Raw genomic sequence first — 57,671 nt, 5'->3', positions numbered from 1 at the left:
CGCGTGCCCGGTCGCCTGGGCGACGGCGACCGTGCCCGTTCCCGGAGCGTAGACGACGGCGCCGCTCGGCCTGATGGCGGCGCCCGGGCCCATGATGCCCTGGCTGAAGACGGCGTCGGGGACCTCCGACAGCGGGACGATCTCGCCCTCCAGCGGGGACAGGACCTCGACGGTGCGGGGAGCCGACTCGCCCTCGCGGGCGGCGGAGGCGGCGATCACGTCCTCCGTGCTCTCTCCCTTCTTCGCCGTCTCCAGGTCGGCGACCGGAACCCGGGCCGCCTCGAATGCTGCCTGCTGCTCGGGGCTGCGGTAGCCGGAGAAGATGACGAGGAACATCGAGACGAGGAACGCCGCACCGACCGCGCCTGCGTAGAGCGGGATGTTGTCGAACGCCGGGATGGTGAGCAGTGACGTGAAGACGAACGCGCTCGTCTTCACGCCGCCGCCGATGCCGATGATGACCCCGCCGACGAGACAGCCCACGAGCATCCGCCCGTAGATGCGCTTGAAGCGCAGGTGGATGCCGTACAGCGACGGCTCTGAGATGCCGCCGAGCAGGCCGGCCGCGAGGGCGCCCGTCGAAGTCTGACGCATCTGGGCGTCCTTCTCGCGGATGGTGAGGTACAGCACGCCGGCGGTCGCACCGAAGCATGCGAAGTTCCATGCGCCCATCGGCCCCTGGATGTAGTCGTAGCCGAGCGTCTGGATGTTGAGCAGCATGATCGCGTTGATCGGCCAGTGCAGGCCGAGCGGCACCATGAAGGGGTAGGCGAGCGGGATCACGATGGCGAAGATGAGCGGCGAGAAGTCGTTGATGCCGCGGAGCAGGTTGGCGAGGCCGGCGCCCGTGTAGACGCCGATGGGGCCGATGAGGAACGCCGTGAGCGGGATCATGATCAGCATGCTCAGGAAGGGCACGAAGATGAGGTGCAGGTCTTCGGGGATGAGCTTCTTGAGGCCCTTGTACAGGGGGCCGAGCAGCGCGGCCATCAGCAGCGGCGGGAACACCTGCGAGCTGTAGTCGAAGACCGTGAGCGGGAGGCCGAAGATCGGCACGACGGAGACCTCGGAGCCGAAGACCTCGATGGGGTCGATGCCGTCGGCGAGCTTCGTGAAGCCGGGCAGCATGACGACGCCCATGATGGCGAAGCCGATCCACGGGTCGGCCCCCACGCGCTTCGACGCGTTGTAGGCGATGTACAGGGGCAGGAAGACGAAGACCGCCTGCCAGCAGAGGTTGAGGAAGCGCCACGACGGCGGGAGGTCGGTGCGCGGGTCGGCCCAGTTGGGGATGACGCCGAGCGTGCTCATGAGCGCCATGAACGTGATGAAGAGGGACGCACCCAGCAAGGCGCCGAGGATCGGCCGGAACGAGTCGGACAGGAACTCGAAGACGCTGTCGAGCCATGCGAACTTGCCACGCGGGCCTTTCGCGCGGGCCGCGGCCTTGATCGAGGCCGCGTCTTCCGGGTCGGCGGGGGCGCCACCGCCCGACATCGAGGGGAGCGCCTGGATGTCGTTGTAGACGTTCTGCACTCCGCCGCCGATGACGACCTGGTAGCGGTCACCCGATTGCGGCACGACCCCCATGACGCCTGGGATCGCCTCGACCGCCGCCTGGTCGATACCGGATGCGTCGTGCAGCTGGAAGCGCAGCCGTGTCGCGCAGTGGGTGAGGTTCTCGATGTTCCCCGCGCCGCCGAGCTGGCTGACGATCTGGGCTGCTGGCCCCGAGTCTCCTGACGAATGTGCGGGCATGGTCGGACCTCCCTCGCGAGGCGTCCTCGTTGACGCCTGGATCGCGACGTTACGCCCGACCGTCGGCATTCACCAGATGCGAGCTGGCACCGTGTTCAATTCGTAGCCGGGCGCCGCTTCTGGCCTGCTGCTGAGGCCGCCGAGGGGCGCATCAGGCGCGGTTCCACAGCTCGGGCCACCCCACTCCGAAGCCGCGCACGAGTCGGCGCAGGGCGGGAAGCGAGAGTCCCACGACCGTCGACGGGTCGCCTTCGATGCGGTCGATGAAGGGAGCCCCGAGCGAGTCGATCGTGAACGCGCCGGCGACGTGCAGGGGCTCACCCGAGGCGACGTAGGCGTCGATCTCGGCGTCGTCGAGATCGTCGGCGAAGGTCACGCTGGCGCTCGCGGTGCTGCCGACGCCGTCCCCGGAAGCATCCGAGCCACCACGGCGGTCGACGAGCCAGTGCCCAGACCACAGCGTGCCCGTCTGGCCCCGCTGCGCGAGCCAGCGCTCGCGCGCGACGTGCGGCTCGTGGGGCTTGCCGAGCATCCGGCCGCCGATCTCGAACATCGAGTCGCCCCCGAGGACGAGGCCGTCGAGCGGCTCCCCGGTTCGCGGGTCAGGCGCATCCGCGACCGCGAGTGCCTTGGCCCGAGCGAGCAGCTGCACGTACTCGCTCGGTTCGAGAGGACCCTCGGCGAGACGCGCCTCGATCACGGCGTCCTCGTCGACGCTCGACGGGATGACGACGGGCTCGATGCCCGCCTGGCGCAGCAGCATGAGGCGGGCGGGCGACGTCGAGGCGAGGTACAGGCGCATGAGGCGAGGGTACCGGGACGGTGCCCTCGCTGCGCGGAGCAGGCCTTCCGGGGCGGTGGGGCCGCTACGGTCAGGGCGCGGTCAGCCAACGCGCGACCTCCTGCCAGAGTGCGCCAAGGCCGTTTGCATACGATCTCTCGCATGCTCATCAGGCTCCACAGTTCGGCCCAGCGCCCAGATTCCGAAGGGGAGGGCGTCGGGTGACCCGCATCGAGTCGAGGTACCGCGCGCCGAAGCAGACCAGGTTCTCCCGCTCGTCTGTGGTGTGGGATGCGCCGGGCGTCGAAGCCGTCTCGGCCCCCTCCGCACTCGCGTGGGTCGCCGAGGCGAGCGGTGACGTCGAGGCGGCGAGCGTCGTCGAGGACGCGGTCGGCGCGATCACCGCGAACTCGCGCATCTCCGCGCCGGTCTCGGCCGAGCAGGGCGAGGGCGGGGGCCCACACCTCGAGTACCTGCTCGAGACCGACCCGGTCCTGCGGACGAGGCTCGTCTCGCTGCGCCGCCCGAAGACCGGTGAGCACCTCACCGTCACCTCCAACGGCCGCGGCGACTGGCGCGTCGGCGACCGCCCAGCCCCCGAGCTCAGCGGTGCGCTCGACGTGGACATCCGGGCGACTCCCCTCACCAACACGCTTCCCATGCGCAGGCTGGGACTCGAGGTCGGCGAAGAACGCGAGATCGAGGTCGCCTACATCGACACGGAGACGTTCGCCGTGTTCCTCGACCGTCAGCGGTACCGCCGCCTGAGCCGCACCCGCTACCTCTTCCAGGCGGCCGACGGCTCGTTCGAACGCGAGATCGCGACCGACGAGCAGAGCTTCGTGCTCAGCTACCCCGGCCTCTTCACGCGGCTCTGAGCCGAGGCCGCCAGGCTCGGTGGGCGCGCACGGCTAGGCTCGAGCGCATGACCCACGACGGCACGACCCCAGACCTTTCAGCGGAGATCACTCCAGGAGACGTGATCGAGCTCGAGGTCGGCGACATCGCGCACGGCGGCATCTTCGTCGCCCGTCACCAGGGCAGAGTCGTGTTCGTCGCGGATGCCGTGCCCGGCGAGCTCGTACAGGCTCGGGTGACCGAGGTGCGGAAGTCCTTCGCGCGTGCCGTCGCCACCGACGTGCTCCGCGCATCCGACGACCGCCAGGCGCACGTGTGGCAGGAAGCCGGAATCGAGCGGACGCCGGAGGAACGCGCCGGGGGAGCCGAGCTCGGACACATCCGCCTGGCCCGACAGCGTGAGCTGAAGGCCCAGGTCCTGCGAGAATCCATGGCGCGCTTCGCTGGCCACGACTGGCAGGGTGTCGTCGAGCCCCTTCTCGGCGACGACGAGAACGGCGGAACGCGCTGGCGCACCCGCGTCACGCTCCACGTCGACAAGGAAGGGCGCGTCGGCCCGTACGCGGCACGCTCGCACCGCGTCATCGAGACCGAGACCCTGCCGCTCGCGCACGGCGACATCGAGGAGCTCGCTCCGCTCGGTCAACGCCTCGCCGGTTCCGGGCGCATCGAGCTCGTGGCACCCGCGGAGCTCGACACCCGCATGCGGACCATCCTCGACGGCACCCACGGGCGCAAGCCGGCCGTGGTCACCGAGGTCGTCAACGGGCGCGAGTACCGGGTTGACGAGGACGGGTTCTGGCAAGTGCACAGGCTCGCCGCCGAGACGCTCTCGAATGCCGTCGCCGACGCCCTCGATCCCGCCCTCGTCGACGCCGAGGCCGTCAACCTCGACCTGTACGGCGGAGTCGGCCTGCTCGCGGCGGCGTTCGCGCAGGAAGCCGGACCAGGGGCCTTCATCGAGACCGTCGAGTCGAACGCGGCTGCAACCGGCCACGCCACCGCGAACCTCGCGGAGTGGCGCGGCGCGAGCGCCGTCACGGCACGCGTCGACCAGTACCTCGCGAACCTCGAGCGCGATGCGAGGCACCTCGACCGCGATGGGATCCGCCGCGGAAGCGTCATCCTCGACCCGCCGCGCTCCGGCGCCGGCAAGGACGTCATCGACCGTCTCGCGGGCTTCGGGCCGGCTCAGCTCGTCTACGTCGCCTGCGACCCGGTCGCGCTCGCCCGCGACACCGGTCTCCTCCTCGGCCACGGCTACACGCTCGACTGGATGCGCGCCTACGACCTCTTCCCGAACACGCACCACTTCGAGACGGTCGCCCGCTTCGTGCGCGCCTGACCGGAACGACCGCCTCGGACGCGACGAACGCCGGGCACTCGCAGGAGCGAGGGGCCCGGCGTTCGTCGCACGGTCTCCGTCGAGCAGAGAGACCAGGGCGTCCTAGCGAGCGGCGCCGGCGAGGCTGCCCGTCGTCTGCGCAGCATCGTCGATGATGATGCACTGGATGAGACGGTCATCGGCGCCATCCCAGCTCTGCTGGGTGGGAGTGAGGTAGCTGAAGTTCAGCGAGCTCTCCTCGTAGGAAAGCCCGACGAAGGTCGCGAACTGCGCCGTGCAGTCGGTGTCCGCCTGCGCGCTGATGGCTTCGTCGCCGGGGTACTCGCCCCCGGGCATCTCGACCTCGAAGTACACCTCGTAGTCGTGTGGGTCGGAGCACGGCACGACCGGGATCTCGCTGACCGTGGTGCTGCCGGCGTCGTTGAAGCAGTCACCCACGGCGAGCTTGAAGACGTCGAGGTCACCCGACTCGGTGACCTCCTGCGTCTCGCCGTCGCGGACCTCGCTCTCGCCGCCGGACATCTCGCCCTCGACCGATTCCGCGATCTCCTGGGCAGCGGAGCAGCCGGTGAGGCCGAACCCGAGGAGCACGAGGGCTCCGATCGCGAACGCTGATGTGACGCTGGTCTTCGCCATGATCTCTCCTGGAAGTTCGGTGGTTTTCGCTCACTGTAGCGACAAAGTGGGCGATTCAGGACCGCTTCTCGAGCAGCAGCGCGACGGCGCGCTCCTTGCGATCGACCGGGCAGTCTGCGAAATACGCTGAGCTGGCGATGAGCGCCTGCGTGTAGCACTCAGCATGCCCCTCGACCGCGGGGACCGCGTTGCCGTCCCAGCCGGAGAACTGCCCGTAGCCCTCCTCTTCCAGCACGCGGACCATCTCGTCCGGGTTCGGGAAGACGTAGGCCTGCTGCGCGTGGCCCAGCTCGTGGATCAGGACCGACGCGCCCGCATCGGTGATCGTCGGGAACAGCGTCGCATCATCCGCCCGCAGATGGATGCTGGCGGTCGGCGGCTCGACCGGGCAACCGCCGCCCTCGCACCAGGACTGCTTCGTGCAGGCCTGCGCGTCCTCCGGGCAGGCCGTCTGGCCGTCGGCAGCCCAGGTCGCAGGAACACCGGATGCCGCGATGAAGGCGTCGATGCCAGCCTCTCCCTCTGGCCACGGGCCGATGGGGGCCGTGACGAGTGGCGAGTAGCTCAGCGAGGCGCTCTGCGCATCCTCCGGCGGGACGACGACCGGCTCGAAACGGCTCTGCGTGCCGAAGACGTTGACCTCGAACCACTCGCGGACGCCGTCAGCGCTCCACGGCTCTGCCGCAGGCGCGCCACCCTCGTCGTTCGAGGGCACACCAGCGGGGGTCGCGAACACCAGCGCCACTGCAAGCAGGGCGACGAGGGCGAACATGAACCCGCCAGAGGATCGCTCGGTTCGCATGCGGCTGCGATCAGCTCCGGTAGGAGCCGCCGAACGGATCGCTCGCGGAGCCGCCGCCGCGCATGCTGCGCTGCGAGAGCTGCCACGCCGTGCGGCGCTTGACGATGTCGCGGGGCCGGTCGAGGTCCTGCGCTGACTCGATCATCGAGGCGAGCACAAGCGTGGCCGCCGCGAGCTCGTCCTCGGTGGGGTTGCCGCTGACGGTGCGCACGATGTGCTCGAGGCCGACGTGCGAGGGGATCTGCTCCTGGCTCACAGTGGGATGTTCCCGTGCTTCTTGGGGGGCAGCGATGCGCGCTTCGTGCGCAGCGTGCGCAGCGCCTTCGCGACGATGACTCGGGTCGACGCGGGCTCGATGACCGAGTCGAGCTCGCCGCGCTCGGCAGCCAGGAAGGGAGACGCGACGTTGTACGTGTACTCGTTCGCGAGGCGCGTGCGCACGGCGGCGACGTCCTCGCCCGCCTCCTCGGCCCGCTTGATCTCGCCCCGGTACAGGATGTTCACGGCACCCTGGCCGCCCATGACGGCGATCTCGGCGGTCGGCCACGCGAAGTTCAGGTCGGCGCCGAGCTGCTTCGAGCCCATGACGATGTACGCGCCGCCGTACGCCTTGCGCAGGATGACGGTCACGAGCGGCACTGTCGCCTCCGCGTACGCGTACAGCAGCTTCGCGCCGCGGCGGATGACCCCGGACCACTCCTGGTCGGTGCCGGGCAGGTAGCCAGGCACGTCCACGAGCGTGAGGATCGGGATCGAGAACGCGTCGCAGAAGCGCACGAAGCGGGACGCCTTCTCGCCGGCCTCGATGTTCAACGTGCCCGCCATCGCGCTCGGCTGGTTCGCGACGATGCCGACGGAGGTGCCGTCGACGCGCGCGAAGCCGATGATGATGTTGGGGGCGAAGAGCGGCTGGACCTCGAGGAAGTCGCCGTCGTCGACGATGAGCTCGATGACCTGCTTCACGTCGTACGGCTGGTTCGGGGAGTCGGGGATGACCGTGTTGAGCTTCTTGTCGAGATCCGTGATCTCGAGCTCCGTCTCGATGTCGTAGCTCGGCAGCTCGGCCTGGTTGTTGTCCGGCAGGAACGAGAGGAGCTGGCGCGCGTAGTCGAGGGCGTCGTCCTCATCCGCGGCCAGGTAGTGGGAGACGCCAGAGGTGCGGTTGTGCGCGAGCGCGCCGCCGAGCTCCTCGAAGCCCACCTCCTCGCCGGTGACCGTCTTGATGACGTCAGGTCCCGTCACGAACATGTGGCTCGTCTTGTCGACCATGATGACGAAGTCGGTGAGCGCAGGGGAGTACACGGCGCCGCCGGCTGCGGGGCCCATGACGATGGAGATCTGCGGGATCACACCGGAGGCCTGCGTGTTGCGTCGGAAGATCTCGCCGTACTTCCCGAGCGCGACGACACCCTCCTGGATGCGCGCGCCGCCCGAGTCGAGCATGCCGATGATCGGCACCCCAACCTTCATGGCGTGGTCCATGATCTTGATGATCTTCTCGCCCGCGACCTCGCCGAGCGAGCCGCCGAACGTCGTGAAGTCCTGCGAGTAGACGGCGACACCGCGGCCGTGGATCGTGCCCGTTCCCGTGATGACCGCGTCGCCGTACGGGCGGCGGGCATCCATGCCGAATGCCGTCGTCCGGTGCCGGACGTACTCGTCGAGCTCCACGAAGGAGCCCGGGTCGAGCAGCTCGAGGATGCGCTCCCGTGCGGTCTTCTTGCCCTTCGCGTGCTGCTTCTTCGCAGACACCTCCTCCGCCTGCGTCACTGCTTCCGCATGGCGGGCCCTGAGGTCGGCGATCTTGTCAGCCGTGCTCGTAGGGGTCGGACCGGACGCTGAGGAGTCAAGTGGTGCGGAGTTCACCCGCGTCACTTTACCGGGCGGCGGCTCATATTCGGCCGCACGGGTTAGCCTGATTCCCCGGTGAAGTGCAAGAGAGACGCACGACGCACGACATTTGAGAGGTTGGCGGCATGACTCAGGGGACTGGCGCACCGAACGGGGCCGCGCCCAGGGCAGGCGCCGAGGTCGTACCGCTGGCACCGGATACCCAGGCGCAGCAGTGCCTGCTGCCGTCGAGCGCGCCCATGGCGCCGTACGACGCGAGCATCCGAGGCGAGGCGGGCACCGCGCCCGAACTCTCGCGACGGAGTATCTGGGGCAGGTGGGCGCTCGGCGTCGCCGCGCTCTCCCTCGTCCTCGCGTTCATTCCGGTCCCCGTGCTCAACATCGCGCTCGCGCTCTCCATCGCGGCCGTCGCCTTCGTGCTCGCGATCGTCGCGCTCTGGCAGAAGCGTCGCTCGAAGGTGCTCGCGATCATCGCCCTCGTCACCCTCTTCGTCGCCGTCCTCGCCTCGGTCGTGATGACCTTCGTGTACCTGTCGTTCATCGGCTCGGCGATCGCGGGCGCCCAGTGAGCACCCCTGCCATCACCCAGCTCCTCCTCGGAGGGCGTGCCGCTGGCACCGAGCTGCGCCTCATCTCCGTCCCGGAGGCGACCTCGACCAACGACGTGCTCGCCGACATCTGGGAGCGCACCGGGGGAGAGGCCAGCCAGAACCCGGCCCTCAGCACCCTCGTCACCTACGCCCAGACCGCCGGCGTCGGCCGTCACGGCCGTGAATGGATCTCCCCGCGCGGAAAATGCCTCGCAGCCTCGACCCTCGTGCGCCTCGCCGACGACGAGGCAGCCCCCCGCATCCTGGGCTGGCTGCCCCTCATCGCGGGACTCGCACTCCGCAGTGCCATCCTCGAGCTGTCACCACCGGCCCCCGGCTTCCGACCGGACGAGCACTCCGGTCGCGTCGAGATCAAGTGGCCGAACGATGTCCAGATCGACGGACGCAAGGTCGCCGGCATCCTGGGGCGTGTCCTCGGAACGCGCGACGGTGAGCTGTCCTGCGTCGTCGGCACCGGCGTCAACATCACCCTGCAGGCCGAAGAGCTGCCCACACCTCACGCCACCTCGCTCGCGCTGGCGGGAATGCTCCCGCCGCACCCGGCGGAGCTCCTCCCCGCGTACCTCTCCGAGTTCGTGGCGAGGCTCGAAGCGCTGCGCGAGACTCGCGGCGATGCCATCGCGAGCGGAGCCCACGGCGAGCTGAGCGACGTCTGCTCGACCTTCCGCGCCCGCGTCGCAGCCACGCTGCCGTCTGGCGAGATCCTGCACGGCTTCGCGACCGAGCTCACGCCGGAAGGGCACCTCGTGATCAGAGGCGATGACGGGGAGACCAGGTCCGTCGCGGCCGGGGACGTCGAGCGGGTCCGCCCAGAGAACGGGGCCTGATGCGCGGCCGCCCACCGCATCCGAGCGAGCAGTCCTGGGACCAGATCTTCGGCGCTCCCGACGCGCAGCAGTCCGGTGCGCAGCAGTACGGCGCACCGCCCCAGGGTGCGCAGCATGCCGTCAACCACGCGCCTCGACAGCAGGCGGCACCGCCGCACCACGAGTACGCGCAGGTCCAGCAGCGAGCCGCGCCAGACCGGCACCACTACCACTCCGGACAGCAGTACGGTCAGCAGTTCCCCGCTCAGCCGGAAAGCCCCCAGCAGCGGCACTACGAGCCGCTCGGCATGCGGCTGCCGGAGCGGACGATCATGCGAGTGCGCAGGCACGGACGCCGTCTGATGCTGCCGTCGATCGTCCTCATCATCGGCTTCGCGGCCGCCGGCTACAACCTCGGTGCCCTGCAGGAGACGACGATCGGGGCCCGCCACGCGTGGCTGCTCATCTCGCTCGCCGCGATCGTCCTCCTCGGCATCGTGCCCATCGTGGTCTGGCTCCAGGCACGCAACAGGATCACCACGCACCGCATCGTGCTCTCGCAGGGCACCCTGACGAGCGAGACCCGCGAGATCTACATGAACGCGATCGTCGACGTCACGGTCCGGCGCAACCTCTGGCAGGCGATGTTCCGCTCGGGGACGATCGTCATCACCTCGGTCTCCGGCCACCGCCTCAGACTCATCGACGTGCCGAGCGCCAACACCGTTGCCGCGTGCATCCGGGAGCTCAGCGGGCCGTAGCCGCCCGAGCGCCGGGACCCGTCGCTCCTCCCCGACACGGGCTCGCAGAGGGCCGCAGACGCGAAGAGCCGCGGGCAGGAGTGCCCGCGGCTCTTGGCAGCCCGCCGATCGCTCGGCAGACGAGGTCAGCTGGCCTCTACTGCGGTGCCGTCCTTCTGCTGCATCTCCGCGACGCGCTTGGGGGAGAACACCCAGAAGCGGTACAGGATGAAGCGGAAGATCGCGCCGAGGCCGATTCCGACGAGGTTCGCGATGTTGTAGGCGATCCACGAGTGGTTGTCGAGCACGGCATTCGTGAACCAGATCGGGAGCAGGCCGATGCCGAGCCCCACGAGGCTCACGCCGAAGAACTCGATCGCCTCCCGGAAGTTGTCCTGGCGCTTGTGCTGGCGGAACGTCCAGATGCGGTTGCCGATCCAGTTCGTCACGATCGCCGCGCACGTCGAGATGACCTTCGCCCACAGCGCGCCATGCGCGACCTCGGTGGGGTTGAGCACCGTCAGCATGAGGATGTTGAACAGGCCGGTGTCGACGACGAAGCCGACCCCGCCGACGAGGCCGAAGTTGATGAGCTGCGCCATCATGCCCTTCGACGCCGCGATGCGTCGGAACACGTTGACGATGCGGCCCCAGAGGCTCCGCGAGGTCCGCTGCGCAGGCAGATCGAACTCGGCAGTCTCCGCGGCGACGAAGCCGACGAAATCCTCAGGCTCAGAGTGATGCGGCTCTGCGTGCTTGCGGGAGCGATTGGTCAAGCGCTCGACCTCCATCGTGGGGCACTTGCGTGGATGATGCCGCCGCAAGCAGGATAAACTGTTGGGGAGTTGTGACCCTCGTCGGAGTATAGACACGTCAGAGCAAAAGGCACGTCACTGCCACTGCAACGCAGGCGGGGAGAACTCCCCGGCCGTCGAATTCGATGCGAGCGCACAGACTCCCTCACGGCAGGACTGCCAGCAGCACTCTCGAACGGAGCGAACCATGGGTCAGGTCGTCGGCGTCATCGGAGCCGGGCAGCTCGCACGAATGATGCTCCCACCCGCCATCGAGCTCGACGTCGACTTGCGGGTCTTCGCGGCAGGCCGCGGCGAGAGCGCAGACCGCGCCGTCACCGCCGTCGGCGACATGCACGTCCTCGCTGAGGTGCTCGACTTCGCGCGCGGAGTGGATGTGGTCACCTTCGACCACGAGCACGTTCCGCAGGACGTGCTCAGGGGCCTCGTCGACGCCGGCGTCGCCGTGCGCCCAGGGCCGCACGCGCTGCAGTACGCCCAGGACAAGCTCCTCATGCGCCGCCGCCTCGCGGAGCTCGGCATCCCGATTCCCAACTGGGCCGAAGTGCGCGACGAGGCGGAGCTGCAGGCCTTCATCGACGCCAACGGCGGCGTCGCCGTGCTCAAGACGCCACGAGGCGGCTACGACGGCAAGGGCGTCCGCATCGTCCGCGCCGGCGCCGACGGCGCCGACTGGTTCGCTGCGGGGGAGCCCCTGCTCGTCGAGGAGCGCGTCGACTTCCGCCGCGAGCTCGCGCAGCTCGTCGCTCGTCGCCCCTCCGGTGAGATCGCCCTCTGGCCGATCGTCGAGACCGTGCAGCGCGACGGCGTCTGCGCCGAGGTGCTCGCCCCCGCCCCCGGCGCCGAAGGAGCGGACGACCGCCTCGGCTACGTCGCCGCCACCATCGCCCAGTCGGTCGCCCTCGGGCTCGACGTCACCGGCGTGCTGGCCGTCGAGCTCTTCGAGACCACCGATCAGCGCATCCTCGTCAACGAGCTCGCGATGCGCCCGCACAACTCCGGGCACTGGACCATCGACGGCTCCACCACGAGCCAGTTCGAGCAGCACCTCCGCGCCGTCCTCGACCTCCCCCTCGGCGACACCGGCATGACGGCACCCCACGCCGTCATGGTCAACGTGCTCGGCGGCCCGCAGGAGGGCAGCTACGGCGACCGGTACGAGAAGGCCATGCACGCGCATCCCGACGCGAAGATCCACAGCTACGGCAAGTCCGCGCGCCCCGGGCGGAAGGTGGGGCACGTGACCGTCGCCGGGCCAGAGCTCGACGAGGTCGCCTACCGGGCCAGGGCTGCGGCAGCCGCGTTCGACGACGACGCCGCATCCTGACGCGAGGCCGTGAGGCTGCGCTCGGCCTGAGGCGAGCCGTCACCGGCCAGCCTCAGCGGAGCCGCGCGCACCCGCGTCTACGCTTGCACGCATGAGCGACCACCCCACCGCATCGTCCGCGCCCGCAGACGACACCCCGCAGCAGGCTCCCCTCGTCGGCATCATCATGGGAAGCGACAGCGACTGGCGTGTCATGCACGAAGCTCGCGACGTGCTCGCCGAGTTCGGCATCCCCACCGAGGTCGAGGTCGTCTCCGCCCACCGCACCCCCGAGAAGCTCGTCAGCTACAGCCGCGGAGCGAGCGAACGCGGCATCCGCGTCATCATCGCCGGAGCGGGAGGCGCGGCCCACCTCCCCGGCATGGTCGCCTCGCTCACGACGCTCCCCGTCGTCGGCGTGCCGGTCCCGCTCAAGTACCTCGACGGCATGGACTCCCTGCTCTCGATCGTGCAGATGCCTGCAGGCATCCCCGTCGCGACGGTCTCCATCGGCGGAGCCAAGAACGCCGGAATCCTCGCCGCCCGCATCCTCGGCACAGCTGACGAAGCGCTGGCAGCCAGACTCGCCGACTACAGTGACGGACTGCGCGACGCCGTAGAAGCCAAGAACGACGCCCTCAAGCAGTCGCTCTAGCCCACCCCCTCGGCCGCCGTCGCCGCCCCTTGCTCCTCGACCGCAGGACCACATGACACTCACCCTCCCGCTCCGGTACCCGGACGCCAGCTCGCCGCAGCTCATGACCAGGCGCGCCTGGTGGCTGCTCCTCGCGAACTTCTTCCTCCCGGGAACCGCGCAGATCCTCGCCGGGAATCGGAAGTTCGGGCGCTTCATGCTCTCGATCTGGCTCGGCGGCATCGCGGCCGTGCTCGTGGTCCTGCTCATGGCGCTCGTGCTGCGCGGGCCACTGCTGTTCGTGTTCTCCACCACGCTCGGCATCACCGCGGTGCACCTCGTGCTCATGCTCTACGTGGCCATGTGGGTCGTGAGCGGACTGGATGCGCTCCGCCTCGTGCGCATCATCAAGCTCGAGCAGGTCGCTCGGCCGCTCATCGCCATCGTCGGCGTCGTCCTCGTCACCGTGCCGCTCGTCTTCGCCGCCGTCACGTCGCAGGTCGCGAACCAGGGGAAGTCCGCCATCGAGGGGCTCTTCGGCGGCGCGTCGAACGGCCTGCAGCTGCCGGCCGACGGCCAGATCAACATCATGATGCTCGGCGGCGACCGCGGCGCCGACCGCGAGGGCCTCCGCCCCGACTCGATCAGTGTCATGAGCTTCAACGCCTTCACTGGCAAGCTCACCACGATCGGCCTCCCGCGGGCGATGGAGAGCTTCCCCTTCTCCGAGGGGCACATGCACGACCTGTACCCGGACCTCTACGAGGGCTGCGCGGTCGACGTCTGCTACCTCAACTCCGTCTACACCGAGGCGACGATCGCCGAGGACGGCGGCTACGCCGACGCCGCCGAGCATGGCTCGGAGCCCGGCATCGAGGCGATGCGGGACGCGGTCGAGGGCATCACGGGGCTGAGCATCCAGTACTACGTGCTCGTCGACATGGCCGGCTTCACGGAGCTCATCGACGCCCTCGGAGGCGTCGACATCAACGTCACCGAGCGCGTGGGCATCGGCATCAACAACGACGGGTCACCAGGCTGGGCGCCCGCCACCGAGTTCATCGAGGTCGGGCAGCAGCACATGGACGGCTCGACGGCCCTCTGGTACGCCCGCTCCCGCTACGAGACGACCGACTTCGCCCGCATGGAGCGCCAGCGGCAGCTCCAGGAGGCGATGGTGGCGACGATGACACCCACCAACCTGCTCGGCAAGATCGGGCCGGTGACGGATGCGCTCGAGAAGGTCGTGCAGACCGACATCCCGGAGGGCATGATCGGCTACGTGGGCGATCTTCTCCTGAAGTCGCGCAGCGGCAACAGCGTGCGACTCGACATCGTGCCGCCCAACTTCGACCAGGGCAACCCCGACATCCCCGCGATCCACGCCGCCGTCCAGGACGCGATCGCCTCGGATCCGCCCGAGGCGACGCCTCCACCCGAGGAGAACGCACCCACCGAGTAGCGCCGGCCTTCTCGGCCTTGTGCTCGTGCTTGCCTTCGCCGCGCTCTCGGGCTCGTGCTTGCCTTCGCCGCGCTCTCGGGATGGCTTTCGCGCTTGCGGATGGTGTGCATCCCATCCGGAAGTGCGCGTCCCATCTGGAGTCCGTGGGTGTTCTGCGGGCGCCGTGTGGTTGTTTCGGGATGGCTTTCGCGCTTCCGGATGCTTCGGGATGGCTTTCGCGCTTGCGGATGGTGTGCATCCCATCCGGAAGCGCGAAGGCCATCTGGAGTCGACGCTGGGAACGACTCAACGGGATGCAGCGAGATCGATCGTGGTGCCCCTCGAGCGTGTGCCGCGACGGAGCGCCGCGCGCAGCTGCGACAAGAAGGCCGTCGGCGCCGCGAGATCCCGATTCGTGACCCGGATCACGACCCACCCGGCTTCCTGGAGGCGGTTGATCCTGCGCAGGTCGTTCATCGCCTGCTTCTTCTCCCAGTGGTACTCGCCGTCGTACTCGACGGCGACCTTCGAGTCTGGATAGGCAAGATCGACGCGCCCCACGAAGGTTCCCCGGCTGAGCACTCGGTGCCCCACGAGCGGTTCGTCGAACCCTGCGTCGAGCAGCAAGAGCCGGGTGAGGGACTCCATAGGGGATTCGACGCCGGGGCGGATCACGGCGAGGGCGGCGCGCATCCGCGTTGCGCCTACTGTGCGCCCCCAGGAATCCGTGAGGGCTTGGAGCTCTGACAGCTCCGCGAGTGCGGGAACAGGAGCACGGGGATCCTCGGAGACCGATGGATCGGATGGGCGGTTGATCCCAGGGTAGCTCCGGGAGGTCGTGACGAGAGCATCTCCAAGAGTGATCAGCTCTCTGGACGTCAGGACGCGTGCGGCGAGTGCCCAGGTGAGGGTGGGTGTCGCGAGGGAGACGCCGAACTCCAGCGTTCGCGTCCAGTTCGACGGCTGGATGCTCCTCGCCCGGATACCCGATCCCCGTGGCTTGTTTCTGCCAGACGGGACGACGATGTGCACGGTCTTCTCGGAATCGAATCGCCGGGGAACCGGAAGGCCCCAGAAGCGGGCCGCGGTGAGGTCTCCCAGGGCGTGCCAGTCGCGCATCCTCGGCGCGAAGGCACGAGCGTAGTCGACTGGGGTTTCGACCGGATGCGTCGTGAACACGCCTCGGTGTGGCCGGCCATAATCGCCGCCGTACAGTTCGCGAGCACTGATGCCCTCGAGCTGAGCTTGGCGTGTGGAGAAGGCACGGGCGGGGCTTTCGAAGAACTGCGATTCCATGTTCGCGAGAGTAGGGTCCCGTCGCGTTTCGCTTTCCGTCTCTCCACAGGCCGGGACCTCGGGGCGATGTCGCCCGACCGCTTCCTGCCGGCGGCGATCGCGTCGCGCGCGCGATCGCCGGTCGTCGCCGCTGCAGACTCAGGATGTGTTTGACGCCTCCCGATGGTTTGCAAGCCATCCGCGGGCGTGAAACCCATCCCGAGACGTTGCTGTGCCGAGATGCTGGCGCGCGCGATCGCCGGTCGTCGCCGTTGCAGGCTCGGGATGTGTTTGACGCCTCCCGATGGCTTGCAAGCCATCCGCGGGTGTGAAACCCATCCCGAGACGTTGTCATCCGGAGACGTTGGCGGGCGCGAGGTTGCGGGCGCGAGAGACCTACCGTGCCGAGGGAGCGGCGTCGCGCCTAGAGGTCGGCGTGGAAGTTCCAGACCTGGTCGGCGGCGATCTCCCACGAGAACATCCCGCCGCGGTCCTTGCCGGCGAGGCGGAGTCGTCGTTCGAGGTCGCTGTCGCCGAGCACTCCCGCGATGGCACCGGCGAGGCGCTCGGGGTAGCCGCCGTCAGCGAGTCCGTCGCCGCGTTCCACGACGAGGGTGGCGTCGAGGCCGACCTCGACGAGTGCTGGGTCGTCGGAGGTGATGACGGGGGTGCCGAACTTGAAGGCCTCGATGATTGGCAGTCCGAACCCTGCGCTGAGACTGGGCACGACCAGTGCGCTGGCGCGCTGGAGGGCGACGGCGAGCTGCTCGTCGCTGATGACGCCGACGGAGACGACGCGCTCGCGGGCGACGCCGGAGGCGCTGACGAGGCCGTCGAGCGTGACCTCTCCGCGCTCTGTCGGACCGACGACGACAAGCGTGACGCCGGCGAGTTCCTTGTCGTCCAGGGCCTTGATGAGCTGGGCGAGGCCGTGGCGCTTGTGCAGCGATGCCAGGGTCAGCACGTACTCGTCCGGCAATCCGAGCGTGTCGGCGATCGCGTCCCCAGCTCCCTCGGACTCGGGGAGGCGGATGCTCGCAGCTGCGGCCGGGCTCATGACGCGCACGCGGTCACCGAAGTCGAAGTGCTCGATGACCTGGTCGGCGACGGCGTTCGTCGGCACGACGATGCCGCTGGCGTAGCGGAACGCACGACGCAGGAGCGCCTTGTGGTGCTTCACGGTGTGCGAGCTGATGAGCTCCGGATGGGTGAACGCGGTCATGTCGTGCCAGGTGACGACCGTCTGGTCGATGCCCTGGCTGAGCGAGATGTCGCGCATGGGCGCGAGGGGAGTGAAGCTGTGGATGAAGCCGCCGCCGACGGTGTTCGTCAGGAGCCCGCGTGACCAGGAGGACTCGAGGCGTTCCGGGCGCAGAGGGGCCTGGACGACGCTCGTCAGGCCGGGGACCCGCTCCTCGAGGAGCGCGACCTCGTCGCGGGTGCGCCGGGGAATGATCGCCTCGACGTCGCAGCCGCGGGGCGCACGCGTGATGAGCTGGCGTCCGAGCTCTTCGCTGTAGCGGCGGGTGCCGCCTGGACGCTCATCGGCGGCGCGGTCGAGGAGAACACGAAGGGTAACCATCAGGCTCTGAGGACTCCTTGCGCGGCAGCGTCCTCGAGCGCGTCGAGCCAGGGCCGCATGGGTGGAACTCCCGCGTTCGCCCAGGCGTCATGGCCGAGGACGGAGTACGCGGGGCGAGGGGCGGGACGGACGAACGCGCTGCTGTCCGTCTCCTTGACGTTCTCGGGGTCGAAGCCCGCGAGGCGGAAGATCTCCTTCGCGAAGTCGTACCAGGAGGCGATGCCGGCGTTTGTCCCGTGGTAGGTGCCGGCAGGAGCGCTCGAGTCGACGAGCGCGACGATCTGCGCCGCGAGGTCCGCCGAGTAGGTGGGCTGTCCGAGCTGGTCGGAGACGACGGAGACCTCGGGCTTGGTCGCCGCGAGGCGGGCCATCGTCTTCGCGAAGTTCGGGCCGTCTGCCCCGTAGAGCCAGGCCGTGCGCACGATGTAGGAGGCGTCCGGCAGTGCGTCGCGGACGGCCTTCTCGCCGGCGGCCTTGGTGCGACCGTAGGCGGAGATCGGGTCGTGTTCGGCGCCTTCCGCATACGGGGACGCGGCGTCGCCGCGGAAGACGTAGTCGGTGGAGACGTGCACGAGCCGCGCGCCGTGCTTCGCGGCGGCAGCCGCGAGCACACCGGGGCCCGTCGCGTTGACCGCGAAGGCGGTCGCCTCGTCGGTCTCCGCTCCGTCCACGTTCGTGTAGGCGGCGGCGTTGATGACGACGTCATGCCCCGCCACAGCGGCCTCGACCGCTGCGGGGTCGGTGATGTCGAGCGCGGCGCGATCCAGAGCCGTGACCTCGCGGCCCGCGAGGGCGCGCTGGAGGTCACGGCCGAGCATCCCGGATGCACCCGTGATCAGGAACCGTGCGGCAACCGCAGGTGCGGATGCCGTGGCGGGGACAGACGTCGAATCGGTCACAGGGCAGCGCGCTCCTTCAGCGGCTCCCACCAGGTGCGGTTGTCGCGGTACCACTGCACCACGTCAGCCAGGCCCTGCTCGAACGGAACCTTGGGCTCGTAACCCAGCTCGCGCTGGATCTTGGAGATGTCGACCGAGTAGCGCAGGTCGTGGCCGAGGCGGTCCTGCACGCGGTCCACGTAGGACCAGTCCTTGCCGGTCGCGTCGAGGAGGAGCTGCGTGAGCTCCTTGTTGGTGAGCTCGGTGCCGCCGCCGATGTTGTAGATCTCGCCGGCCTTTCCGCCGACGAGCACCATCGCGATACCGCGGCAGTGGTCGTCCACGTGCAGCCAGTCGCGGATGTTGTTGCCCTCGCCGTAGAGGGGAACATGCTTGTCGTCGATGAGGTTCGTGACGAAGAGCGGGATGACCTTCTCGGGGAAGTGGTACGGGCCGTAGTTGTTCGAGCACCGCGTGATCGACACGTTCAGGCCGTGCGTGCGGTGGTACGAGCGCGCGATGAGGTCGGAGGACGCCTTCGATGCCGAGTAGGGCGAGTTGGGTTCGAGCGGGAACGTCTCGCTCCAGCTTCCCTCTTCGATGGAGCCGTAGACCTCGTCGGTGGAGACGTGCACGAAGCGGGGCAGCTCGTGGCGCAGGGCCGCGTCGAGCAGCTTCTGCGTGCCGACGACGTTGGTCTCGATGAACACGGAGGCGTCGCGCACGGAGCGGTCGACGTGCGACTCTGCGGCGAAGTGGACAACCGCATCCACCTTCGGGATCCACTCGTCGAGCACGACGTCGTCGGTGATGTCGCCCTCGACGAACGTGAACCGCTCGGAGTCGGAGACGGGTGCGAGATTCTCGAGGTTGCCGGAGTAGGTCAGCTTGTCCAGCACGACGACCTCGACACCCTCCAGACCCTCGTACTGGTCCTGCAGCGCGCGGCGCACGAAGTTCGAGCCGATGAAGCCGGCCCCGCCGGTCACGAGAAGTTTCATACCTGTCCTGTTCAATCGTCGGCCGGGCTGTGCCGATGGAAATTTGCCGATGGTTGTGCGGTTCGACTGGCGCAGTGCGACCCGCGCGCAGTCGGAGCTACTCTAGCGCGGCCCTTCGTCGAGCTACCACAGTCCCGTCGTGATGAGGGTGGCGAGTGCCGCGCGGTCCCGTGGCCGGCGTCGCAGCTGCCGCCAGCGTCGCACGAGCCGCAGCGCGTCCCGATACGTGAACTCGGCAAGGATCTCGTGCAGCCACTGCAGTCTCGGCAGCTCCTCGGGGGAGGCGACGTGGATGCACGCCTCGACGGTCAGCTGCACCTGCCCGCGGTGCCAGCGGTTCGAGGTGAGTCTGAGGCGCTTCCACGCCTGCGAGAGGCCGGTGTTGGCGCCGACCGCGTTGGCGACGTGCTGGCGGTAGTCGACGGTCGACTCGCCGTCGATGATCCAGCGGAGCCCGGCCGATCGGGCGAGCGCGTAGATGAGCCAGTCGTGGGCGAAGGCCGTGCGTGCTGGGGAGTCCGCGTTGTCGAGCTGGTCTGCGACGAGCCGCGCGAATCGCTCGGTGAGGAGGAACGTCGATCCGGGGCCGGGCGTCTCGAAGAGGTGGTCCGCGAGGCGCTGCGGGTAGTCCTTCTTGATGAGGATGCGCGTGCCGTCTTCGGTGAACGCGGTGACGTTGGAGGAGATGCCGTCCGCGCGGCCCTCGCCGAGGAGCCGGATGTGCCGCTCGAGCTTGGCGGGCATCCACACGTCGTCCTGGTCCGCGAAGCCGACGTAGTCGTACTCCTCGATGGGGATCGTGGTGAGCAGGCGGAAGAAGTTGGGTGCGGGGGCGCCGAAGGTCTCGGGGGAGAGGATCGTGATGCGGGGGTCGGCGGCGGCGCGCTCGGCGAGGAGCTCGAGGGTGCCGTCCGTCGATCCGTCGTCGGACACGTACACGTGGAGGTCGGCGCCGGCCTGGTCGAGGATCGAGTCGAGCTGCTCGTCGAGGTAGGGCTTCCCCATGTGGGTCGCGAGGAGGACGGCGACGCGCGGCGGCGTGCGCGGCTCGGCGTTGGTGTGCATCCCGTATTCCTCTTCTCTATACGCGTTCTACCGCGGCGGTTCTCCAGCGTTCAAGTATGGCCGAGTGGGTTGGCGAGCATTCGCATTCCGTGCCGCACTAGACTCCTCGGCATGGAGATTCGCGAACTCAGCATCCCAGACAGCTACGAGATCACGCCGAAGCAGTTCGGCGACGACCGCGGCGTGTTCCTGGAGTGGTACCGCTTCGACAAGCTCGCAGAAGCTGTCGGGCACTCGATCGACCTCAAGCAGGCGAACACCTCGGTGTCGACGCGGGGTGTGGTCCGTGGCATCCACTTCGCGGACATTCCGCCGAGCCAGTCCAAGTACGTGACGTGCACGCGCGGAGCCGTGCTCGACTTCGTCATCGACATCCGCACGGGCTCGCCGAAGTTCGGCGAGTGGGACTCGGTGCGTCTCGACGACGTCGACCGCAAGGCCATCTACCTGTCCGAGGGTCTCGGCCACGCGTTCGTGGCACTCACGGATGACGCGACGGTCAGCTACCTCGTCACCGACACCTACCACGCGGAGCGCGAGCACGGCATCAACCCGCTCGACAAGGACGTCGACCTCCGCTTCCCGGAGGAGGCCGGCGAGCTGCTGCTCTCCCCGAAGGACACGGATGCCCCCTCGCTTGCCGAGGCGGCTGCGTCCGGTCTCCTCCCCAGCTGGGAAGAGGCCCGCGCCTACTACGCGGAGCTCAGCGCGAAGGCGGGTGCGTAGCCATGAAGGGAATCATCCTGGCCGGCGGCTCCGGCACGCGTCTGTGGCCGATCACCAAGGGCATCTCGAAGCAGCTCATGCCCATCTACGACAAGCCGATGATCTACTACCCGCTGTCGACGCTCATGATGGCGGACATCCGCGAGGTGCTGATCATCACGACGCCCGAGTACAACGAGCAGTTCCGCGCCCTGCTGGGTGACGGCTCGCAGCTCGGGATGCGCATCGAGTACGCCGTGCAGCCGTCGCCGGATGGGCTCGCGCAGGCGTTCATCATCGGCGAGGAGTTCATCGGCGACGACTCGGTCGCGCTGGTGCTCGGCGACAACATCTTCCACGGCTCTGGGCTCGGCTCGTCGCTGCGCGGCAACAACGTGCTCGACGGCGGCTTGATCTTCGCCTATCACGTGTCGAACCCGGTCGCGTATGGCGTCGTCGAGTTCGATGAGCACAACAAGGCCGTGTCGATCGAGGAGAAGCCGGAGGTGCCGAAGTCGAACTACGCGGTGCCCGGCCTCTACTTCTACGACAACGACGTTGTCGAGATCGCGAAGAACGTGGAGCCTTCCGCGCGGGGCGAGCTCGAGATCTCGAGCGTCAACTCGGCGTACCTGGATGCGGGCAAGTTGCAGGTGCAGGTGCTCGACCGTGGCACGGCGTGGCTGGACACCGGCACGTTCGAGTCGATGATGCAGGCGAGCGAGTACGTTCGCGTGATCGAGGACCGTCAGGGCTTCAAGATCGGCTGCATCGAGGAGATCGCGTGGCGCGCCGGGTGGATCGACGACGCGGAGTTCGCGGAGCTCGCGAAGCCGCTGCAGAAGAGCGGATACGGACGTTACATGCAGGGGCTCCTCGCGTAGCGAGCCCCGCTTGCCGGTGAAGGCCGTGGCCCCTCGGGGTCACGGCCTTCGTCGTTGGCGCCACGCTCGGCATTTGCGCGACGCTCGCGGTCAGCGCTCGTCGCGCTCCCGCAACGACTGGAAGAGGTCGCGGGCGATGTCGTAGCTCCCGCGCGAGTAGTTCGCGTAGCGACCCCGCAGGGTCCACCTGAGGACGCGGGGGAGCCGACGGATGCGCGAAGCCGGCAGCTCGAGCCGCTGTCGTTCGTGCGCGACCTTGCGCCGCACGTGGGCCTCCTGCTCCGGGGTGCCGCCGAGCTCGCTGACGCGACGCAGCAGCGCCACGGCGCGGCGGTAGCGGCGCAGCTGGTCGGCGGAGCCGTCCTTGGTGGCCTGCGAGATCTTCACCCGCAGGGTGGGTGCGGTCTGCCCGATCTGGTTGCCGGTGTGCTGCCGGTAGTCGATGAGGGGCTCTCGCACGACGCGGAGTCCGTTCACGAGCGCTGCCGTCGTCGCGAGCCACTCGTCGTGGATCCACGGCTCTGGCGCGTTGCCGGCTCGGAAGACGAGGGATGCGCGCAGCATCATGGTGGCGCCGGTCACGAAATTGCGGGCGGTGAGCGCCTCGAGCTGCCGCCCGTTCTCGTAGTCGCGCCATTCGGCGTCGGTGATCTCCAGCGATTCGAGGAGAGTGCCGCCGATGGGCTCGCCGTCCTCGTCGACGAGGAGTGCGTCGGAGTGCGCGAGCAGGGCCTGGTCGTCGCCGACGAGGGCGGCGAGGAGGTGCTCGACCTTCTTGGGGTGCCACACGTCGTCCTGGTCGCTGGTGGCGAGGTACTCGGTGCGGGCCTCGCCGAGCGCGAATGCGAAGTTCGCACTCACCCGCAGCGGCTCGTCGCGGGTGTAGATGCGGAATGCGCGGTCGGAGGCTTCCAGCACGCGGCGCGCGAGCTCGAGCGTTCCGTCGCTCGAGGCGTCGTCGGAGACGATGACCTCGGCGACGGGGTGGCTCTGCGAGAGGATGCTCTGCAGCTGCTGCTCGAGGAACTGCTCGCCGTTGTGGGTGCACACGACCGCGGTGACGGGGGCGTCTCCGAGTCGCTGCTCGCGGGCATCCTCCTGGCGGCGTTCGGCGACGAGTCGCGAAGCTGGCATCTGCTCTCCTCTGTCTCGGTGCGCTGTGGTGCTAGCTTGGCACGAGTCTGCACGCGCTCAGGGGAGGAGTCGGCCGCAGCGGCCGCCCGAGACTATGAATCGACTTGTCATCTACCTGCTCTTCGACCGGGCTGGTCTCGCCGACGCCGGTGTGCTCCGGGCGCTGCGGGGCCTGCGCGGGCACGCCAGCGAGCTCTTCGTCGTCGTGAACGGCTCGGTGACCGACGCTTCGCGCGAGTCGCTGGCCTCCGTCGCCGACAGGGTCTTCGAGCGGCCGAACGAGGGCTTCGATGTCGGCGGCTATCGCGCTGCGCTCGAGGAGATCGGTCTGGAGCGGCTCGCGGCGTTCGACGAAGTCGTGCTCGCGAACTACACCTTCTTCGGGCCCGTCGTCGACTTCGCCGAGACGTTCGCGTGGGCGGATGCCGCGGGGCACGACGTGTGGGGTGTGACGGAGCACGGGGAGCTCAGCCCGGACCCGTACACGCGACGCGGCACCCTGCCATCGCACCTGCAGTCCCATTGGATCGCCGTGCGGAGGGACGTCGTGGTGAGCGACGCGTGGGCCGAGTACTGGGCGTCGATGCCCGAGATCCGGTCGTACGACGACTCGGTGCGGCACCACGAGGCGCGCTTCTCCCCGTTCTTCGCGGAGCGCGGCTTCTCGGTCGGCGCGCAGTTCCCGGCAGGCAACTTCCGGGTGGACGGGACACCCGTCGCCAACGCCAGCCTCGAGACCCCGCTGCTGCTGCTCGAGGCGGGGGCGCCCCTCGTGAAGCGCCGCGTGTTCTTCCACGACCCCGTCGAGCTCGACCACCGCGGGGTCTCGGCTCGGGACGTCGCCCTCGATCTCGAGCGACGGGGCTTCCCCGTCGACGTGCTCGTCGAGGGGACGGCGCGGTTCGCGCCGAGTCGGGTGCTCGCCGGCGGCGTCGGGGCTGGCCCTCGGGTGCTGCGGCGCGCATCGACCGCGCTCACGCACGAGTGGCTTCGAGACGCGGCGAGCGGCGACGAGTCGGCGACGATCTCGGGTCTGCACGTGCGCATCGTCCGCGGCGACTTCTGGCGCAGGCTCGCCGGCGGCGACGAGCGGCTGCTGGACGCCGACCTGCTGCTGGTCGAGTCGGCGGCCGCGGACTCGGTGCGCTCGGCTCCGGCGAGCGCCTCGATGCTGGCCCGCCAGCGGGGCAGGAGGGTCATCTTCGAGCGAGCGGAACCGCTCGCGTGGGAGTTCGCCGACCATGCCAGCCTGGGGATGGTGGTGCCGGTGGCGCCGCCCATCGGGACCGGACTGCTCGGTGACGGCTGGCGCGGCACCCGCACGAGGGCCGCTCTGCTCGCCGCGACGCTCGGTGCGGATGCACCGCTCGATCCGAACGCTCCGATCGCTCCGTACGCGGGGTTCGCGGCGTATCGGGTGGATGCGCTCCGACCGCTCGCGGGAGCCCTCGGCTCGCTCGGCTACGCGCCGCTCGAGGCGCGCTTCCCGGAGGGGGAGCTCGCGACGCTCCTCGACCTGGTCGCGAGCCGCCTCGTGTTCGACGCCGGGTTCGCGGTCTCCGAGGCTGAGACCGCCGATGGCCTCGCGAGCGACTACGCGCTGCTCGCCGCGAAGTACGAGGATCTCGTGGCCGAGTTCGGCTCGGACGTGCGAGCACCGCACCGTCTTGCGCGCGCTCGCCGGCCCGGCGGCAGCGGCCTCACGCGGGTCGCCGCAGCCGTGATCCGTCGTCTGCCCGCGCTCGAGGAGCCGCTCCGGCGTCTCGCCGCTGACGCCGAGGGTCTGCTGGCGCGCCTGCGCTGACCGCGCCCCGCGGCGCGGCATCAGGAGGCCCCGGCCTCCGGCGGGGTACCGTGTCTGCGACTGGAGGTGGCAGATGAGCAACGGCGAGACGCCGCTCGGCGGGCAGTACGACCCTGACGAGCTCGAAGAGCTGGAGAGCCAGGCCGAGCGCCGTGGCACCGGGCGAGGGCTGATCATCGGCCTCCTCATCGCGGCGGCCGTGGCGATCGCCGCGATCGTGTTCGTGCTCATGAACCCGCTCGGGCAGCAGGCCCCACCAGACAACACGGCCCCGGTCACGACGTTGCCCCAGGCGACCGAGGTGGCGGTCCCGGAGACGCTCATCGTCACGGCCACCCCTGGACCGACGGTCACGGTGACCGAGACCGCGGCCCCAGACCCGGACGCCGAGGCGTCCGCGGTTCAGGTGTCGCTGAGTCGTGCCTACTGGGTCCCGGACCAGCGCGTGATCTCAGCTGCAGCGCTCGTGTCCGCCACGGAACCGGGCGGGACCTGCACGCTCGTCTTGAAGAACGGGCCGGTGACGTTCGTCGCGACGGCGTCGGCGGCCGCTCCGACCTCGGCCGGCACCGATGCCTCGAGCTGCATCGTGAACCTCCGCGACGAGTCGATCACCCCCGGTGATTGGGAAGCGGTCATGCAGTACGAGGGTCCAGCTGGGAGTGGCGTGAGCGCTCCGATGACGGTCACCGTCACCTGACCCCGAGCTCGTGGTGCGGCGGGCTCCCGGTCGGCCATCGGATCGGCGAGCTGCAGCTAATCTGATCGGTGGCCGCTACCAAAGGGGAATGCTCATGACAGCTCGCGTCACCGTCGCCACCCGCACGAAGAACCGTCCGCTCCTGCTGCGTCGGGCCCTCGACAGCGTGCTCTCGCAGACGTTCGCTGACTTCGAGCTCGTCGTCGTCAACGATGCCGGCGATGCTGAGGCGCTCGATGCGCTGCTCGAGCCGTTCCTGGAGCGCGCGGCGGGACGTCTTCGCGTGGTCACCAACGTCGTCTCGAACGGTCGCGAGGCGGCCATGAACGACGGGTTCCGGGACTCGGATGCCGACTACCTGGTGCTGCACGACGACGACGACAGCTGGGCTCCCGACTTCCTGCAGAAGACGGTGGACTACCTCGACGCGCACGCCGAGGACGCCGGAGTCGCGACGCGCACTGAGGTCGTCTTCGAGCGTGTCGAGGGCGACACGGTCATCGAGGAGTCGCGCGAGGTGCTCGCCGACGACGCTCACGCGGTCACGCTCATCGGCACCATGCGACGCAGCACGGTGCCGCCGATCTCGTTCCTGTTCCGGAGGAGCGCCTACCTCGAGGTCGGCGAGTTCGACGGTTCGCTGCCCGTGCTCGCGGACTGGGATTTCCTGCTCAGGCTTCTGACCAGGCACACCGTCGGCTTCATCAGCGGCGAGCCGCTCGCGTTCTGGCATCAGCGGCTCGCGTCGCTCGGCCCTGACGGGAACAGCGTCGTCATCGCTGCCGACGAGCACTCCGACTACGGCACGATCATCCGAGACCGCTACCTGCGCAAGGCGCTCGACGGGGGCGGGGGGATCGGCCCTTCGCTGCTCGTGACGAGCCTCTTCGAGGACATGGAGCGCTCGTCTGCGGAGTCGAGGCGACAGGCGAGCGAGTTCTCGCAGGTCTCTCAACTCAAGCAGGCCGAGGCACTGGAGGTGACGAAGGTCGCTCTCCTCCTCGAGATCGCGAAGCTCGAGCAGCAGCAGCGGGACGTGCTCCAGTCCCTCGACGTGCTGCACACGGTCGCCGAGGTCGCGCTGCCCGTCGTCAATGGTGCGCGGCGAGCAGCGCGCCCAGTCGCCAAGACCGTCCGCGCCGGGAAGAAGGTCGCCTCGGGCATCGGCTCCCTCGTGAGGGCCGGCGCAAGGGTCGCGCTCAAGAGTCGTCGGGGCGCAGGCGCAGGCGCCGGGGACGGGGCAGCCGTGCACGAGGCTGGGGTTGTCAGCATTCGTCCGGAGATCGTGAACACGCCCATGCCGCTCGTCGCCGCCGGTCGGCCTCGCGAAGATGCGCGGCTGAAGGGCAAGACGCCGAGGCGCGTGGCGTTCTACCTCTTCTTCGACCCGGAGGGGCAGGTCGATGACTACGTCCTCCACAAGCTGACGGCGCTTCGTGAGCACGTCGAGCACATCTTCGTCGTCTCGAACTCGCCCATCTCGGATGAGGGCAAGGCGCGGCTCGCCACGGTCGCGGACACGGTTCTCGAGCGTGAGAACAAGGGCTTCGACGTGTGGGGGTACAAGGAGGCGCAGGAGCACTTCGGATGGGATCGACTCGCGGAGTACGACGAGCTCATCCTCCTCAACTACACGTTCTTCGGGCCCATCTTCCCGTTCGGTGAGATGTTCGACCGAATGGATGCCCAGGACGTCGACTTCTGGGGTATCACGAGCCACGAGGCCGTGACCCCCCACCCGCACCACGGCGTCGGCAGCATGGCCGGGCACATCCAGTCGCACTGGATCGCCGTGCGACGAGACATGTTCCTGTCGGACGAGTACCGCGAGTACTGGGCGGACATGCCGATGATCACGTCGTACTTCGACTCCATCGACCGTCACGAGGGCCGGTTCACGAGCTATTTCGCGAGCCTGGGCTTCGTCTACGAGCTGGCCTTCCCCTCGGAGGACTACCCGTCTCAGCACCCGATCTTCGACAACATCTCGCTCATGCTCGACGACCGTCTGCCGATCCTGAAGCGACGCATCTTCTTCCACGACCCGGACTACCTGGACAGGCAGGCGATCATCGGTCGCGACGTCACGGATCGTCTGGAGCGCGCGGGTTTCCCGATGGACCTCATCTGGTCGAACGTGGTGCGCAGCGCGAAGCCGCGCGTGCTGCACACGAACTTCTCCCTGCTTGAGATCCTCCCCGATCTGGAGGAGCGCGACGCCACGGGGCGGGAGCTCCTCGAGCGCACGCAGCTCGGGCGGACCGCCGTGGTCGCGCACCTCTACTACGACGAGCTCATCGACGAGATCGTCGATCACGCCGCTCGTGTGCCCGGGGAGGTCGACCTGTACGTGACGACCACGGACGAGACGAAGCGGGCCGCCATCCGCGAGGCCGTCGCGCGTCGCGGCTGGGGGGACCGGAGCGACGTCCGCCTCGTCGAGTCGAACCGGGGCCGCGACATCTCGGCGTTCTTCGTCGGCTGCGCGGATGTGCTGCGCGACGAGCGGTACGAGTTCATCGTCAAGATCCACGGCAAGAAGAGCGTCCAGGACGGATGGAATGCCGGGCAGTGGTTCAAGCGCCACCTGCTGGAGAACCTCCTTCCGAGCGAGGGCTACGCTGCGAACCTCTTCGCGCTGTTCCAGAAGCACGGCACGCTCGGAATGGTCTTCCCCCCGGTCATCCACATGGGCTATCCGACGCTCGGACACGCCTGGTTCCTCAACAAGGGCCCCGCCGGGAAGCTGCTCAGGCAGTTGGGCGTCTCGACGCCACTCGACGACTCCACCCCCGTCTCGCCGTACGGCTCGATGTTCATCGCGCGCCGAGAAGCACTGCGGCCCATCGTGGACGCGGGCTTCACCTGGGATGACTTCCCCGGTGAGAGCGGGTACCAGGACGGCACCCTCGCGCATGTGCTCGAGCGCATCGTGAGCTACGCCGCGCACGGTGAGGGCTTCCACACGCGGACCGTCATGAACACCAGGATGGCGGCCATCAGCCACACGTTCCTCGAGTACAAGCTGCAGGAGCTCGCGTCGTTCGTGCCGTACGGTCACGCGATCGAGCAGGTCCCGTATCTTGCTGACGTGCTCGGTGGCGGTCCAGGTGTCGCGCCCTCTCCGCTCGGCGCGTTGAAGCGGTACGTGGCTGAGCAGAACCCGGCTTCGGCGCGAGCGCTGCGCCCTGCGTACGCTGTGGCCCGGAAGGTGTACGCGCAGGTGCGCTCGGCGGGCGGTGGACGCCCCTCCTGATGCGGTGCTGGTTGGTGCCGTCCAGAATGCGGGCCAGCTACTATCAATGTCATCATCCGTAGCACCCGTCCTGGGATCTGACCTCGAAAGCACTTATGCCGCTCACGCTTCAACAGGCGTTCGACCCGCGCGCGAACAGCATCGGCTTCCTCCGTTGGTTCCTGGCCTTCGCCGTCATCTTCGCTCACGCTGGTCCCCTGGGGGGCTTCTACGGTGGTCACGACCTCGGGTCCCAGCTCTCCACAGAGCAGTCGCTGGGTGGTGTGGCTGTCGCGGGTTTCTTCTTCTTCTCCGGATTCCTGATCACGAAGAGCCGTCAGGGAAAGTCGACGATCTTCCGCTTCTTCTGGCGCCGCGTCCTGCGCATCTTCCCCGCCTTCTGGCTCGCCCTGCTGACGACGGCGTTCATTCTCGCCCCGATCGCGTGGCACCGGGAGACCGGGAGCATGGCCGGCTTCTGGGACGCATCGACGGAGTCGCCGTTCACGTACTTCATCAACAACATGTGGTTGAACCTCGGTCAGCGCAACATCGCGGAAATGGGTGGAAGCCTGCCGTTCGCGACGCTCGGGGGCTACGACTGGAACGGGTCGGCGTGGACCCTCATGTACGAATTCCGGGCGTACATCATGATCGGCTTCCTCGGCCTGTTCGGGGTCCTGTCGAACCGCATCGTCGGCGGGCTGATCGCCCTGGCCCTCATCCTCGTGAACGCGCTGACCTGGAGCGGGTGGGTCGACATGCTGTCGATCAGCCCGTTCATGACGAACCCCTTCAACGCGATGTTCTTCGCGCCGTTCGCCTTCGGGATGCTCTTCGCCTTCTTCGGCGACAAGATCGTGATCGACGATCGGCTCGCGGTCTTCGCGATCGGAGTCGCGTTCTTCGCCTACAACTACGGCGGGTGGAACATGTGGGGGCAGTACTTCCTCATGTACTTCCTCATGTGGTTCGCGATCCGCACCCCGAAGCTCAACAACTGGGAGAAGCACGGCGACTTCTCGTACGGGATCTACATCTTCGCCTGGCCGCTCATGCAGTTCGGCGCCTACTTCGGCCTGCAGAATGCGGGCTGGCTCGTCTATCACCTCGTCATCGCGATCGGCGCCCACGTCTGCGCGTACATCTCCTGGCACGTCATCGAGAGCCCGGCGATGAGCCTCAAGAACTGGACTCCTCGCTGGCTCACGTGGGTCATGGATCGTTGCAGGCCCCCGCTCGACCGGGTCAAGGCGCGACTCGTGAACGTCGACTACTCGTCGAGCAACTTCGCCAAGCGCGTGCGCGCTGAGCGCGCAGAGCAGATCAGGAGCGAAGCATGACGAGCACGGGGCCCGGGAGTCTGAGGCCGGAGAGCGGCTTCGAGGAGCCGCCGTCGAAGCAGGGGCGCGTCACCTGGGCCCAGCGGTGGCACAGGGTTCGGCTGATTCCCTTCATCCTCCTCCTCGTCTGCGCGTTGATCGCCGTCATCAGCGGACGCATCACCCAGCAGACGCTTGCTGCGGCGGATGCCCTGCCGCCCGAGCAGGGGCCGGCGTCGGCCGCGTTCGCGCTGCCCCAGGAGACCTGCGCGCCCACCCTGGCGAACCCCGTCACGGGGGATCCATGGTCTGCGGAGAACGCGGATGCGAGCGAGGCGGCATTCGAAGAGAACATGGGCGCCCTGCCGGCCGGCGGTCACTCCTATGTCGAGGGCAACGACGATTGGGTGTTCTGGGGAGACGAGCAGGCCAACAACTTCTCCCAGGCTCTCGGGCGCAGCTACCTGGGGCAGGAGGAGGCCGAGGAGTGGGCGAGCTACTTCCGGACCGTGCAGGCTCAGCTGGCCCAGCAGGGAACGGACCTCATCATCCAGGTCGTGCCAGCTGACTGGGCCGTCCTGCCGGAGGAGCTGCCGGGCTGGGCGCAAGAGCTGCGCGGCCCGACGAACCTCGACCACCTGCATGACGCCTACCCCGATCTGCCGATCATGGACACGCGTCAGCCGCTACGGGACGCGGCCGTCGATGGAGACGTCTACGCGAAGCGCAACAGCCACTGGACCCCGTTCGGCGGCGCCGTCGGGTGGGCGACGCTCGCCGACTGCCTCGGCTCCGTGGACGCCAAGTACGAGCCGCTTGCGCCTCTCGACTTCTCCGAGCTCGAGCCAGTGGTCGTCTCGAGCGAATTCGAGGCGTTCGGTCTTCCCTCGCTCGACGTGCCGACGATGATCCCGTCGCTCGAGGCCTCTGCCTCTCCCATGAGCGTGTCGTTCGCCGATGGCTCGACCGAGGAGATGACGACGAATGTGGGGCTCGATATGCTCCTGCTTCCGGCCACCACGGTGACGGAGAGTCCACAGAGCGATCTGAAGGCCCTCGTGCTCAGGGACAGTCAGGGGAGCAACATCGCTGCCGGCTGGCAGGCGGGGTTCGCGAGCACGAAGCAGATCCGCCATTCCTTCGACGACCCGAACGCGAGAGTCGACGTGCTCGGCGAGGCGGCTGAGTTCCAACCCGACGTGGTCATCTACGAGATCACGGAGCGGCACCTGAACTTCGTTCCCGTGCTTCCCGAGTAGGCGGTCCGCTCAGGGCGGGGCGCGGCCCTGTCGTTATCCTTGGTCCCGGACTGCGGCCAGCTAGGCTGGCGCTTCAGCGACAGAAAGAGACGTGAAAATGGGCACTTGCCTGGTCACGGGAGGTGCAGGCTTCATCGGCACGGCGCTCTCGGCGCTCCTGCCGGCGCACTTCGAGCGCGTGATCGCGGTCGACAGCCTCCACCCGCAGGTGCATCCGCACCCGACTCGTCCCGCCGCACTCGACGAACGGGTCGAGTTCGTGCACGGGGATGTCACGGACGCCGCGATGTGGGATGCGCTCCTCGCAGACGCGGCACCCGACGTGGTCATCCACCTCGCCGCCGAGACCGGCACGGGCCAGTCCCTCACCGAGGCGACAAGGCACGCGGCGACGAACGTCGTCGGCACCACGGAGATGCTCGACGCGTTCGTTCGCGCCGACAAGCTCCCCGAGCGAATCGTCCTCACCTCCAGTCGCGCCGTATACGGAGAAGGCGCGTGGAGCGACGCGGCAGGTGAGATCTCCTACCCCGGGCAGCGCAGCGACGCGATGCTCGCCGCCGGTCAGTGGGACTTCCCGGGGCTCACGCCGCTTCCGTTCGTCTCGTCTCGGGTGACGCCGAACCCGACCAGCGTCTATGGGGCGACAAAGCTGGCGCAGGAGCACATCCTGACCTCGTGGTGCCTTGCCATGGGGGTCGCTCCGGTGCTCTTCCGCCTGCAGAACGTCTACGGTCCGGGGCAGTCGCTCATCAACCCGTACACCGGCATCGTCTCGTTCTTCGCGCAGCGCGCGAAGGCGCACGAGGTGATCCCCGTGTATGAGGACGGTGAGATCGTCAGGGACTTCGTGTTCATCGACGACGTGGCGAGCGCGCTCGTGCGTGGCGTCCTCGTGCCCGCCGAGCAGGCGAGCGCCTCGGCTTCGGCGCCGTACGACATCGGGTCGGGGGAGGGCACGTCGATCCTGCGCCTCGCCGAGCTCATCGCAGCGCACTACGGAGCCCCCTCTCCTGTCATCAACGGCAGGTACCGGAACGGGGACGTGCGGCACGCGTCGTGCGAGATCGACTCGGCGAAGGCCGCCCTCGACTGGGCGCCGTCGACCATGGTGGATGCTGGAGTTGTCGAGTTATGTCAGTGGATCGATCAAGAGGTGCAGAAATAGCAGAGACCCAGCTCAGAGAGCGACCGAACCTGGTCGCTCGCTTCGGCGCAAGGTACCCCACTATGGGGCTGCTGCTGAACCTCACCCTGCGCGAGATCCGCTCGCAGTACAACCGGACGGCGCTCGGGCGCATCTGGTCGCTGGTGAACCCGCTCGCGCAGATCGCGATCTTCTCTGTCGTGTTCGGGTTGCTCTTCGTCGCCGAGCCGCACGTCGGGACCAACTCCGGCCTGCAGAACTACGCGCTCTGGGTGGCCTGCGGCATCATCCCGTGGACCTTCATCTCGGGCGGCATCATGGGCGCGATGAGCGCGCTCATGGCCAACATCGGGCTGCTCACCAAGGTCTACTTCCCGCGGCACGTGCTCGTCACCTCGAGCGTGCTCTCGCTCACGACGACGTTCGCGATCGAACTCCTGGTGCTTGCACTGCTGATGGGCATCGCGGGTGGCCCGAAGCTGCTCATCGTCGTGCTCCTGCTCATCCCCATCGTGGCGCTCACGGCCATGTTCGTGCTGGGCATCGGCCTGATGCTGTCCGTCGCGGTCGTCTACTTCCGCGACGTGCAGTACCTCTGGACGATCTTCAACCAGGTGTGGTTCTACGCAAGCGGTGTCGTCTTCCCGGCGTCGCTGGTCCAGCAGGCGCAGGACAAGCTCACGACAGATGGCTGGAACATCTTCGGGCAGCCGGTCCCGCTCATGGCGGTCTTCGAGCTCAACCCGGCCCACCAGTTCCTCGAGGCGTATCGCTCCGTGCTGTACGACTTCGCGGTGCCGTCTGTCGGCACATGGCTGACCATCACCGCATGGGCGGCGATCATGCTGCTCGCGGGCATCTTCGTCTTCCGAGCGAAGCAGAACCGAATCGTGGAGGAGCTCTGATGACCGGACTTCCGGCAGTGCGCGTCGACAACGTCTCGAAGACGTTCCGCGTGCATCACGACCGCAACCAGTCGCTCAAGGCCACCGTGCTGCAGGGCTACCGTTCCAAGTACGAGGACTTCTGGGCTCTGCGCGATGTCTCACTCGAGATTCCCGAAGGCAAGACCTTCGGGCTGCTCGGGAACAACGGCTCAGGCAAGTCGACGCTGCTGAAGTGCATCGCCAAGATCCTCGCGCCGAACCAGGGCAAGATCGAGACGCGCGGCCGTCTCGCTGCGATGCTCGAGGTGGGGTCTGGATTCCACCCGGAGCTCTCCGGACGCGAGAACGTGTATCTGAACGGATCGATCCTCGGCATGAACAAGCAGGAGATCGATCGGAAGTTCGATTCCATCGTCGACTTCTCCGGGGTCGAGCAGTTCATCGATCAGCCGGTGAAGAACTACTCCTCCGGCATGTACGTGCGTCTCGGCTTCGCCGTCTCGATCCACGTCGAGCCGGATGTGCTGCTCGTGGACGAGGTGCTCGCCGTCGGCGACATGCAGTTCCAGGAGAAGTGCATGGAGAAGTTCGCGGAGCTCAAGCGCGAGGGACGCACGGTTGTCGTCGTCTCGCACGGGCTCGAGCAGATGCGCACGTTCTGTGACGAGGCCGCCTGGCTGAGCCATGGCGAGTTGCAGGCGGTCGGGGTCGCGCGCGACATCATCGACGAGTACTCGAACCGCGAGCACGGGGCCGTCGACGTCGAGCAGGGCGGCACTCGCTTCGGGACGGGTGAGGCGCAGATCACGAAGATGGAGATGCTGTCGGACGATCGGGGTGACACTCGGAGCTTCCGCACGGGTGACCGGGCGGTGATCCGCCTGCACTACAAGGCCGAGGAGCGCATCCCCCGGCCAGTGTTCGGAGCTTCCATCGACCACGTCGAGGGCGTCTTCGTCTGGGGCAACCACGGCCTCGACGGCGGCTTCGTGCCTGACTCGATCGGGCCTGGCACCGGGTCGATCGATATCGAGATCCCACGCATCACGATGAGGCCTGGTGCCTTTCAGCTGAGTGCATCCATTCAGGACTACGACTGCGTGCAGACCTTCGACGCGTGGCAGCGTGCGGTCACGTTCAACGTCGGGCCCGGGACCCCGTTCGAATCCGGTGGGCTGATGACGCTCGACTCGAAGTTCGGCGCGCATGTGGTCGACTCCGGCGAGGTCTCCGGACCCCCCGAAACGCTCGCCGCGCATCGTGTGGCGGACGACCGGACGTAGGTCGAAGCCCGGGTGCTCGGACGCGGCCCCGCTTGCTCGGATTCATCCGGGGGAGCGGGGCCGCGTCTCGCTGTTCGGTCCTGTCGGCCTTCGGGGAAGGCCGCCATAGTGCATGTTGCAGAAATTGCCCGGATTTCTTATTCGGCGTGTCGCCGCGGGCGTGGCGACCTCATGCGCGGCGAGTTCCGCGGATTGCCGGGCTTCGCGTCCTGTTTTCCTGGGTCAGGTGTGACATATGTGACTCATGTGAAAGGAGCGACGGCTGTGGTCTTTTGTGGCCCATGTGTGCATACTTGGAAACTGCTGAGCGTGTCGTCTCACTACGACCCGACCGGCTCCTCGGTTTTCGACGCGTAGGGAACTCATGTTTCGCAGAACAATTGCCATTGTGGCCACGGCGGCAGCAGCCGCTGCGGGCCTGCTTGCCTTCCAAGCGGTAGCACCTCAGGAGTTCGGCGCTGAGACGGCGTCCGCCGCTGGGTCGTCGTTCGACCCCGGCAACATCATCAGCGATGAGAACTTCTACGACGGTTCCGCGATGACCGCAGCCGAGGTGCAGCAGTTCCTCGTCTCGAAGAACGGCTCGAGCTCCTCGACCGCCCTGCGCAACTACACGCAGTCGACGCCGTCGATGCCAGCCACCTCCTACTGCAGCGCGTACCCGGGCGCCCCCGGGGGAGAGTCGGCGGCGAACATCATCGCCAAGGTCGGCCAGGCGTGCAACTTCAGCGCCAAGGCCATGCTCGTCCTCCTGGAGAAGGAGCAGAGCCTGGTCTCGATGTCGAGCCCGACGCTGGGGCGCCTCGCGGCTGCCACAGGCTTCGGCTGCCCGGACACGGCGCCGTGCGACGCCAGCTACGGCGGGTTCTTCTACCAGGTCTACAACGCGGCACGACAGTTCCAGTACTACAAGGCCAACCCGTACAGCTTCAACCACATCCCGTTCGCCACGAACAATGTGCTCTACAACCCCAACTTCGCGTGTGGCTCGTCCGCCGTCTACATCTCCAACTACGCGACGGCCGGCCTCTACAACTACACGCCGTACCAGCCGAACCAGGCAGCGCTCTCGAACATGTACGGCGAGGGCGATGGATGCTCCGCGTACGGCAACCGCAACTTCTGGCGCATGTACACCGACTGGTTCGGAGACGCCCAGGGCACCGCGGAGCGGCCATCGCTGATCCAGGCTGAGGGGACGAGCGACGTCTACTTCCTCTCCGACGGAACCCGGTACCACCTGACGGCCGACCGTGTGGCGGGCTTCACCGAGGCGCTCGGCGCAGTCGAGACGATTCCTGCCCAGGAGATGTCCTGGATCCCGTGGGGAACCTGGGTCGGCGAGATCCTCGAGGGCCCAGACGGCCCGGTCTACATCAGTGACGGCAAGTGGTGGAAGCTCCGCGGCTGGGCGACCGCTGCCAGCTACGGCTTCCAGCAGGGCCAGGTTGCCAAGATCACCAAGGAGCAGCTCGAGAAGTTCGAGGGCGGCTGGACGCTCGAGTCGTTCGTGAAGACCGACAACGGCCAGGTGTTCCTCGTGCAGAACCAGACCAAGCGCGAGGTCTCGAGCCTCACAGCGCTGCGCGACTTCGGTCTGTACACCGCCGTGACCAACCTCAAGGACGGCGCGCTCGACTTCCTCCCCACCGGTGAGCCGGTCCTCTCCCGTGGCGCCGTCGTGACGCCGCTTGACGGGTCGCAGACCATGCTCCTCGGCGACGAGGGCCGCGGCTACGCGGTGTCGTCTGAGCTCCGCAAGCTCAGCGAATTCAACGTGACGGGCAAGCTCGGCGACGCCTTCGCGCAGGTGACGAACTCGGGTTCCCTCGACTCGTCGCTCGTCTCGGACGGCAGCAAGTCCTACCTGATCACGGACGCTGGCCTCTTGCAGGTCGCGACGTCGGCCTACGGCGTCGGTCGATTCACGCCGGTCCCAGCGGATGCCCTCTCCGGTCTCAGCAAGCTCGGCTCGACGCCGGGGGCGCACCTGGTCAAGGAAGTCGACGGATCCAAGGTCAACCTGGTCGTCGGCGGCGAGCGTGTCGAGTTCGGCAGCGAGGACGACGCGAAGAAGGAAGCCGCGAGGCGTGGAAGCGACGAGGTCGTCTACACCGTCGCGAACGGGACCCTCTCGGACATCCCGACCGGGAACGGCATCACCAACGGCGCACTGCTCAAGACGCCGAGCAGTGACGACCTCTACGTGCTCGACGGCGCTCACCTGGTCAAGATCGCGAATGCGCAGCTCGCTGAGGCCTATGGCTTCGGTGGCACCGCGCAGGTCATGACGCAGGCGTCGTTCGACGGCATCCCCAAGCGCGACTACACCATCGACAGCGCCCAGTTCGTCTGCAACGATCAGACGCTGCTCGCCGCCGAGGGACAGGCGCATCCCTACCGCAGCGCTGAGCTCCAGGCCGCCTATGGTCTCGAGAGCGAGACCTTGAGCCCGCAGCTGTGCGGTGTCATCCCGATCTCGCAGCAGCCTGCAACCGAGTTCATCACGACGGCCAAGGGTGCCTGGTACGCCATCATCAACGGCGAGAAGCGCCTCATCGGCTGGCCTGAGATCGGCGTGGCCATGGGCATGCCCGAGCGCGGCTCGCTTCAGGTCGTCGACAGCGTCGCGGACTCGTTCCCGACGGGATCGACCCTCCTCGGGGCTCCGGCCGGCTGGCCTCTGCCCGACGACACCGCGACGCCCGAGCCCACGGCGACACCCGAGCCGACCGCAACGCCCGAGCCGACCGAGTCGGCGACGCCGGAGCCCACGGCGACGGTCACGCCTCAGCCGAGCGGGACCGCCACACCTGAGCCGACCGCGACATCGACCTCCGCGCCGACCGAGACGCCGTCAGCGACGGCCACGGCGACGCCGAGCGAGACCGCGACTCCGACGCCCACGGAGACCGCAGAGCCTGCGGTTCCACTCGAGTCCGGTGATGTCATCACCAACAAGGCGGGCACCGGCGTGTGGATCGTCAACGGTGAGAAGCTGCTGCAGCTCGGCTCACGCGATGTCGCAGCTCAGATCGGCCTCGACATCGAGAACGCACAGGTCGTCCCAGCCGCGAACTTCGATGCCTTCACCGGCGCCACAGCTCCGCTGTACACGTCTGCGGTTCTGCTCGGAGACGTTCCCTACATCGGCGTCGACGGACAGCTCGTGCCGTTCGCGAGCCCTGCCGATGCGGAGGCCTTCGGCCTCGTGTTCACACCCCTCGCGCCGGAAGTCGGGGTGAAGCTGAGCGTGGCAACCGACGCTGAGCCCATCGGCTCGGTGGTGCAGGGTCCTGACGACAGCTTCTACCGCGTGATCGACGGCAAGCTCTCGCTCATCGACCCGAGTCTCGCGGAGCCGACGGCTACGCCGTCCGAGACGGCGCCAGCCGAGACCACCCCGGCCGAGGCAACCGAGACCGCGACCACGGACCCGGACGCAACACCGACGGAGACGGCGACGGCTGCCCCGACCGAGTCTGCAGCGCCGACCGAGACGGCTTCGGAGGCGCCGGCCGCTGAGTCGCCCGCTCCGACCGTCGACGAGGCGCCGACCACGGAGGGCACGCCGGAGGCCACACCGCCGACGACGTTCCGCCTCTCGGTCGAGTTGTTCTCGATCATGGGCCTCGGAGCACCAGTCGCCGAGTAGCCCAGGGCGCGCGCGTCCGAGAGCCCGCTCCTCCACCCCAACCGGGTGAGGGGGCGGGCTCTTCGCCTTTCCCCCGAGCGCCGAGTCGGACGAGGACGAGCTGAGGCCTCGGCTAGACTGGCCGTTCTTGTGAAGGGACGAAGATGACGCAAAGCGAACGGGTTCTCGTGACCGGGGCCGGTGGTTACATCGGCAGGCACGTGGTCGACGCACTGGTTGCACGGGGCCAAGAGGTGACCGCCGTTGTCCGTCCAGGGAGCGCCGCCACGATCAACAGCGAGGCTCGAGTCGTCGAGTTCGATCTGCTGGCACCATCCGCAGATTTCTCCGTCCTGCTCGAGCCAGCTCCGACGGCCGTCGTGCACCTTGCCTGGGAAGCGGGATTCGCGCACAACGCCCCGGTCCACATGCAGAAGCTCTCCGACCACTTCAGGTTCCTGGAAGCGGCGACCGAGGCTGGCGTGCAGCGGCTTGCGGTCCTCGGGTCCATGCACGAGATCGGCTTCTACGAGGGCATGGTCTCGGCTGAGACGCCCACGAACCCGCTCTCGCTGTACGGCATCGCGAAGGACGCGCTCCGGAAGTCCTCGACCCTCGCTTTCGGCGACCGGGTGGCCCTGCAGTGGCTGCGTGCGTACTACATCTTCGGAGACGACCGCAACAACAAGTCGATCTTCACGAAGCTTCTCGAAGCCGCCGCAGATGGCAAGAGAGAGTTCCCCTTCACCTCGGGGGCAGCGCGCTTCGACTTCATCCATGTCGCCGAACTCGGGCGCCAGATCGCAGCCGTCGCCTCGCAGGAAGAGGTCACGGGGATCATCAACGTGGGCTCTGGAACGTCCGTGTCGCTTGGCGAGCAGGTCGAGCAGTTCATCCGAGACAATGATCTCGGCATCGCACTGCAGTACGGCGCTTTCCCCGACCGACCGTACGACTCTCGCGAGATCTACGGTGACGCCACGGTGATTCGGGAGCTCATGGCCAAGGACGCTGCCGGAGTCCAGGGCACAGATCAGCGCTGACAGGCTCTCCGGGCCCTGACGGGCTCTCCGGGCTGACGGGGCTCGAACCCGCTGCCCGCACTGACGTGATCCTGCCGCGCGCGGCGGGGACGCGTGCGCTGCGTGCACACGCGCTCCATTCGTCCAGAGCGGAGTGCGCACGTGCCCCGGCACGTCCTCGTGAGTGCGGCCACGCGCACCAGTAGGCTCGGTGCTCGAACGGGCCTGCCGTCGGACGGGTGCGCGCGATAATTGGGGGGTCCGTTGGCTGTAGAGACAGTAGAGGCTGTGAAGCTGAGCAGGGTCGAGCAGGGGCTGAGTCGCCTACCGAGCTGGACCAGGAACGAGCTGCTCTGGACCGCCGTCGTCTTCGTCGTCGTCACCATCACGACCTGGCTTCGCATCGCCCCGGCCGAGCAGCAGGCGCTGTGGGCCGAGGACGGACCGGTCTTCCTGCGGCAGCAGCTCGAGAACGGGACGTTCGCGTCCCTCCTGCAGCCCTACGCCGGCTACCAGCACTTCCTGCCGCGCCTCTTCGCGGCGGGCCTCGTCGAATTCGTGCCGATCGAGCACTTCGACAGGGGCGTCTTCATCCTCTGCGTGCTGTTCGCCGGCTTCGTGGGCGCCGCCACCTTCCGGCTCACGCGCGGGATCCTGCGCTGGCTGCCGGCGAGATTCCTCATGGCGATCGTCCCGGTGATGGTCCCCCTCCTGAGCCGCGAGATCATCGGCGACCTCGCGAACATCCACACCTACTGCCTCTGGCTCGTCGCGTGGATCGCGGTAACCCAGATCAACTCGAGGCGCGAGGGCATCTTCTGGGCCGTCATCGCGCTAACGTGCGCGCTGTCGGAGTTCCAGGCGGTCGTCGTGGTGCCCTTCATGCTGCTGAGGCTCATCTGGAACAGGACGTTCTCCCACGTCATCGTCTCCGTGGGCGCCCTCGTGGGCGCCGGCGCGCAGGTCTTCACCTGGCTGAACTACCCGAGAGGGACAGAGTCTGACGAGGTCGTGGAGATCGCGGACGTCATCATCGGCTGGCTCGCCAACGCGATTCTCCCCATCTGGAACGGGGACGTCGAGGCCAACGCCGTGTACCTCGCAGAGAACGGCACCTGGTTCCTGTGGCTCGGGCTCATCCCCTTCGCGCTCGCAGCGGTCATCGCCCTGGTGTGCGGCAAGAATCCGGAGCGCTTCGCGCTGGTCACGCTCCTGCTGGTCTCCGGCGCGACGTTCGGCGGGTCCCTGATCGTCAACCCGTTCTGGTTCTTCAGGTTCGCGGACATCGAAGGGGAGGTCTGGCTCCTGGTGCTGCTCAACCTCCGCTACGGCGCATCAGCCGGCATGTTCGCGCTTGCGTGCCTTCCCTTCGCAGCCTCGGCGTTCGTCTCGAGAGTGAGTCCGAAGCTGCCCGTCTTCAGTCGCGTCGCAGCCCTCGGGGTCACCCTGCTGTTCTTCGCCTACATCGCCATGCAGTGGCCGGAGGTCGACAACGCTCGCGACGAAGGCGCGGCGTGGACCCCGCAATGGCGCCAGGCGCTCACCGTCTGCGAGGCGAACCCGGCCGCGATCTACCAGTTCGAGACGGCGCCCGAGTTCCGCAAATTCGATATCCGCTGCTCCGACGTTCTGCAGCAGCCAGGCACCTAGGAGCTGCTGGTCACCCTGGCCTGCTGAGCAGGTGTGGTGCTGCGAAGCTTCGGGAAGACGAAGAACGCATCGAAGAGTCGGAAGCGGCGCAGCCAGCAGGCGAGGTAGCTCATCCCGAGCGCGCCGAGCGTGCACGCCCAGAAGGTCGTGTTCGAGTCGACGACGCCGGCCTCACCCATTCGGAAGGTGATCCAGATCTGCGTCGGGTAGTGGACGACGTAGAACACCACGGAGTTGCGGCCGATGTACTGCAGCCACTTGGCGGCGTCAGCGCCGCGCCCCTCGAGAGCACCCGTGACGCGGCGAACCCACATGATGATGCCAGCGATGCCCGCGAGGACGACCGGGATCCACAGCACGGAAAGCCGATCGATCACGGTGCCGTTGTCGGCGCCTGCGACCTCGCCGGTCGGGTTGTCTATGGTGGGGCCGTCGAGCGCGTCGACGAGCTCGCCAGGGCCCCCAGGGGAGACGCCGAGGTGGCTGCCGAGGCCGAAGTAGTAGGCGTGGTCCTGAGCCACGAGCAGCAGGCTGAAGGTCACGGCGATGGCGAGGAGGCCGAGCATCCACGGAATCGTCTCGAATCGCGTGAAGGTGGCCCGCCACGTCGCGACGAAGTGCCCCGCGAAGAAGAACCCGCCGTAGTAGGCGAGGTTCGTCAGGTCCCCGTCGGGGAGCAGCACGCTCAAGCTCCACAGCACGACGGGGACGACCGCGAACAGGGGCCCGCGGACGCGTGCGAGGAGGGGAGCTGCCGCGTAGTAGATCGCAAGGAAGAACAGGAACCAGAGCCAGCTCGTCGCGATCCAGGCGCTCGGATCCATCCACTCTTCCTGCCCGGAGACAAGCCAGTAGATCACGGCCCACACGAGGTACGGCCACACGATGGTCCGCACCTTGCTGACGTAGTAGACGCCTGCCGGCTTCGAGAGCGACCGCCCGAGCAGCATGCCGGAGAGCACGAGCAGCATGCTCATGCGGTACGGGCCGAAGAACGTGTTGAGGTCGGCGACGAACTCAGTGGGCGGCACGAAGATCAGGATCACCGGCAGCGCCGAGGCGTGGAACAGGATCACGAGCAGGATCGCAGACCCCCGCAGGAGGTCCATCCACGTCTTGCGTCCGCGCATGGGTTCCGTCGTGTGGTGAAGAGAAGTCACAGCGTCAGTCAATGCCCTCGAGTCGATTGCGTTCGATGATCGGCAGCGGCCCGGTCTTGGTCGAGATGGTGCGCCTCGGCAGCGCCGGGAGGTCCTGGATGCGCAGCTTCGAGTAGATCGCCAGATAGCAGAGCAGCAGCCAGTTGCCCTCGACGAGCAGCCTCGACTCGGTCAGCGACTGCACGGTGAGCGCCACCATGAGGAGGAACGCGAGCATGGCCGTCGGCGGGAAGTCGCGCGGGCCGCTTGCGTCGGTCTGCGGCCGATCGACGGCGAGCCACCAGGTGCGGATGAGGGTCGAGAGCACGATGCCGACGAAGAAGAACGCTCCGATGAGGCCCGTCTGCATCCAGACGTCGAGGTAGGCGTTATGGGCTTGCAGGAAGTGCACTCCGTCGACGACGAGGAGCCCCTTGAAGGGTTCGACCCATGGTGCCCAGTAGCTGATCCAGCCCATGCCCGTCAGCCAATGCTCGCTGCCGAGGCGTCCGACCTCCGCCCAGATGTCGCCACGTCCCGACATGTCGCTCGAGCGGTTGATGAGGCCGAACAGCTGCGTGTTGAACTGCAGCACGACCCAGCCGATGATGAGCATGATCGCGAAGACGGCGCCGTACATGCCCCACCGCTGCGCGTTGCTCAGCGGTCTCGCCACGAAGACGAGCGCGACGGCGAGCAGCACGACGGCGCAGCCGACGAAGACGGTCGCCGATTTGCACAGCAGGATGGCGATGAGGCCGAGGGCGATCCAGGTGAGGGCGGGCCAGCGCCGCATCTGCTTCGCGTACCACTGCACGGCGACGGCGATGACGCAGAGGAGGGCGGCCATGGCGAGCAGGTTGCGATTGCCGAGGATGCCCTGGATGGCGCTTCCGGCGAAGATGTGGCCCTGGCTCCAGAGGAAGGCGGCCGGGACGGTCTCGGCGGTTGCCCCCGGGATGCCGGTCACGCGTTCGAGCTCGCCGGGGATGAGCAGCGCCAGGGGGAGCACCCCGCCGGGGAAGAAGAGGGCGACGACGACCTCGAAGGCCAGGGAGAGGCCGAGGATCCACCGCATCGCCGCGCTGAACGCCCGCAGGAACTGCGGCTTCGTGAGGGAGACGGCCATGGCAAGTGCCACGATGACGGTCACGAGCTGGATGCCGAAGCCGAGGAGCGACTCGGGGCGGTAGATCGACCAGATGATGGACAGCGCGCACCAGGCGACGAAGGCGATGAGCGCCGAGGGCAAGTGCATGATCTTCGGCAGCGGCTTCTTGCTCGCGAGCAGCCAGATGGAGATTCCGATGATGACGAGGACGATGACCCCGAAGCCGTACCAGGTCACGAGGTTCCGCCAGAAGTCACCCGCGAACGCTGTGAAGAACGTGAAGGTCGCGAACGCGGTGAGGCCGGGGCTGCCCGGGACCTGCGCGAAGAATCGGCGCCAGGGGGCGCGCTCAGTCGCGGCAGATTCAGCGGGGGTTCGGGTGGAGCTCACCGGCCTATTCTCGCGCACTTGCGGACGCCCCGGGTCCTCTGCCCCGCATGCAGCCCCCGATGCGTGCAGGAGGGGTGCTCACACGAAGGCTGCGTGGCCGGTGATCGACCTGCCCACGATGAGGGTGTTCATCTCCCTGGTCCCCTCGTACGAGTAGATGGCTTCAGCATCGGCGAAGAACCGGCCGACCCCGTAGTCGGCGACGATGCCGTTGCCGCCGCACACCTCGCGGGCCAGGGCGACGACCTTGCGCATGTTGCCCGTCGCGACGGCCTTCGCGAGCGCCGAGTGCTCGTCCTTCTGCGCGTCGGCATCGCCGAGCTGCGAGATGCGCACGCAGAGCGTGATGCTGGACGTGATGAGGCCGAGCGCGTCGACGAGTCGCTCTTGGATGAGCTGCCTGGCGGCGATGGGAGCGCCGAACTGGATCCGCTCCTTCGCGTACGCGAGCGCGGCCTCGTAGGCGCCGACCGCGATGCCGGTCGCGAGCCAGGCGACCTCGGCCCGGGTCTGACGCAGCACGGTGGCGGTGTCCTTGAACGAGTTGGCGTGCTCCAGCTTCGCGTCGGCCGGGACCCGGACGCCGTCGAGCGTGATGTCGGCGTTCTGCACGATGCGCAGCGACACCTTGCGCTCGATCTTGGTGGCGGTGAACCCGGGGAGCGAGGTGTCGACGACGAAGCCCTTGACCTGACCGTCTGCGACGTCCTTGGCCCAGATGACGACGATGTCGGCGAACGTCGCGTTCCCGATCCATCGCTTCGCGCCGTTCAGCACCCACTCGTCGCCGACTCGCTCCGCCGTGGTGGTGAGGCCCCTGGCCGAGTCGCTGCCTGAGCCCGGCTCGGTCAGGCCGAAGGCTCCGATGAGCTCGCCGGAGGCGAGTGCCGGAAGCCATCGCTCACGCTGGGCGTCGGAACCGCACAGTCCGATGGCCCCGAGCGCGAGGCCGTTCTGCACGCCAACATAGGTGGCGACGCTGGCGTCGACCCGGGCGAGCTCGAGGGCCGTCCACCCGCGGAAGACGGCGGAGTTCGGGAACGGGCGCGTCTCCTCGAAGGCGAGGCCGACCACGCCGGCCTCAGCGAGACCCTTGACGATCTCGGTGGGGAACGTCGCGGCCTCCCAGTGCTCGTCGATGACGGGTCGCACGTCACGCTCGAGGTACTCGCGAAGCTTGGCGATGAGACCCCTCTCCTCGGCCGAGAGCTCGGCCTCGAGCCCCGTGAAGTCGCCAGGCAGAAGTTGCAGTTCGTTGTCGTCCATGACCGTCCTGTTCCGAGTCGCGCGGGTGGAAGGCGCTCCGCGATCGTCGGACCGGCGGCACCGGCTGCGGCGGCGAAGCGAGCGCTCCGCGAGCCTACGAAGCGTCACCATGCTCACGCCAGCGCCTTGGCGGAATCCGCGAAGTCGGTCGCGATTCGGGGCCGGGCTCTTGTGTCTGCCCTGCAGTTCGCCGCACCGCTCCCACAGAGGCGGTGAGATTCGGTAGCCTTCGCGTGATGTTTCTGCCACTGAAGAATGCCCCCCGTGATTACGCCTGGGGTGCGCCAGGATCGATCTCGCAGCTGCTCGGCACGACCGGCGCCTGCACCCTCGACGACGCCGATTGGGAGGGAGTGCCCCAGGCCGAGCTGTGGTTGGGGGCCCATCCCGGTGCCCCGAGCCGAATCGTCGACCCCGAGCTCGCGGGCGGCGCCGCCACCCTCGACGCCTGGATCGAGCAGGCTCCGGTGGCCGCGCTCGGCCGCTACGCCATGGGGCTGCGCGAGGGTGACGGCCCACGGTTGCCGTACCTCTTGAAAGTGCTCTCTGCCGCGACCCCGCTCTCGCTGCAGGTGCACCCGACGCTCACGGACGCGCGTCTCGGGTTCGAGCGCGAGAACCAGGCCGGCATTCCCCTCAGCGCGCCGGAGCGCAACTACAAGGATCCGCTGCACAAGCCCGAGATGCTCCTCGCACTCAGCGAGACGATGGATGCGCTTGCCGGGTTCCGCGACTTCGCCGAGGTCGCCGCGGTTGTCGGCGACTTCGCGCGCCGCGCGGAGTCGGACGCCGAGCAGCCGCCCGCAGGACGCGCCGCGCTCGCGGACTTCGAGGCTCGGGTCGTGTCGCTCTCCACGGGGGAGGAGCTGCAGTCCCTCGTGACCTGGCTCCTCGAGGGTGGCGACGCCGTCGGCGATCTCGTGGCGGCGGTCTCCGGAGTAGCGCTCGCGGGCGACGAGTCCGGAGACCAGTCCGAGCGCTTCGCTCGGGAGCGGGGCATCATCGCCACGCTGGCGCGCATGTACCCGCGTGACCCCGGCATCGCGCTGGCGCTGCTGCTCAACCACATCACGATCAGGAGGGGAGAGGCGATCTTCCTCCCCGCCGGCAACATGCACGCCTACGTCCGGGGCCTCGGCATCGAGATCATGGCGGCGTCCGACAACGTGCTGCGTGGCGGGCTCACGCCGAAGCACATCGACATCCCGGAGCTGCTCGCGCGGCTCGACTTCGCCCCGGTGCCGCCGCCGTACATCGCCGCGACGCGCATCCAGGAGGGCGTCGAGGAGTACCGGCCCGAGATTCCCGACTTCCGGCTCGTTCGGGTCGTTCCCGGCCCGGATGAAGCGGTGAAGACCATCCACCTCGACGGCCCGACGATGCTCTTGTGCCTCGAGGGGGAGGCCCGTCTCGAGGGAGCGAAGTCCACGGCGAAGATCAGCGCTGGCGAGTCCGTGTTCGTGACGCCCGATGAGCTGCCCGTGCGCGTCATCGGCTCCGTCGACCTCTTCGCGGCCGGGCCGGGGCTCGACCGTCGCGACACGGTGCCGATGCGACACGCCGACTAGCTGAGAATCTTCGTCGCGGGGGTCTGCGAGCCCCCGGGGTGGTCCAGCCCGCCACCTCGCGGGGGATCCTCGGCGACACGCCGCCGCGAATCGCGCGCGGCTTCTCCGAAAAGTCTCAAGACCGGGCTTAGTGTTGAGGGCTTTCGACTTGACGCGGGGTGAATTACAACGATGTAATGATTCCGACGCGCGGGCAGGTGCCCGCAAGTAACGTGGGGAGAACGTGATATGGCAATTCCAGGGAGGAACCCCTCGGTTCCGGAGGACTGGTATGTCGACCCGGTCAACCTCGGCGTCCCAGGAGTTCGAAGGAATGTCGGCGACGACAACCCGCTCGCATGGCAGGCCGACGCGCTGTGCGCGCAGGTCGACCCAGAGGCCTTCTTCCCGGAGAAGGGTGGGTCGACGCGTGACGCGAAGCGGATCTGCGACTCCTGCGAGGTCCGGAGCGACTGCCTCGAGTACGCGCTGTCCAACGACGAGCGCTTCGGCATCTGGGGTGGGCTGAGCGAGCGCGAGCGGCGCAAGCTGCGCAAGCTCGCGTAACCGCCGAGAGCTCGGTCCGCGTGACCGAGCAGGCCACGTTGATGGGCCCCGTGACGACTTCGGTCGTGCGGGGCCCTTCGTGCGTCCGCTGGCGGTGACACCGGGGTGCGCGTGTTCGCGGCTTGCCGCTCGCAATGCGGCATCGCTCGGGGGAGCCGAATACCATTCGTTCAATGCGTCCCGGAGTCACCGCAATCCTTGTCGCGCGAGATGCGTCGCGCTCGCTCGAGCGCACCATCGCCGCGCTCGAGGGATCGTCGCGCATCCCGGACCGCGTCGTGATGGTGAATCTCGCGTCGACGGACTCGACGCTCGAGGTCATGCGCGCGGCCGAACCCGACATCCTGCTGACGCTGGAGACCGAGACGACGTTCGGTGCCGCGCTCGCCGAGGCGGTGGCCGTCCTCGAGGAGCAGGGGCTGCAGTCGGAGGGCGACTGGCTCTGGCTGCTCAGCGCCGACAACGCTCCAGAGCACGACGCGCTCGAGCAGCTCCTCGACACCGCCGAGCGGAACCCCTCGCTCGAGGTGACCGGCCCGAAGCTCGTCCGCAGTGACGACGCCGCGACGCTCGTCGAGTTCGGCCAGTCGATGCTGCAGAACGGCGAGAGCCTGCGACTCCGCGAAGACGAGCTGGACCAGGGGCAGTTCGACCAGGACTCCGACGTCCTCGGCGTCGCGGCCGGCGGCATGCTGGTTCGTCGCGAGCCGTGGCTCGCGCTCGAGGGCTTCGATCCTGGCCTTCCCGCCGTCGATGACGCGCTCGACTTCTGCACGCGGGTGTGGCTTGCCGGCGGCCGCGTGCTGCTGACCCCCTCAGCGCGAGTCGCCTGCGACCCCGAAGCGCCGGGGACGGCCGCGATGAACCCCGGGATGAGCGCCTCGGCGGTGGAAGCTGCCAGAGACACCGCCAGGGTGCACCGCAGTCTGACGAAGACCCCAGCAGCGGCGTTCGGCGTCCTGCGGCTGGTGCTCATCCCGATCGCTCTGCTCAAGGGCATCTGGCACCTCGTGCGGAAGCGTCCGCGCCGTATCCTCGCCGAGCTCCGCTCCGCGTCGCGCGTGACGTTCGGCAAGACCGGGGCCGCCCGCTCGAGGGCGCAGTTCGCGAAGACGCGCACCGAGCCGTGGACCGTCATCGAGCCGCTGCTCGTGAGCGCCGAGGAGAACCAGAAGACGCTCGGTCTGCAGCGCGAGGAGCTGCGTGCCCTCACGCACGAGGAGCGTGAGCGGTACTCGCTCGTCGGCTCCGGAGGACTCTGGGTGCTGCTCGTCTCGACCGTCCTGGGCCTGGGCCTGGGTCTGTCCCTCATCGGCCAGTCGACGCTCTCCGGCGGTGGCCTCCTGCCGCTGGCCGATTCCATCGGCACGCTCTGGGGGCGCACCGGGTACGGGGTCCGAGATGTCGGGGACGGCGCGTTCGGCGTCGCCGATCCCTTCACCTACGTGCTCGCGGTGCTCGGCACCCTCACCTTCTGGCACCCGAGCCTCAGCATCGTGCTGCTGTGGCTGTTCGCGCTCCCGCTCGCCGCGATGGGGGCATGGCTCCTCGTGGCGCGCCTCACCAACCGGGCCGGGCTGCGGGCGTTCGCCGCCTTCGCCTGGATGCTCGCGCCACCGCTCGTCGTCGCGCTCGCGGAAGGGCGCATCGCCGCCGTCATCGCGCACCTCGTGCTCCCATGGCTCATCTTCTCCGCGCTGAGCGCGTCGAGGAACTGGTCGCGCGCGGCTGCGACGGGGCTGCTCGCGGCGATCGCGATCGCGGCCGCCCCGATCCTGGCACTGCCCATCGCCATCGTGTGGCTCGTATGGCTCGTCATCGGCGGGCGGGGCTTCGTCCAGCGCCTGCTGACCGCGGTGCCGACCCTGGTGCTGTTCGCGCCACTCGCCGTCGCGCAGTGGAACCGGGGGCGCCCGCTCGCGCTGTTCGCGGACCCTGGAGTCCCGCTCGCGAGCACTGCTCCTGATGCGTGGCAGATGCTCCTCGGCTTCCCCGGGTCCCTGCTCGAGGACCCGAGCTGGGCTGGCGGGCTGCTCGAGGGTTCCCCTGCGGTCCCCACCGTCGCCGCGGCCCTGGTGGCTCCGCTCTTCCTCCTGGCGCTGCTCGCCCCCGGCAGCCGAAACTGGCGCGCGTCGCTCTTCGGCCTGCAGCTGCTGCTGCTCGGCTTCGTGACCGCGGCGGCGGCGAGCCGCTTCGGCTTCTCGCACGTCGGGGTCGAGAGCATCTCGCTGTGGCCCGGCAGCGCGCAGTCGCTCATGTGGCTGGGTGCCCTGATCTCGGCCGCGGCAACGCTCGGCGCGCTCCGCCCCCGGCTTTCGCAGGTCTTCGCGGGTGTCGCGCTGGTCGGCATCGTGCTCCTGGCTGCTCTTCCCGCGACGGCACTGCTGCGCGGCGACGCGCTGGTCGGTGCCGGCGACGGCCGATCGCTGCCCGCCATCGTGGATGCTCAGGGCCGTGCCTCTGACGAGGTCGGCACCCTCGTGATCGCGCCGCTCGCGAGCGGCGCCGTCGAGGTGCGTCTCGAGCGCGGCACCGGCGACAGCCTGGACTCGCAGTCGACGCTGCGCACCACGAGCGTCGGCTTCTCCGCGGGCGACCAGCGCCTGGCGGAGCTGGCCGTGAACTTCGCCTCGGATTCCTCGTACCGCCCGACCGAGGAGCTGCACGCGCTCGGCATCAGCTACCTGCTCGTCCCGGAGGGCGGGAGCGACGCCGCGACCATGGAGGGGCGCCTCGTCTCCTCCCTCGACGCGAACTTCGGGCTGCGCCCGGCCGGGGCAACGGAGTTCGGCACCCTCTGGCAGGTCGTCGGCCCCACGCTGGAGCCGACCGACCCGAGTGTCTCCGGTCCGCTCGATACCGCGAACACCGGAACCACGCTCGGTCGGTCGATGCTCATCGTGCAGGGTGTGCTCCTTGCCCTGACGCTCCTCGCCGCCCTCCCGACCGGAGGGCTCAGCGCCCGCGCCGCCGATGTGCGCCGCCGGGAGAAGACCAGCGGGCGCCCGTGGTACGACCTCGACGGTGACACGGACGGCGACGAGCGGATGCTGCGGCGCGATGTCACCGCGCTGACGGTCGACGACTTCGACGACGACGATGACGTGCTCGGCACAGGTGCACGGGGAGGCGACCATGACGCTCGATGAGTCGAAGGTGATCGCCGAGGCGCGTGCCGCAGACGACGCAGCCCGCAAGGCGCCCGGAAAGCGGCACGCACGGCGGCCGGTCTGGCGCGCCCTGAGCGTCGGCGCCGCCATCGTCGCGGTCGGGGGCGTCGTCGCGGCCGTGCAGCTCGCGCCGGAGGGCGTCGTCGTCGCCTCCGCGAACTCCGTCCTCGTGAGCCCTGTCGCGAGCGCGCAGGATCGCGTGTGCCCCGGCCCCCTCACGCTGCTCGGGCTCGCGACCGACGACCCGACGCTCCCCGCGACGCTCGGCACCACGAGCATCCGACTCGCGGGCGACGAAGGCGGGCTCGAGGTCGAGCCGGTCGTCGCCTCCACGCCTGCGGCCGACCAGCAGCAGGCGCTCGCGCCCGTGCGCTTCACGGTGCCCGGCCTGACCGAGGACGGGTCGCCGACGGCGTTCGCTGCGGCCCAGACGCTCGAGCTCGCGCAGCCCTCAGCCGGGGGCTTCGCAGCCACGGCCTGCCGGATGCCATCCGCAGAGCAGTGGCTGGTCGGTGGCAGCACGGCGGAGGGCAGCAGCACGCAGCTCGTGATGGTGAACTCCGCAGACCAGGCCGCCGACGTGCGCGTCACGGTCTCGACGGCAGACGGCGTCGTGCAGGCTCCGACGATCCGCGAGATCGTCGTGCCCGCGAGCAGCAGGGAGGTCGTGAGCCTCGAGGGGGTCGCGCCCGATCGAGGCGATCTGGTCGTGCACGTGGAAGCCGTCTCCGGAAGCATGATCTCGACGCTGCACCAGACCCGCACCTCAGGCGCGACGCCGAGCGGCATCGAGATCATCGGGGCCCAGGATGCGCCGAGCACCTCGCTCGCGATCGTCGGCGTCCCCTCGACGAGCACTGCGTCGGAAGCCGAGGGCACGCTGGTGCTCGAGCGCGGCGCGACGCTGCGAGTCCTCGCGCCCGGAGACGAGCAGACGGAGCTCACCGTCGACGTGCGCGACGCGGCCGGCACCGCCCTGGAGCCGATCTCGCTCACCATCGAGGGCGGACGGACCACGGAGATCCCGCTGACGGGGTATCCGATCGGCCAGTACACGCTCGGGATCGAAGCGAGCAACCCCGTCGTCGCCGCCGTGCAGACCACCGCCACCGCCACAGCATCGGACCTGGCCTGGTACCTGCCGGTCCCCGTCCTGAGCGACAGCCAGGTCGTCGCCGTGCCGAACGGCCCGTCTCCCAAGCTGCAGCTCGCCGACGCCGACGGGGTCGAGAAGACCGCGACGCTCATCGCGGAGGACGGCACGGAGACAGCCGTCACGATCCCGGCCAACGGCACCACGTCCATCGACGTCGAGGCCTCGCGCGAGTACCGGCTCGAGGGGCTCGACCGGGTCTCGGTCCAGCTCGCCTACGCGGGCGACGGTCAGCTCGCGGCCATCCCGAGCTACGCGGGAAACCCGCTCGCCGAGGTCATCACCGTCTACCGCTGAGGCAGGCAGGCGGCGGGGAGCTACTCGTCGCCGAAGCGCTCCGGCGCGATGTCCCACGGGTCGGAGCCGAGCAGCTCGGCGACGGCCTGCAGCACGCACCGCTCCACGAGCATCCGGTAGTGGACCGGGTCCTCGCAGTGCAGTCGTGCGAGGCGATCTATCGCGACCCGGTACAGGATGATGCGGTTCGGCGACTCGACGTGCCAACGATCCATGCCATCCGCATGCTGCAGCGTCTTCGGCACGTTCGCGATGTCCACCTGCACATTCGCGAGCCGCTCGGGGTTGGCTGCGCGCAGGTAGTTCATCGCATCGGCCACGTGGTTCTCGAACCGGACCACCCGACCCGTGAGCATCGGCAGGTACGGTCCGGCGACACTCGAGCGGATGCCCCTGCCGTGCCTGCCGCGGGCAAGGCCCCGCTCAGGGCGGGCCTGCCTCCTGGCGTTCTCGGACTTCTTCTCCCGGCGGCGACGTGGCATGCCTGCGAGTTTACGCCCGGCGTAGACTTGCGCCGATGTCCAATCGACCATGCTCACGAGTCGCGTGCACCCGCAAGGCGGAGTACACGCTGACCTTCGACTACGAGGACAAGCTCGCCGTCATCGGCCCGCTTGCGCTCGCCGCCGAACCCCACAGCTACGACCTGTGCGCGCGCCACGCGGAGCGCTCGACGCCACCGCAGGGCTGGAGCATGATGCGTCCGGTAGTTTTGGGTTCATGACTTCTGTGGCAATCGCACCCGCGTCGAGTGACGAGCGGGGTTCTCTCTCTGGTGTCGTGAAGAGCTACGACGTTCGGGGGCTCGTCGGCAGCGAGCTCACCGAGACGCTCGTGACGGCGCTCGGCGCCGGCTTCGTCGACGAATTCGCGCTGTCCGGCCAGACGGTCGTCGTCGGCCACGACATGCGCGACTCCTCTCCGGGCTTCGCGACGGCCTTCGCTCGCGGCGCGACCGCGAGGGGCGCGAACGTCACGCATATCGGGCTCTGCTCGACCGACGAGGACTACTTCGCGTCCGGCCGGTACGACGCGGCCGCCGCGATGTTCACCGCCAGCCACAACCCTGCCGCCTACAACGGCATCAAGCTGTCGCTCGCCGGCGCGAAGGCGCTGAGCTTCGACACGGGCCTCTCCGCGATCCGCGATCGCGCGGCAGCCTTCCTCGATGAGGGCATCGCCGCCGTCGAGCAGCCGGGCGAGGAGCAGCGCATCGACGTGCTCGCCGACTACGCGGCCTACCTGCGCGAACTGGTCGACCTCTCGGGCATCCGCCAGCTCAAGATCGTCGTCGACGCCGGCAACGGGATGGGCGGCCTCACGGTCCCCGCCGTGCTCGGCGAGGCGGCCGGCCTCGGAGCCCTGCCACTCGAGATCATCCCCATGTACTTCGAGCTCGACGGCACGTTCCCGAACCACGAGGCCAACCCGCTCGACCCCAAGAACCTCGTCGACCTGCAGGCGGCCGTCATCGAGCATGGCGCCGATCTCGGCCTCGCCTTCGACGGCGATGCGGACCGCTGCTTCCTCATCGATGAGCTGGGTGAGCCCGTCTCGCCGAGCGCCGTGACCGCCATCGTCGCGCGCCGCGAGATCGCGCGTGTCCGTGCAGCCGGCGAGACCGAGCCGACCATCCTGCACAACCTCATCGTCTCGCGTCACGTTCCGGAGGCAATCAGGCAGGAGGGCGCGAAGGCCGTCCAGACGAAGGTCGGCCACTCGCTCATCAAGGCGCAGATGGCTGCCACGAATGCGGTCTTCGGCGGAGAGCACTCCGCGCACTACTACTTCCGCGACTTCTGGAGTGCCGACAACGGCATGCTCGCGGCGATGCACGTGCTCGCAGCCGTGGGCGGCTCCGACAAGCAGCTCTCGGAGATCGGCGGGCTCGAGAACCCCTACTTCGCCTCCGGTGAGATCAACTCGACGGTCGCCGACGTGCCTGCGGCGCTCGCGCGCATCGTCGACACCTTCGCGAGCACCGCGGAGTTCGAGGAATTCGACGGCCTCACGGTCCGCGGCTCCGACGAGACCGGCTTCTGGTGGTTCAACGTGCGAGCCTCCAACACCGAGCCGCTCCTGCGCCTGAACGCCGAGGCGAAGGACGAGGCGCGCCTGCAGTCGCTGCGCGACCAGGTGCTCGGCCTCATCCGGGCCGAGTAGCAGGCCCGCAGCATCCACCACACCCGTAGCAAGGAAGCAGCAGTCATGGCACCAACGTCAGGTATCGAGCTCTCCACCGAACGTCCGTTCGTCGTCGCAGATCTGGCGCTCGCGCCGGCGGGGCGCCACCAGATCCGTCTGGCAGAGATCGAGATGCCTGGGCTCATGGCGCTGCGGGCCCAGTACGCGGGACAGAACCCGCTCGCCGGCGCACGCATCGCCGGCTCGCTGCACATGACGGTGCAGACCGCGGTGCTCATCGAGACCCTCACCGACCTCGGTGCCGAGGTGCGCTGGGCCAGCTGCAACATCTTCTCCACGCAGGATGAAGCCGCTGCTGCCGTCGCTGTCGGACCCGACGGCACGGTCGAGGAGCCGAAGGGCATCCCCGTGTTCGCCTGGAAGGGCGAGACGCTCGAGGAGTACTGGTGGTGCACCTCGCGCATCTTCGACTGGAGCGCCGAGGGCGCCGTCGGCCCCAACCTCATCCTCGATGACGGCGGCGACGCGACGATGCTCGTGCACCTCGGCCGGGAGGCCGAGATCGCGGGAGCCGTCCGTGACGCGAGCGACGCCGACAGCGTCGAGATGCGGGTTGTCCTCGACACCATCCGTGCCTCGCTCGCCGTCGACGCCGGCCACTTCAGCCGCATCGCGGACGAGGTGCGCGGCGTCACGGAGGAGACGACGACGGGCGTGCACCGCCTGTACGAGCTCGCCGAGCGGGGCGAGCTGCAGTTCACGGCCATCAACGTCAACGACTCGGTGACGAAGTCGAAGTTCGACAACACGTACGGCATCCGCCACTCGCTGCCCGACGGGCTGAACCGCGCGACCGATGTCCTCATCGGCGGCAAGACCGCCTTCGTGGTCGGCTACGGGGATGTCGGCAAGGGTGCGGCCGAAGCCCTTCGCGGCCAGGGCGCTCGGGTCATCGTCAGCGAGGTCGACCCGATCTGCGCGTGGCAGGCCGCGATGGACGGCTTCCAGGTCGCCAAGGTCGAGGACGTCCTCGACCAGGTGGACATCTGGATCACGTGCACGGGCAACAAGAGCGTGCTGACGCTCGAGCACATGCTCGGCATGAAGCACATGGCGATCGTCGGCAACGTCGGACACTTCGACAACGAGATCGACATGGCCGGGCTCGAGGGCCTCGCCGGTGCGACTCGCGTGGAGATCAAGGCGCAGGTGCACGAGTGGCGCCTCCCGAACTCGCGCTCGCTGCTGGTGCTGTCCGAGGGGCGGCTGCTGAACCTCGGCAACGCGACCGGTCACCCCTCCTTCGTCATGAGCAGTTCCTTCACGAACCAGGTGCTGGCGCAGCTCGAGCTCTGGCAGCGCCTCGACGCCTACCCGCTCGGTGTTCACGTGCTGCCGAAGCACCTGGACGAGCAGGTCGCGCGTCTTCACCTGGATGCCCTCGGCGTGAAGCTCACCGAGCTGACCCCCGAGCAGGCCGACTACATCGGCGTCGCCGTCGACGGCCCGTACAAGGTCGACCACTACCGGTACTGAATCTCGCCCGCCGCGCATCGGCAGGCACGCGACAATCCGCAGCCCGACAGGGGAGAACCCTGGCGGGCTGCGGCTGTTCGCGCTGCAGTGCGCCGTCGGGTCCCGACACGGCCCGCCCGGGAACCGAGCTCTGACCCGCGGCTCAGCCTCGGTCCGGGAACGAGTGGGGCATGCCGTTGAGCGTCGGGGCCAGCGCCGTCTCCCGCCGGCCGATGGCGGAGAGCGCGGCGAGCTCTCGATCGCGGCGCAGCACGGCGAGGCCTCGCAGGTAGGTGTCGGCGTCGACGTCGGGGATCGGGTGCACGTGAGGGAGTGTCTCGCGCGCGATCTCGCCGGCGGCTCGGTCCCGGTGCGCGGGCGTGAGGTGCTCAGCCTGGTCGAGGTAGTCCAGGATGCGGCGAGCGGTTCGGTCCGGCAGCCTCCCGGCGTCGGCGATCCCGGCCCAGGCGATGAGCTGCTGGGGCATCGGCCCGAGGTGGCTTCTGAGCTTCGGGGCACGTTCGCGCTGGCAGGTGGTGCCCGCCAGGATGTCGCCGAGCCGCTTGGCCCTGCCGTTGACGAGGCCGGTGATGATGGCGATGCCGCCGAAGGTGCCGTACAGCTCGATGAATCCGAGCAGGGAGCGGATGAGCGCCTGCCGGAACCCTGACGCGCCCCCGTCGTCGCGAACGATGCGCAGCCCGGTGGCGAGCTTCCCCACCGATCGGCCGTGCGAGAGGGTCTCGACGACGCACGGAGCGATGACGAGGCAGACGACGAGAAGCGAGAGGGCGATGGCGCTCATGAGCGCCTCGTCGATGGCGAACGGGAAGTCGTCGCTCGAGAGGACCGTCATGGTCAGGATGAGGAGGCCGACGTATCCGACCATGTAGACCAGCGCATCGAGGGCGGCCGATGCCGCGCGGAGCGCGAACCCCGCTGGCCGGACGTCGAGATGCACGCCTTCGCCGGCGACAAGCTGTTCGTCGCTGACGCTCAGGCGTTCCCGTGGTCTCGTCTGAGTGGCCATGGCAGTATTGAAACAGATGGATCTTGAAGCTCTCACAACCGCCCGTTCGGCGGATTGGCGGCGCCTGGGGGCGCTGGCTCGGCACCGGAATCTGACCGGCGCCGAGATCGACGAGCTCATCACGCGATACCAGGACTCATCGACCGAGCTCTCGGCCCTCCGAACGAGCTACGGCGAGACCCGCGAGGGAGAGTTCCTCTCCGTGCAGCTGTCGCGGGCGCGCGGCAGGTTCACTGGGGCAGGGCGCAACATCCTGCTGGTCCTCGGCACGTTCTTCACTCTTGCCCTGCCCGCTGCGCTCTACCGCGTTCGCTGGTGGACGCTCGGTGCAGCGGTATTCACGTTGCTCGTGGGCGTGCTCAGCTACTGGTGGATCACGGCGAACCCGGAGATCCTCGGATTCCTCGGCTCCGAGGCCGCGCTGGAGCAGTACGCGGAAGAGGACTTCGTCGGCTACTACTCGCAGTTCTCGGAATCCAGCTTCGCGGCGAGGGTCTTCACGAACAACGCTTGGATCGCCGCGCAGTGCATCGCATTCGGCATCACCGGCCTGTGGGTGCCGGTCGTTCTCGTGCAGAATGCGCTCGGGCTCGGCCAGAGCGCCGCGGTGCTCGGCGCGCACGGGCACCTCGATGTGTTCTTCCTCTGGATCGCGCCTCACGGACTGCTTGAACTGACGATGGTGTTCGTCGCGGCGGGCGCTGGGCTTCGCATCTTCTGGGCGTGGGTCGCCCCTGGCGCGAAGACGCGCATGCAGTCTCTGGCTGACGATGGACGTGCGCTCGTCGTCGTGGCGATCGGCACGACGATCTTCCTGTTCATCTCCGGCTTGGTCGAGGGGTTCGTGACGAGGCAGGACTGGCCGTGGCCGGTGAAGATCGGGATCGGGGCTGCCGCGCTTGCGCTCTACCTCGTCTACGCGCTCTGGCTCGGCGGTCGCGCGGTCCGGGCCGGCGAGACAGGCGCACTCGAGAAGTTCGACGGCGGCGCGCGGCGGGTCTACGCAGGGTGACGCCAGTGCCGGTGGCCCGCCAGGCAGCGGGCCGGAGAGGTCGACACGCCCGGGATGTACCCCGAGTTGTGTGCCGCCGGGTCTCTGCGTAATGTAATCACTCGTCAGGCCAACGGAGCGAAACGCGAGAGCGGGTCGCACGGGCCGGACAGTCCGAAAGAAAGATCAGCATCTGCCACTTGTTCTTGCAAGTTGGAGCAACATGATCTACACTCGGAACTCCTGCCTCACCGGGTAGCAAGATCGTCAGCCTCTGGTTCTTCCAGTTGGTTGTGCGGAGGATGAGCTTCATGCTCACGGTCCGTGGTTCTTGTCCGGGGTTTGCAGTGCAAGCGATTGCTCCTTAGAGATGGCCGTGAGGCTTGAAGAGGGAAGCGCTCGATTCTTGAGAACTCAACAGCGTGCACTATGTCAAATGCCAATTTGATCCCGTGCCTCTTCCTTTGGAGGGGGTAAGGATTCCTTTTGGAAACATATT

General features: G+C 68.4%; 46 protein-coding genes and 2 pseudogenes (1 of these 48 running past the window's edge). 30 read left to right on the top strand and 18 right to left on the bottom strand.

Features of this window, described 5'->3' with window-relative positions:
• Both C5E05_RS09730 and C5E05_RS09725 read right to left on the bottom strand, forming a co-directional pair.
• Positions 1-1,758, bottom strand: the 5' portion of a protein-coding gene (locus C5E05_RS09730) for a glucose PTS transporter subunit IIA (RefSeq protein ID WP_104341816.1). It extends 303 nt beyond the left edge of the window; only the first 1,758 of its 2,061 coding nucleotides appear in the window; it begins with the start codon at positions 1,756-1,758; the stop codon falls past the left edge of the window.
• Between the two features lie 151 nt (positions 1,759-1,909).
• A complete protein-coding gene (locus C5E05_RS09725; protein WP_104306035.1) occupies positions 1,910-2,560 on the bottom strand; it encodes a nucleoside triphosphate pyrophosphatase in 651 nt (216 codons plus the stop codon).
• Positions 2,561-2,580: 20 nt separating this feature from the next.
• On the opposite strand from C5E05_RS09725, the gene C5E05_RS09720 reads away from it, so the two are divergent.
• The 3 genes and pseudogenes from C5E05_RS09720 to C5E05_RS09715 all read left to right on the top strand — a co-directional run bounded on the left by C5E05_RS09720 (position 2,581) and on the right by C5E05_RS09715 (position 4,742).
• Positions 2,581-3,417: a putative glycolipid-binding domain-containing protein gene (locus C5E05_RS09720; protein WP_146080592.1), complete on the top strand. Its 837-nt coding sequence runs from the start codon at positions 2,581-2,583 to the stop codon at positions 3,415-3,417.
• Positions 3,405-3,479: pseudogene (locus C5E05_RS20645) on the top strand (hypothetical protein); the annotation flags it as partial. The gene C5E05_RS09720 and the pseudogene C5E05_RS20645, both read left to right, overlap by 13 nt.
• Positions 3,465-4,742, top strand: coding sequence for a class I SAM-dependent RNA methyltransferase (locus tag C5E05_RS09715; RefSeq protein ID WP_181059500.1), 1,278 nt, complete (start codon positions 3,465-3,467; stop codon positions 4,740-4,742). The pseudogene C5E05_RS20645 and the gene C5E05_RS09715, both read left to right, overlap by 15 nt.
• Before the next feature lie 102 nt (positions 4,743-4,844).
• Here the strand turns inward: C5E05_RS09715 and C5E05_RS09710 are convergent, their stop codons facing one another.
• From C5E05_RS09710 to C5E05_RS09695, 4 genes are read right to left on the bottom strand one after another with little or no spacing between them, the layout of a single operon-like run.
• Positions 4,845-5,378: a septum formation family protein gene (locus C5E05_RS09710; RefSeq protein WP_104341815.1), complete on the bottom strand. Its 534-nt coding sequence runs from the start codon at positions 5,376-5,378 to the stop codon at positions 4,845-4,847.
• A 55-nt stretch (positions 5,379-5,433) separates the two neighbouring features.
• Positions 5,434-6,180: a hypothetical protein gene (locus tag C5E05_RS09705; protein ID WP_104341814.1), complete on the bottom strand. Its 747-nt coding sequence runs from the start codon at positions 6,178-6,180 to the stop codon at positions 5,434-5,436.
• Between the two features lie 10 nt (positions 6,181-6,190).
• A complete protein-coding gene (locus tag C5E05_RS19815) occupies positions 6,191-6,436 on the bottom strand; it encodes an acyl-CoA carboxylase subunit epsilon (protein ID WP_181059498.1) in 246 nt (81 codons plus the stop codon).
• The gene (locus C5E05_RS09695) at positions 6,433-8,046 is read right to left on the bottom strand and encodes an acyl-CoA carboxylase subunit beta (protein ID WP_104243005.1); all 1,614 of its coding nucleotides are present in this window, start codon (positions 8,044-8,046) and stop codon (positions 6,433-6,435) included. The genes C5E05_RS19815 and C5E05_RS09695 overlap by 4 nt, the downstream gene beginning before the upstream one ends.
• 110 nt (positions 8,047-8,156) lie before the next feature.
• Here C5E05_RS09695 and C5E05_RS20140 point away from each other — a divergent pair, with 110 nt between their 5' ends.
• From C5E05_RS20140 to C5E05_RS09685, 3 genes are read left to right on the top strand one after another with little or no spacing between them, the layout of a single operon-like run.
• Positions 8,157-8,600 (top strand): hypothetical protein, encoded by a 444-nt coding sequence (locus C5E05_RS20140; protein WP_181059496.1) that lies wholly within the window; start codon positions 8,157-8,159, stop codon positions 8,598-8,600.
• Complete coding sequence (locus C5E05_RS09690; RefSeq protein WP_181059494.1) at positions 8,597-9,469, top strand: biotin--[acetyl-CoA-carboxylase] ligase; 873 nt, start codon at positions 8,597-8,599, stop codon at positions 9,467-9,469. The genes C5E05_RS20140 and C5E05_RS09690 overlap by 4 nt, the downstream gene beginning before the upstream one ends.
• On the top strand, positions 9,469-10,209 hold the full coding sequence (locus C5E05_RS09685; protein WP_104341811.1) for a PH domain-containing protein: 741 nt from the start codon (positions 9,469-9,471) through the stop codon (positions 10,207-10,209). The genes C5E05_RS09690 and C5E05_RS09685 overlap by 1 nt, the downstream gene beginning before the upstream one ends.
• Before the next feature lie 125 nt (positions 10,210-10,334).
• Here the strand turns inward: C5E05_RS09685 and C5E05_RS09680 are convergent, their stop codons facing one another.
• Positions 10,335-10,964: a GtrA family protein gene (locus tag C5E05_RS09680; protein ID WP_181057997.1), complete on the bottom strand. Its 630-nt coding sequence runs from the start codon at positions 10,962-10,964 to the stop codon at positions 10,335-10,337.
• A gap of 172 nt (positions 10,965-11,136) precedes the next feature.
• On the opposite strand from C5E05_RS09680, the pseudogene C5E05_RS09675 reads away from it, so the two are divergent.
• The 3 genes and pseudogenes from C5E05_RS09675 to C5E05_RS09665 form a co-directional block, all read left to right on the top strand.
• A pseudogene (locus tag C5E05_RS09675) lies at positions 11,137-12,330 on the top strand (5-(carboxyamino)imidazole ribonucleotide synthase); the annotation flags it as partial.
• A gap of 91 nt (positions 12,331-12,421) precedes the next feature.
• Positions 12,422-12,964, top strand: a complete 543-nt coding sequence (gene purE / locus C5E05_RS09670; protein ID WP_104242995.1) for a 5-(carboxyamino)imidazole ribonucleotide mutase — start codon at positions 12,422-12,424, stop codon at positions 12,962-12,964.
• Positions 12,965-13,016: 52 nt separating this feature from the next.
• Positions 13,017-14,405, top strand: a complete 1,389-nt coding sequence (locus C5E05_RS09665) for an LCP family protein (protein WP_104242993.1) — start codon at positions 13,017-13,019, stop codon at positions 14,403-14,405.
• A gap of 285 nt (positions 14,406-14,690) precedes the next feature.
• On the opposite strand, the gene C5E05_RS09660 is transcribed toward C5E05_RS09665, so the two are convergent.
• The 5 genes from C5E05_RS09660 to C5E05_RS09640 all read right to left on the bottom strand — a co-directional run bounded on the left by C5E05_RS09660 (position 14,691) and on the right by C5E05_RS09640 (position 20,185).
• The gene (locus C5E05_RS09660; protein WP_104341810.1) at positions 14,691-15,680 is read right to left on the bottom strand and encodes a DUF559 domain-containing protein; all 990 of its coding nucleotides are present in this window, start codon (positions 15,678-15,680) and stop codon (positions 14,691-14,693) included.
• A 403-nt stretch (positions 15,681-16,083) separates the two neighbouring features.
• Entirely contained in the window at positions 16,084-17,241 is a 1,158-nt protein-coding gene (locus C5E05_RS09655) for a glycosyltransferase family 1 protein (RefSeq protein WP_104341809.1), read from the bottom strand.
• Positions 17,241-18,140 (bottom strand): dTDP-4-dehydrorhamnose reductase, encoded by a 900-nt coding sequence (gene rfbD, locus C5E05_RS09650; protein WP_258064830.1) that lies wholly within the window; start codon positions 18,138-18,140, stop codon positions 17,241-17,243. Before rfbD ends, C5E05_RS09655 begins: the two co-directional genes overlap by 1 nt.
• Positions 18,137-19,120, bottom strand: coding sequence for a dTDP-glucose 4,6-dehydratase (rfbB, locus tag C5E05_RS09645; RefSeq protein WP_068484209.1), 984 nt, complete (start codon positions 19,118-19,120; stop codon positions 18,137-18,139). The genes rfbD and rfbB overlap by 4 nt, the downstream gene beginning before the upstream one ends.
• A 123-nt stretch (positions 19,121-19,243) precedes the next feature.
• Positions 19,244-20,185, bottom strand: a complete 942-nt coding sequence (locus C5E05_RS09640) for a glycosyltransferase (RefSeq protein WP_104299654.1) — start codon at positions 20,183-20,185, stop codon at positions 19,244-19,246.
• Positions 20,186-20,296: 111 nt separating this feature from the next.
• Between C5E05_RS09640 and C5E05_RS09635 the strand changes: the two genes are divergently transcribed.
• Both C5E05_RS09635 and rfbA read left to right on the top strand, forming a co-directional pair.
• The gene (locus C5E05_RS09635) at positions 20,297-20,911 is read left to right on the top strand and encodes a dTDP-4-dehydrorhamnose 3,5-epimerase family protein (protein ID WP_068479667.1); all 615 of its coding nucleotides are present in this window, start codon (positions 20,297-20,299) and stop codon (positions 20,909-20,911) included.
• A 2-nt stretch (positions 20,912-20,913) separates the two neighbouring features.
• On the top strand, positions 20,914-21,774 hold the full coding sequence (rfbA, locus tag C5E05_RS09630) for a glucose-1-phosphate thymidylyltransferase RfbA (protein WP_104242985.1): 861 nt from the start codon (positions 20,914-20,916) through the stop codon (positions 21,772-21,774).
• A gap of 90 nt (positions 21,775-21,864) precedes the next feature.
• Here the strand turns inward: rfbA and C5E05_RS09625 are convergent, their stop codons facing one another.
• On the bottom strand, positions 21,865-22,908 hold the full coding sequence (locus tag C5E05_RS09625) for a glycosyltransferase (protein ID WP_104242983.1): 1,044 nt from the start codon (positions 22,906-22,908) through the stop codon (positions 21,865-21,867).
• A gap of 94 nt (positions 22,909-23,002) precedes the next feature.
• On the opposite strand from C5E05_RS09625, the gene C5E05_RS19810 reads away from it, so the two are divergent.
• The 11 genes from C5E05_RS19810 to C5E05_RS09570 all read left to right on the top strand — a co-directional run bounded on the left by C5E05_RS19810 (position 23,003) and on the right by C5E05_RS09570 (position 40,851).
• A complete protein-coding gene (locus C5E05_RS19810; RefSeq protein ID WP_181059492.1) occupies positions 23,003-24,712 on the top strand; it encodes a rhamnan synthesis F family protein in 1,710 nt (569 codons plus the stop codon).
• A gap of 73 nt (positions 24,713-24,785) precedes the next feature.
• Positions 24,786-25,412 carry a hypothetical protein gene (locus C5E05_RS09615; RefSeq protein ID WP_104242981.1) on the top strand — a complete coding sequence of 209 codons (627 nt, stop codon included), beginning with the start codon at positions 24,786-24,788 and terminating at the stop codon, positions 25,410-25,412.
• Positions 25,413-25,506: 94 nt separating this feature from the next.
• Positions 25,507-28,668: a rhamnan synthesis F family protein gene (locus C5E05_RS09610; protein WP_181059490.1), complete on the top strand. Its 3,162-nt coding sequence runs from the start codon at positions 25,507-25,509 to the stop codon at positions 28,666-28,668.
• A gap of 95 nt (positions 28,669-28,763) precedes the next feature.
• Positions 28,764-29,990 (top strand): acyltransferase, encoded by a 1,227-nt coding sequence (locus C5E05_RS09605; protein WP_104242977.1) that lies wholly within the window; start codon positions 28,764-28,766, stop codon positions 29,988-29,990.
• A complete protein-coding gene (locus C5E05_RS09600; protein WP_104299650.1) occupies positions 29,987-31,228 on the top strand; it encodes a hypothetical protein in 1,242 nt (413 codons plus the stop codon). The genes C5E05_RS09605 and C5E05_RS09600 overlap by 4 nt, the downstream gene beginning before the upstream one ends.
• Positions 31,229-31,325: 97 nt before the next feature.
• A complete protein-coding gene (locus C5E05_RS09595; RefSeq protein WP_104242973.1) occupies positions 31,326-32,396 on the top strand; it encodes an NAD(P)-dependent oxidoreductase in 1,071 nt (356 codons plus the stop codon).
• A 62-nt stretch (positions 32,397-32,458) separates the two neighbouring features.
• Positions 32,459-33,280 carry an ABC transporter permease gene (locus C5E05_RS09590; RefSeq protein WP_104242971.1) on the top strand — a complete coding sequence of 274 codons (822 nt, stop codon included), beginning with the start codon at positions 32,459-32,461 and terminating at the stop codon, positions 33,278-33,280.
• On the top strand, positions 33,280-34,545 hold the full coding sequence (locus C5E05_RS09585) for an ABC transporter ATP-binding protein (protein WP_104242969.1): 1,266 nt from the start codon (positions 33,280-33,282) through the stop codon (positions 34,543-34,545). Before C5E05_RS09590 ends, C5E05_RS09585 begins: the two co-directional genes overlap by 1 nt.
• A 388-nt stretch (positions 34,546-34,933) precedes the next feature.
• On the top strand, positions 34,934-38,200 hold the full coding sequence (locus tag C5E05_RS09580) for a hypothetical protein (RefSeq protein ID WP_104242967.1): 3,267 nt from the start codon (positions 34,934-34,936) through the stop codon (positions 38,198-38,200).
• A gap of 143 nt (positions 38,201-38,343) precedes the next feature.
• On the top strand, positions 38,344-39,222 hold the full coding sequence (locus C5E05_RS09575) for an NAD(P)-dependent oxidoreductase (RefSeq protein WP_104242966.1): 879 nt from the start codon (positions 38,344-38,346) through the stop codon (positions 39,220-39,222).
• Between the two features lie 267 nt (positions 39,223-39,489).
• Positions 39,490-40,851 (top strand): hypothetical protein, encoded by a 1,362-nt coding sequence (locus C5E05_RS09570; protein WP_104242963.1) that lies wholly within the window; start codon positions 39,490-39,492, stop codon positions 40,849-40,851.
• Here the strand turns inward: C5E05_RS09570 and C5E05_RS09565 are convergent.
• The 3 genes from C5E05_RS09565 to C5E05_RS09555 form a co-directional block, all read right to left on the bottom strand.
• Positions 40,848-42,011, bottom strand: coding sequence for an acyltransferase (locus C5E05_RS09565; RefSeq protein ID WP_146081082.1), 1,164 nt, complete (start codon positions 42,009-42,011; stop codon positions 40,848-40,850). The genes C5E05_RS09570 and C5E05_RS09565 overlap by 4 nt on opposite strands.
• Positions 42,012-42,015: 4 nt before the next feature.
• Positions 42,016-43,491, bottom strand: coding sequence for an O-antigen ligase (locus tag C5E05_RS09560; RefSeq protein ID WP_104242959.1), 1,476 nt, complete (start codon positions 43,489-43,491; stop codon positions 42,016-42,018).
• A gap of 78 nt (positions 43,492-43,569) precedes the next feature.
• A complete protein-coding gene (locus tag C5E05_RS09555) occupies positions 43,570-44,757 on the bottom strand; it encodes an acyl-CoA dehydrogenase family protein (RefSeq protein WP_104242957.1) in 1,188 nt (395 codons plus the stop codon).
• Positions 44,758-44,993: 236 nt separating this feature from the next.
• Between C5E05_RS09555 and manA the strand changes: the two genes are divergently transcribed.
• From manA to C5E05_RS09535, 4 genes are all read left to right on the top strand, one after another.
• Positions 44,994-46,325: a mannose-6-phosphate isomerase, class I gene (gene manA, locus C5E05_RS09550; protein WP_258063361.1), complete on the top strand. Its 1,332-nt coding sequence runs from the start codon at positions 44,994-44,996 to the stop codon at positions 46,323-46,325.
• Positions 46,326-46,553: 228 nt separating this feature from the next.
• Complete coding sequence (locus C5E05_RS09545; RefSeq protein WP_104242955.1) at positions 46,554-46,871, top strand: WhiB family transcriptional regulator; 318 nt, start codon at positions 46,554-46,556, stop codon at positions 46,869-46,871.
• Between the two features lie 173 nt (positions 46,872-47,044).
• Positions 47,045-50,020 carry a glycosyltransferase family 2 protein gene (locus tag C5E05_RS09540; RefSeq protein WP_181059488.1) on the top strand — a complete coding sequence of 992 codons (2,976 nt, stop codon included), beginning with the start codon at positions 47,045-47,047 and terminating at the stop codon, positions 50,018-50,020.
• Positions 50,007-51,491: a DUF5719 family protein gene (locus tag C5E05_RS09535; protein ID WP_146081081.1), complete on the top strand. Its 1,485-nt coding sequence runs from the start codon at positions 50,007-50,009 to the stop codon at positions 51,489-51,491. Before C5E05_RS09540 ends, C5E05_RS09535 begins: the two co-directional genes overlap by 14 nt.
• A 20-nt stretch (positions 51,492-51,511) precedes the next feature.
• Here C5E05_RS09535 and C5E05_RS09530 read toward each other — a convergent pair whose 3' ends face one another.
• Positions 51,512-51,973 (bottom strand): hypothetical protein, encoded by a 462-nt coding sequence (locus C5E05_RS09530; RefSeq protein WP_181057986.1) that lies wholly within the window; start codon positions 51,971-51,973, stop codon positions 51,512-51,514.
• 35 nt (positions 51,974-52,008) lie between these two features.
• Between C5E05_RS09530 and C5E05_RS09525 the strand changes: the two genes are divergently transcribed.
• From C5E05_RS09525 to ahcY, 3 genes are read left to right on the top strand one after another with little or no spacing between them, the layout of a single operon-like run.
• Entirely contained in the window at positions 52,009-52,215 is a 207-nt protein-coding gene (locus C5E05_RS09525) for a DUF3499 family protein (protein WP_104242949.1), read from the top strand.
• Complete coding sequence (locus C5E05_RS09520) at positions 52,212-53,654, top strand: phosphomannomutase/phosphoglucomutase (protein WP_104242947.1); 1,443 nt, start codon at positions 52,212-52,214, stop codon at positions 53,652-53,654. Before C5E05_RS09525 ends, C5E05_RS09520 begins: the two co-directional genes overlap by 4 nt.
• 45 nt (positions 53,655-53,699) lie before the next feature.
• Positions 53,700-55,172, top strand: coding sequence for an adenosylhomocysteinase (ahcY, locus tag C5E05_RS09515; protein WP_104242945.1), 1,473 nt, complete (start codon positions 53,700-53,702; stop codon positions 55,170-55,172).
• Between the two features lie 142 nt (positions 55,173-55,314).
• Here the strand turns inward: ahcY and C5E05_RS09510 are convergent, their stop codons facing one another.
• Positions 55,315-56,181 carry an RDD family protein gene (locus C5E05_RS09510; protein ID WP_104242943.1) on the bottom strand — a complete coding sequence of 289 codons (867 nt, stop codon included), beginning with the start codon at positions 56,179-56,181 and terminating at the stop codon, positions 55,315-55,317.
• A 16-nt stretch (positions 56,182-56,197) separates the two neighbouring features.
• On the opposite strand from C5E05_RS09510, the gene C5E05_RS09505 reads away from it, so the two are divergent.
• Positions 56,198-57,193: a stage II sporulation protein M gene (locus tag C5E05_RS09505; protein WP_104242941.1), complete on the top strand. Its 996-nt coding sequence runs from the start codon at positions 56,198-56,200 to the stop codon at positions 57,191-57,193.
• Positions 57,194-57,671 lie beyond the last annotated feature (478 nt).

Origin of the sequence: Pseudoclavibacter sp. AY1H1 (assembly GCF_002931055.1) — a bacterium.
GTDB lineage: Bacteria > Actinomycetota > Actinomycetes > Actinomycetales > Microbacteriaceae > Pseudoclavibacter.
The sequence above is the reverse complement of the archived record's forward strand: the minus strand, read 5'-3'. Positions and strand labels throughout refer to the sequence as shown.

Excerpts from the sequence above, each read along its gene's own strand:
- C5E05_RS09725 (WP_104306035.1), bottom strand. The coding sequence starts at position 2,560 with ATGCGCCTGTACCTCGCCTCGACGTCGCCCGCCCGCCTCATGCTGCTG.
- C5E05_RS09715 (WP_181059500.1), top strand. The coding sequence starts at position 3,465 with ATGACCCACGACGGCACGACCCCAGACCTTTCAGCGGAGATCACTCCA.
- C5E05_RS09710 (WP_104341815.1), bottom strand. The coding sequence starts at position 5,378 with ATGGCGAAGACCAGCGTCACATCAGCGTTCGCGATCGGAGCCCTCGTG.
- C5E05_RS09705 (WP_104341814.1), bottom strand. The coding sequence starts at position 6,180 with ATGCGAACCGAGCGATCCTCTGGCGGGTTCATGTTCGCCCTCGTCGCC.
- C5E05_RS20140 (WP_181059496.1), top strand. The coding sequence starts at position 8,157 with ATGACTCAGGGGACTGGCGCACCGAACGGGGCCGCGCCCAGGGCAGGC.
- C5E05_RS09685 (WP_104341811.1), top strand. The coding sequence starts at position 9,469 with ATGCGCGGCCGCCCACCGCATCCGAGCGAGCAGTCCTGGGACCAGATC.
- purE (WP_104242995.1), top strand. The coding sequence starts at position 12,422 with ATGAGCGACCACCCCACCGCATCGTCCGCGCCCGCAGACGACACCCCG.
- C5E05_RS09665 (WP_104242993.1), top strand. The coding sequence starts at position 13,017 with ATGACACTCACCCTCCCGCTCCGGTACCCGGACGCCAGCTCGCCGCAG.
- C5E05_RS09660 (WP_104341810.1), bottom strand. The coding sequence starts at position 15,680 with ATGGAATCGCAGTTCTTCGAAAGCCCCGCCCGTGCCTTCTCCACACGC.
- C5E05_RS09655 (WP_104341809.1), bottom strand. The coding sequence starts at position 17,241 with ATGGTTACCCTTCGTGTTCTCCTCGACCGCGCCGCCGATGAGCGTCCA.
- rfbB (WP_068484209.1), bottom strand. The coding sequence starts at position 19,120 with ATGAAACTTCTCGTGACCGGCGGGGCCGGCTTCATCGGCTCGAACTTC.
- C5E05_RS09640 (WP_104299654.1), bottom strand. The coding sequence starts at position 20,185 with ATGCACACCAACGCCGAGCCGCGCACGCCGCCGCGCGTCGCCGTCCTC.
- C5E05_RS09635 (WP_068479667.1), top strand. The coding sequence starts at position 20,297 with ATGGAGATTCGCGAACTCAGCATCCCAGACAGCTACGAGATCACGCCG.
- rfbA (WP_104242985.1), top strand. The coding sequence starts at position 20,914 with ATGAAGGGAATCATCCTGGCCGGCGGCTCCGGCACGCGTCTGTGGCCG.
- C5E05_RS09625 (WP_104242983.1), bottom strand. The coding sequence starts at position 22,908 with ATGCCAGCTTCGCGACTCGTCGCCGAACGCCGCCAGGAGGATGCCCGC.
- C5E05_RS19810 (WP_181059492.1), top strand. The coding sequence starts at position 23,003 with ATGAATCGACTTGTCATCTACCTGCTCTTCGACCGGGCTGGTCTCGCC.
- C5E05_RS09615 (WP_104242981.1), top strand. The coding sequence starts at position 24,786 with ATGAGCAACGGCGAGACGCCGCTCGGCGGGCAGTACGACCCTGACGAG.
- C5E05_RS09610 (WP_181059490.1), top strand. The coding sequence starts at position 25,507 with ATGACAGCTCGCGTCACCGTCGCCACCCGCACGAAGAACCGTCCGCTC.
- C5E05_RS09605 (WP_104242977.1), top strand. The coding sequence starts at position 28,764 with ATGCCGCTCACGCTTCAACAGGCGTTCGACCCGCGCGCGAACAGCATC.
- C5E05_RS09600 (WP_104299650.1), top strand. The coding sequence starts at position 29,987 with ATGACGAGCACGGGGCCCGGGAGTCTGAGGCCGGAGAGCGGCTTCGAG.
- C5E05_RS09595 (WP_104242973.1), top strand. The coding sequence starts at position 31,326 with ATGGGCACTTGCCTGGTCACGGGAGGTGCAGGCTTCATCGGCACGGCG.
- C5E05_RS09590 (WP_104242971.1), top strand. The coding sequence starts at position 32,459 with ATGGGGCTGCTGCTGAACCTCACCCTGCGCGAGATCCGCTCGCAGTAC.
- C5E05_RS09585 (WP_104242969.1), top strand. The coding sequence starts at position 33,280 with ATGACCGGACTTCCGGCAGTGCGCGTCGACAACGTCTCGAAGACGTTC.
- C5E05_RS09575 (WP_104242966.1), top strand. The coding sequence starts at position 38,344 with ATGACGCAAAGCGAACGGGTTCTCGTGACCGGGGCCGGTGGTTACATC.
- C5E05_RS09555 (WP_104242957.1), bottom strand. The coding sequence starts at position 44,757 with ATGGACGACAACGAACTGCAACTTCTGCCTGGCGACTTCACGGGGCTC.
- manA (WP_258063361.1), top strand. The coding sequence starts at position 44,994 with ATGTTTCTGCCACTGAAGAATGCCCCCCGTGATTACGCCTGGGGTGCG.
- C5E05_RS09545 (WP_104242955.1), top strand. The coding sequence starts at position 46,554 with ATGGCAATTCCAGGGAGGAACCCCTCGGTTCCGGAGGACTGGTATGTC.
- C5E05_RS09540 (WP_181059488.1), top strand. The coding sequence starts at position 47,045 with ATGCGTCCCGGAGTCACCGCAATCCTTGTCGCGCGAGATGCGTCGCGC.
- C5E05_RS09535 (WP_146081081.1), top strand. The coding sequence starts at position 50,007 with ATGACGCTCGATGAGTCGAAGGTGATCGCCGAGGCGCGTGCCGCAGAC.
- C5E05_RS09530 (WP_181057986.1), bottom strand. The coding sequence starts at position 51,973 with ATGCCACGTCGCCGCCGGGAGAAGAAGTCCGAGAACGCCAGGAGGCAG.
- C5E05_RS09525 (WP_104242949.1), top strand. The coding sequence starts at position 52,009 with ATGTCCAATCGACCATGCTCACGAGTCGCGTGCACCCGCAAGGCGGAG.
- C5E05_RS09520 (WP_104242947.1), top strand. The coding sequence starts at position 52,212 with ATGACTTCTGTGGCAATCGCACCCGCGTCGAGTGACGAGCGGGGTTCT.
- ahcY (WP_104242945.1), top strand. The coding sequence starts at position 53,700 with ATGGCACCAACGTCAGGTATCGAGCTCTCCACCGAACGTCCGTTCGTC.
- C5E05_RS09510 (WP_104242943.1), bottom strand. The coding sequence starts at position 56,181 with ATGGCCACTCAGACGAGACCACGGGAACGCCTGAGCGTCAGCGACGAA.
- C5E05_RS09505 (WP_104242941.1), top strand. The coding sequence starts at position 56,198 with ATGGATCTTGAAGCTCTCACAACCGCCCGTTCGGCGGATTGGCGGCGC.